General features: G+C 57.2%; 53 protein-coding genes, 2 pseudogenes and 1 other annotated feature (1 of these 56 cut by a window edge). Of the genes and pseudogenes, 21 read left to right on the forward strand and 34 right to left on the reverse strand.

What is annotated here, in order from left to right; genetic code table 11:
• Window positions 1–50: 50 nt before the first annotated feature.
• The 3 genes from nepI to AB6V08_RS19025 all read right to left on the reverse strand — a co-directional run bounded on the left by nepI (window position 51) and on the right by AB6V08_RS19025 (window position 2,473).
• Window positions 51–1,241 (reverse strand): purine ribonucleoside efflux pump NepI, encoded by a 1,191-nt coding sequence (gene nepI, locus AB6V08_RS19015; RefSeq protein ID WP_368544374.1) that lies wholly within the window; start codon window positions 1,239–1,241, stop codon window positions 51–53.
• A gap of 89 nt (window positions 1,242–1,330) precedes the next feature.
• On the reverse strand, window positions 1,331–1,783 hold the full coding sequence (locus AB6V08_RS19020; RefSeq protein WP_368544375.1) for a DUF1198 family protein: 453 nt from the start codon (window positions 1,781–1,783) through the stop codon (window positions 1,331–1,333).
• Window positions 1,784–2,017: 234 nt separating this feature from the next.
• Window positions 2,018–2,473 carry a hypothetical protein gene (locus AB6V08_RS19025; protein ID WP_368544376.1) on the reverse strand — a complete coding sequence of 152 codons (456 nt, stop codon included), beginning with the start codon at window positions 2,471–2,473 and terminating at the stop codon, window positions 2,018–2,020.
• Window positions 2,474–2,903: 430 nt separating this feature from the next.
• Here AB6V08_RS19025 and AB6V08_RS19030 point away from each other — a divergent pair, with 430 nt between their 5' ends.
• Window positions 2,904–4,442 carry a KAP family P-loop NTPase fold protein gene (locus AB6V08_RS19030; RefSeq protein ID WP_368544377.1) on the forward strand — a complete coding sequence of 513 codons (1,539 nt, stop codon included), beginning with the start codon at window positions 2,904–2,906 and terminating at the stop codon, window positions 4,440–4,442.
• A gap of 42 nt (window positions 4,443–4,484) precedes the next feature.
• Here AB6V08_RS19030 and uhpT read toward each other — a convergent pair whose 3' ends face one another.
• From uhpT to ivbL, 7 genes are all read right to left on the reverse strand, one after another.
• Window positions 4,485–5,876: a hexose-6-phosphate:phosphate antiporter gene (gene uhpT, locus AB6V08_RS19035; protein ID WP_368544378.1), complete on the reverse strand. Its 1,392-nt coding sequence runs from the start codon at window positions 5,874–5,876 to the stop codon at window positions 4,485–4,487.
• 132 nt (window positions 5,877–6,008) lie between these two features.
• Complete coding sequence (locus AB6V08_RS19040; protein WP_368544379.1) at window positions 6,009–7,328, reverse strand: MFS transporter; 1,320 nt, start codon at window positions 7,326–7,328, stop codon at window positions 6,009–6,011.
• A gap of 9 nt (window positions 7,329–7,337) precedes the next feature.
• Entirely contained in the window at window positions 7,338–8,837 is a 1,500-nt protein-coding gene (gene uhpB, locus AB6V08_RS19045; protein ID WP_368544380.1) for a signal transduction histidine-protein kinase/phosphatase UhpB, read from the reverse strand.
• Window positions 8,834–9,427, reverse strand: a complete 594-nt coding sequence (gene uhpA / locus AB6V08_RS19050) for a transcriptional regulator UhpA (RefSeq protein ID WP_368544381.1) — start codon at window positions 9,425–9,427, stop codon at window positions 8,834–8,836. Before uhpA ends, uhpB begins: the two co-directional genes overlap by 4 nt.
• 125 nt (window positions 9,428–9,552) lie before the next feature.
• The gene (gene ilvN / locus AB6V08_RS19055) at window positions 9,553–9,840 is read right to left on the reverse strand and encodes an acetolactate synthase small subunit (protein WP_368544382.1); all 288 of its coding nucleotides are present in this window, start codon (window positions 9,838–9,840) and stop codon (window positions 9,553–9,555) included.
• A gap of 3 nt (window positions 9,841–9,843) precedes the next feature.
• Window positions 9,844–11,532, reverse strand: a complete 1,689-nt coding sequence (gene ilvB, locus AB6V08_RS19060) for an acetolactate synthase large subunit (protein ID WP_368544383.1) — start codon at window positions 11,530–11,532, stop codon at window positions 9,844–9,846.
• A gap of 102 nt (window positions 11,533–11,634) precedes the next feature.
• Window positions 11,635–11,733, reverse strand: a complete 99-nt coding sequence (gene ivbL / locus AB6V08_RS19065) for an ilvB operon leader peptide IvbL (RefSeq protein WP_368544384.1) — start codon at window positions 11,731–11,733, stop codon at window positions 11,635–11,637.
• 522 nt (window positions 11,734–12,255) lie between these two features.
• Here ivbL and tisB point away from each other — a divergent pair.
• From tisB to emrD, 4 genes and pseudogenes are all read left to right on the forward strand, one after another.
• Window positions 12,256–12,345 carry a type I toxin-antitoxin system toxin TisB gene (gene tisB, locus AB6V08_RS19070; protein ID WP_368544385.1) on the forward strand — a complete coding sequence of 30 codons (90 nt, stop codon included), beginning with the start codon at window positions 12,256–12,258 and terminating at the stop codon, window positions 12,343–12,345.
• A 64-nt stretch (window positions 12,346–12,409) separates the two neighbouring features.
• A pseudogene (locus AB6V08_RS19075) lies at window positions 12,410–12,849 on the forward strand (GNAT family N-acetyltransferase).
• A gap of 63 nt (window positions 12,850–12,912) precedes the next feature.
• Window positions 12,913–13,746: an EamA family transporter gene (locus AB6V08_RS19080; protein ID WP_368544387.1), complete on the forward strand. Its 834-nt coding sequence runs from the start codon at window positions 12,913–12,915 to the stop codon at window positions 13,744–13,746.
• Between the two features lie 176 nt (window positions 13,747–13,922).
• A complete protein-coding gene (emrD, locus tag AB6V08_RS19085) occupies window positions 13,923–15,107 on the forward strand; it encodes a multidrug efflux MFS transporter EmrD (protein ID WP_368544388.1) in 1,185 nt (394 codons plus the stop codon).
• Here the strand turns inward: emrD and AB6V08_RS19090 are convergent.
• Both AB6V08_RS19090 and dsdC read right to left on the reverse strand, forming a co-directional pair.
• On the reverse strand, window positions 15,010–16,047 hold the full coding sequence (locus AB6V08_RS19090; protein WP_368544452.1) for a cellulase family glycosylhydrolase: 1,038 nt from the start codon (window positions 16,045–16,047) through the stop codon (window positions 15,010–15,012). The two genes, emrD and AB6V08_RS19090, sit on opposite strands and share 98 nt — an antisense overlap.
• 140 nt (window positions 16,048–16,187) lie before the next feature.
• Window positions 16,188–17,111, reverse strand: a complete 924-nt coding sequence (gene dsdC / locus AB6V08_RS19095; RefSeq protein WP_368544389.1) for a DNA-binding transcriptional regulator DsdC — start codon at window positions 17,109–17,111, stop codon at window positions 16,188–16,190.
• Window positions 17,112–17,316: 205 nt separating this feature from the next.
• Here dsdC and dsdX point away from each other — a divergent pair, with 205 nt between their 5' ends.
• Together dsdX and dsdA are read left to right on the forward strand one after the other, a co-directional pair.
• Entirely contained in the window at window positions 17,317–18,654 is a 1,338-nt protein-coding gene (gene dsdX / locus AB6V08_RS19100) for a D-serine transporter DsdX (protein WP_368544390.1), read from the forward strand.
• 17 nt (window positions 18,655–18,671) lie between these two features.
• Window positions 18,672–19,958: a D-serine ammonia-lyase gene (gene dsdA, locus AB6V08_RS19105; protein WP_368544391.1), complete on the forward strand. Its 1,287-nt coding sequence runs from the start codon at window positions 18,672–18,674 to the stop codon at window positions 19,956–19,958.
• 18 nt (window positions 19,959–19,976) lie between these two features.
• Here dsdA and AB6V08_RS19110 read toward each other — a convergent pair whose 3' ends face one another.
• From AB6V08_RS19110 to ibpA, 5 genes are all read right to left on the reverse strand, one after another.
• Entirely contained in the window at window positions 19,977–20,324 is a 348-nt protein-coding gene (locus tag AB6V08_RS19110; RefSeq protein ID WP_368544392.1) for a DUF202 domain-containing protein, read from the reverse strand.
• On the reverse strand, window positions 20,314–20,661 hold the full coding sequence (locus AB6V08_RS19115) for a YidH family protein (RefSeq protein ID WP_368544393.1): 348 nt from the start codon (window positions 20,659–20,661) through the stop codon (window positions 20,314–20,316). The genes AB6V08_RS19110 and AB6V08_RS19115 overlap by 11 nt, the downstream gene beginning before the upstream one ends.
• Before the next feature lie 58 nt (window positions 20,662–20,719).
• Window positions 20,720–22,381, reverse strand: a complete 1,662-nt coding sequence (locus tag AB6V08_RS19120; protein WP_368544394.1) for a putative transporter — start codon at window positions 22,379–22,381, stop codon at window positions 20,720–20,722.
• 144 nt (window positions 22,382–22,525) lie between these two features.
• The gene (gene ibpB / locus AB6V08_RS19125; protein ID WP_368544395.1) at window positions 22,526–22,954 is read right to left on the reverse strand and encodes a small heat shock chaperone IbpB; all 429 of its coding nucleotides are present in this window, start codon (window positions 22,952–22,954) and stop codon (window positions 22,526–22,528) included.
• A gap of 139 nt (window positions 22,955–23,093) precedes the next feature.
• Window positions 23,094–23,504 (reverse strand): small heat shock chaperone IbpA, encoded by a 411-nt coding sequence (ibpA, locus tag AB6V08_RS19130; RefSeq protein ID WP_368544396.1) that lies wholly within the window; start codon window positions 23,502–23,504, stop codon window positions 23,094–23,096.
• Window positions 23,498–23,571, reverse strand: a sequence feature (ROSE (Repression Of Heat Shock gene Expression) occurs in the 5'-region of heat shock genes and acts as an RNA thermometer to modulate expression.). (Overlaps the previous gene by 7 nt.)
• 244 nt (window positions 23,572–23,815) lie before the next feature.
• Between ibpA and AB6V08_RS19135 the strand changes: the two genes are divergently transcribed.
• Window positions 23,816–24,148, forward strand: a complete 333-nt coding sequence (locus AB6V08_RS19135) for a YceK/YidQ family lipoprotein (RefSeq protein ID WP_368544397.1) — start codon at window positions 23,816–23,818, stop codon at window positions 24,146–24,148.
• Here AB6V08_RS19135 and AB6V08_RS19140 read toward each other — a convergent pair.
• Complete coding sequence (locus AB6V08_RS19140; protein ID WP_368544398.1) at window positions 24,145–25,374, reverse strand: DUF3748 domain-containing protein; 1,230 nt, start codon at window positions 25,372–25,374, stop codon at window positions 24,145–24,147. The two genes, AB6V08_RS19135 and AB6V08_RS19140, sit on opposite strands and share 4 nt — an antisense overlap.
• Before the next feature lie 99 nt (window positions 25,375–25,473).
• On the opposite strand from AB6V08_RS19140, the gene cbrA reads away from it, so the two are divergent.
• Entirely contained in the window at window positions 25,474–26,544 is a 1,071-nt protein-coding gene (cbrA, locus tag AB6V08_RS19145) for a colicin M resistance lipid reductase CbrA (protein ID WP_368544399.1), read from the forward strand.
• Between the two features lie 37 nt (window positions 26,545–26,581).
• On the opposite strand, the gene yidA is transcribed toward cbrA, so the two are convergent.
• A complete protein-coding gene (gene yidA / locus AB6V08_RS19150) occupies window positions 26,582–27,394 on the reverse strand; it encodes a sugar-phosphatase (RefSeq protein ID WP_368544400.1) in 813 nt (270 codons plus the stop codon).
• 115 nt (window positions 27,395–27,509) lie between these two features.
• Window positions 27,510–28,535, reverse strand: coding sequence for an NAD(P)-dependent alcohol dehydrogenase (locus AB6V08_RS19155; protein ID WP_368544401.1), 1,026 nt, complete (start codon window positions 28,533–28,535; stop codon window positions 27,510–27,512).
• Between the two features lie 109 nt (window positions 28,536–28,644).
• Between AB6V08_RS19155 and AB6V08_RS19160 the strand changes: the two genes are divergently transcribed.
• Window positions 28,645–29,580, forward strand: coding sequence for a LysR family transcriptional regulator (locus AB6V08_RS19160; RefSeq protein ID WP_368544402.1), 936 nt, complete (start codon window positions 28,645–28,647; stop codon window positions 29,578–29,580).
• Between the two features lie 33 nt (window positions 29,581–29,613).
• Here AB6V08_RS19160 and gyrB read toward each other — a convergent pair whose 3' ends face one another.
• The 4 genes from gyrB to dnaA are packed head-to-tail and all read right to left on the reverse strand — an operon-like array spanning window position 29,614 to window position 35,629.
• Window positions 29,614–32,025, reverse strand: a complete 2,412-nt coding sequence (gyrB, locus tag AB6V08_RS19165) for a DNA topoisomerase (ATP-hydrolyzing) subunit B (RefSeq protein ID WP_368544403.1) — start codon at window positions 32,023–32,025, stop codon at window positions 29,614–29,616.
• A 28-nt stretch (window positions 32,026–32,053) separates the two neighbouring features.
• A complete protein-coding gene (gene recF, locus AB6V08_RS19170; RefSeq protein ID WP_368544404.1) occupies window positions 32,054–33,127 on the reverse strand; it encodes a DNA replication/repair protein RecF in 1,074 nt (357 codons plus the stop codon).
• Window positions 33,127–34,227 carry a DNA polymerase III subunit beta gene (gene dnaN, locus AB6V08_RS19175; protein ID WP_015570134.1) on the reverse strand — a complete coding sequence of 367 codons (1,101 nt, stop codon included), beginning with the start codon at window positions 34,225–34,227 and terminating at the stop codon, window positions 33,127–33,129. The genes recF and dnaN overlap by 1 nt, the downstream gene beginning before the upstream one ends.
• 4 nt (window positions 34,228–34,231) lie before the next feature.
• Window positions 34,232–35,629 (reverse strand): chromosomal replication initiator protein DnaA, encoded by a 1,398-nt coding sequence (dnaA, locus tag AB6V08_RS19180; protein WP_014830027.1) that lies wholly within the window; start codon window positions 35,627–35,629, stop codon window positions 34,232–34,234.
• A 323-nt stretch (window positions 35,630–35,952) separates the two neighbouring features.
• Here dnaA and AB6V08_RS23275 point away from each other — a divergent pair.
• The 10 genes and pseudogenes from AB6V08_RS23275 to AB6V08_RS19225 all read left to right on the forward strand — a co-directional run.
• A pseudogene (locus AB6V08_RS23275) lies at window positions 35,953–36,003 on the forward strand (hypothetical protein); the annotation flags it as partial.
• Between the two features lie 228 nt (window positions 36,004–36,231).
• Window positions 36,232–36,372, forward strand: coding sequence for a 50S ribosomal protein L34 (gene rpmH, locus AB6V08_RS19185; protein WP_000831330.1), 141 nt, complete (start codon window positions 36,232–36,234; stop codon window positions 36,370–36,372).
• Between the two features lie 16 nt (window positions 36,373–36,388).
• Complete coding sequence (rnpA, locus tag AB6V08_RS19190) at window positions 36,389–36,748, forward strand: ribonuclease P protein component (RefSeq protein WP_003861126.1); 360 nt, start codon at window positions 36,389–36,391, stop codon at window positions 36,746–36,748.
• Window positions 36,712–36,969: a membrane protein insertion efficiency factor YidD gene (gene yidD / locus AB6V08_RS19195; RefSeq protein WP_001307474.1), complete on the forward strand. Its 258-nt coding sequence runs from the start codon at window positions 36,712–36,714 to the stop codon at window positions 36,967–36,969. Before rnpA ends, yidD begins: the two co-directional genes overlap by 37 nt.
• 2 nt (window positions 36,970–36,971) lie before the next feature.
• Complete coding sequence (yidC, locus tag AB6V08_RS19200) at window positions 36,972–38,615, forward strand: membrane protein insertase YidC (protein ID WP_368544405.1); 1,644 nt, start codon at window positions 36,972–36,974, stop codon at window positions 38,613–38,615.
• A 73-nt stretch (window positions 38,616–38,688) separates the two neighbouring features.
• Complete coding sequence (gene mnmE / locus AB6V08_RS19205) at window positions 38,689–40,053, forward strand: tRNA uridine-5-carboxymethylaminomethyl(34) synthesis GTPase MnmE (protein WP_368544407.1); 1,365 nt, start codon at window positions 38,689–38,691, stop codon at window positions 40,051–40,053.
• Between the two features lie 111 nt (window positions 40,054–40,164).
• Entirely contained in the window at window positions 40,165–41,340 is a 1,176-nt protein-coding gene (locus AB6V08_RS19210; protein ID WP_368544408.1) for an MFS transporter, read from the forward strand.
• Window positions 41,309–42,271, forward strand: coding sequence for an HTH-type transcriptional regulator YidZ (gene yidZ / locus AB6V08_RS19215; protein ID WP_368544410.1), 963 nt, complete (start codon window positions 41,309–41,311; stop codon window positions 42,269–42,271). Before AB6V08_RS19210 ends, yidZ begins: the two co-directional genes overlap by 32 nt.
• A 141-nt stretch (window positions 42,272–42,412) precedes the next feature.
• On the forward strand, window positions 42,413–43,159 hold the full coding sequence (locus tag AB6V08_RS19220; protein ID WP_368544411.1) for a 4'-phosphopantetheinyl transferase superfamily protein: 747 nt from the start codon (window positions 42,413–42,415) through the stop codon (window positions 43,157–43,159).
• A gap of 35 nt (window positions 43,160–43,194) precedes the next feature.
• Window positions 43,195–43,761, forward strand: a complete 567-nt coding sequence (locus AB6V08_RS19225; RefSeq protein WP_368544412.1) for an NADPH-dependent FMN reductase — start codon at window positions 43,195–43,197, stop codon at window positions 43,759–43,761.
• A 90-nt stretch (window positions 43,762–43,851) separates the two neighbouring features.
• Here the strand turns inward: AB6V08_RS19225 and adeP are convergent, their stop codons facing one another.
• Entirely contained in the window at window positions 43,852–45,189 is a 1,338-nt protein-coding gene (gene adeP / locus AB6V08_RS19230; RefSeq protein ID WP_368544413.1) for an adenine permease AdeP, read from the reverse strand.
• A gap of 166 nt (window positions 45,190–45,355) precedes the next feature.
• Between adeP and yieH the strand changes: the two genes are divergently transcribed.
• Complete coding sequence (gene yieH / locus AB6V08_RS19235; protein ID WP_368544414.1) at window positions 45,356–46,021, forward strand: 6-phosphogluconate phosphatase; 666 nt, start codon at window positions 45,356–45,358, stop codon at window positions 46,019–46,021.
• 35 nt (window positions 46,022–46,056) lie between these two features.
• Here yieH and AB6V08_RS19240 read toward each other — a convergent pair whose 3' ends face one another.
• From AB6V08_RS19240 to glmS, 9 genes are all read right to left on the reverse strand, one after another.
• Window positions 46,057–46,782, reverse strand: a complete 726-nt coding sequence (locus AB6V08_RS19240; protein ID WP_368544415.1) for a glucosamine-6-phosphate deaminase — start codon at window positions 46,780–46,782, stop codon at window positions 46,057–46,059.
• A gap of 23 nt (window positions 46,783–46,805) precedes the next feature.
• Complete coding sequence (locus AB6V08_RS19245; protein ID WP_368544416.1) at window positions 46,806–47,975, reverse strand: alpha/beta hydrolase-fold protein; 1,170 nt, start codon at window positions 47,973–47,975, stop codon at window positions 46,806–46,808.
• Between the two features lie 26 nt (window positions 47,976–48,001).
• Window positions 48,002–49,549, reverse strand: a complete 1,548-nt coding sequence (locus AB6V08_RS19250) for a carbohydrate porin (RefSeq protein WP_368544418.1) — start codon at window positions 49,547–49,549, stop codon at window positions 48,002–48,004.
• A gap of 478 nt (window positions 49,550–50,027) precedes the next feature.
• Window positions 50,028–50,753, reverse strand: coding sequence for a phosphate signaling complex protein PhoU (phoU, locus tag AB6V08_RS19255; RefSeq protein WP_008500182.1), 726 nt, complete (start codon window positions 50,751–50,753; stop codon window positions 50,028–50,030).
• A 13-nt stretch (window positions 50,754–50,766) separates the two neighbouring features.
• Entirely contained in the window at window positions 50,767–51,540 is a 774-nt protein-coding gene (pstB, locus tag AB6V08_RS19260) for a phosphate ABC transporter ATP-binding protein PstB (protein WP_015961095.1), read from the reverse strand.
• Window positions 51,541–51,587: 47 nt separating this feature from the next.
• Window positions 51,588–52,478, reverse strand: a complete 891-nt coding sequence (gene pstA, locus AB6V08_RS19265) for a phosphate ABC transporter permease PstA (protein ID WP_368544420.1) — start codon at window positions 52,476–52,478, stop codon at window positions 51,588–51,590.
• On the reverse strand, window positions 52,478–53,437 hold the full coding sequence (gene pstC / locus AB6V08_RS19270; protein WP_217188840.1) for a phosphate ABC transporter permease PstC: 960 nt from the start codon (window positions 53,435–53,437) through the stop codon (window positions 52,478–52,480). The genes pstA and pstC overlap by 1 nt, the downstream gene beginning before the upstream one ends.
• A gap of 126 nt (window positions 53,438–53,563) precedes the next feature.
• Window positions 53,564–54,604, reverse strand: a complete 1,041-nt coding sequence (gene pstS / locus AB6V08_RS19275; RefSeq protein ID WP_368544423.1) for a phosphate ABC transporter substrate-binding protein PstS — start codon at window positions 54,602–54,604, stop codon at window positions 53,564–53,566.
• A 289-nt stretch (window positions 54,605–54,893) separates the two neighbouring features.
• Window positions 54,894–56,170: the 3' portion of a glutamine--fructose-6-phosphate transaminase (isomerizing) gene (gene glmS, locus AB6V08_RS19280; protein ID WP_368544425.1), read on the reverse strand. 553 nt of this gene lie beyond the right edge of the window; 1,277 of the gene's 1,830 nt are visible here — the last part of the coding sequence; its start codon lies beyond the right edge, outside the window; the stop codon is at window positions 54,894–54,896.

Below are 56,170 nucleotides of genomic sequence, written 5' to 3' on the forward strand. Positions count from 1 at the left end.
TTCTCCCTCGCCCCTCTGGGGAGAGGGCCGGGGTGAGGGGGAAAATTGACTTACTTCGCCTTAACCTTCCCCGCCACCAGCAGCGCCGTCAGCAGCATCAGCGTACCCGAAATCACCAGCGGCGACATCAGCCCCAGATGGTCAAGCGCCACGCCGCCCACCGCCGCACCGCAGGTGTTCGCCAGCTGGATCACCGCCACCTGAATCGACCCGGCTTTCTCGGCCTGATCGGCAAGGGAGCGGGTGATCCACGTCGACCAGCCCACCGGCACCAGCGCAAAGGCAAAGCCCCAGATAATCGCGATCGCCGAAGCCACCCACTTGTCGCTGCCCCACATGACCAGCACCGCCGCGCTGACCGCCAGCACCAGCGGCGCGCCCGCCAGCGCCACCTTCAGGGAGCGTTTCAGGAACTGCGACGACAGGGACGTGCCGACAAAGCTGGCGATACCGAAGCTCAGCAGCACCAGCGTCAGGCCGTCCACGTCAAAGCCCGCCATGGTCATAAACACCGGGCGAATGTAGGTAAAGAAGGCAAACTGCCCGGCAAAGGCCATAAAGATGGCGCTCATCCCCGCCAGCACGCCGGGACGCTTAAGCAGCGCGAACATGTTCTGCTTGTGATGCGCCGCCTCGCCCGGCAGGGACGGCAGCGCCTTCCACACCCAGATAATGCACAGCAGGCCCATCACCGCGGCGGCATTAAACACGTTGCGCCAGCCGATAATGCCGCCGAGGAAACTGCCCAGCGGCGCGGCGATCACCAGCGCAATGGAGACCGCGCCAAAGATAACCGACAGCGCTTTTGGCACGGTGCGCGCGGGCACAAGGCGCATGGTCAGCGAGGCCGACATCGCCCAGAAACCGCCCAGCCCTAATCCCAGACAGGCGCGACCCAGCAGCAGCAGGGTGAAGTTTTCAGCGAAGGAGACCAGCAAGCAGGAGAGCGTCAGCAGCACGCTGAACAGGATAACCACCTTGCGGCGGTCGATTGCGCCAATCACCTGGGTAATAAACAGGCTGGCGAACATCGCCACAAACGCGGTCACGGTCACGGACTGCCCCGCCACCCCTTCGGAAATGCCCAGGTCCTGCGCCATCGGCGTCAGCAGGCTGACCGGTAAAAATTCCACGGTGATAAGACACGCGACGCAAAATGCCACGGAGAAAACCGCCGACCAGTTAGGGCGTGATACCTCTTTGGTCTGCGGTCTGGTCGTGGGCTGGATATGTTCTGTCATGGCGTCACCTGAAGATAAACGTGCGGAAAAGTCGCGCAGTTTATCATCAAAAGTGTGACGAATTTAACGTTTCGACAACTTTTGTAGGTTCAGTGCAGGTAAAACACACCCTCTTCCGGCAGGAAGAGCTGGTTATAGCGAAGCTGGAAGGCGTTAAGCTCCTGCGGATCGGGCTCTATCTCGCGCATAAAGCCGAGCGCGAGGCGGATTTGCGCATCGGTGATGGGCGCAGCCAGGCGGGCTTTACGCAGCATGCGGTGCCAGGTGTGAAGGTTTTCTTCACTCCCGTCGACAATGCAGACCTGCCAGATCAGCAGCACCTGCGCGGCGTTTTGCAGATGCGCCTCGTCCGGGCGCTCAAGGTAGCGGATAAACTCATTGCCCTGCGCTTTGCCAAACTGGTCGATCATCGACTCAACCGGAACCGGGGTGACGCCCAGGCGTTCGCTTAATCGTTTGATCGCGCGGCGGGAATCGGAGGTCAGGACGCGAAATCCCACCACGAACACCACCACCAGGGTTGCCAGCATTATCCAGATCATGCGTTCTCCTTAGAATAGCCGCCCATCATAGCGGGAAACGCAGGGCGTCGACAGCGGGCAGAACCAGAATAGTGTACGGAAAAGAGGTGGAAAATCGGCATGAAAGAGGATCTACGCACGCTGAATGAACACACAACAATACGGTGCAGATGTGGCTGAGGAGTTTGTTTTTGCTGGATGTTAGCCAGCGGCAGGTGTAAAGCCTGCCGCTCAACAGCTAGATGATCAGAATGGTTAATGCTGAGGAAGATATGGTTCTTTCACATAATCAGCCAACAGGTAAACCACGTCATGCAAAAGCCCTGTCAGTGCTTTTTCGACTGAGCCAAGCAGGTTGTTACCTATCAGAGCCTGTGTTAGAGCTATTGCATAAGAAACCGGAATATCCGTTTCCTGCCAACAATCAGGCATAGTCGAAGCTGGTAATTTTTCCGCAGAAAGCTTGTCGATTAAATGCACTGGCAGGTCACTTTCGCAAAGCCTTTCCATATGCATAAGCGCATTCAGTAAGCATCCGCATAAGGCATTGCGTTCTGCGGCATCGTCCGTTTCGACAAGCACACTCGCAAACGCGGCGCTGAAATCTGCAACCTCAAAAAGATCTGCATTAGAGGGAAGCGGATGAGAGATTAGCTGATAGATAAATTCGTCTTGATGATCTGAAAAAGTAAGGGTTGGGATAGTAGCCATAAGGCAGCCTCTTTGCGCAATTTTGGTAATTATCACCACCTGGGTTCCTACGCCCGAGGGTGGTGACGCTGACGAAGGTAGGAAGTACCGATGCACAAAGAAACCGGCCAGTCTTTCGACTGCTCCGTCAGCGCCACCATGATTCTATCCAGATGTACGCTGCCCTGACAAAAAAATCGTCATTTTGTGCATTTATTCGGGTTCCTACGCCCGGTTGCAGGTTTGCTGCAACGAGGGGAAATTATGCCGAAAGGATGAATTGGTAAAGGGGGTTAGTTAATAGCTAACAATGAAATTTCATTTTTACGAGGCGGCTTCCAAAATTTTGAGCAGGCATGCAAAACAGGAGTATATTGGTGAAGAATCATTCGCCAGTGTAAAACATCAAATTTTATAGTTATCTGTTTATGTCAATTCATAGGATAGAAAAATGACAAAGCATTTAGAATTACCTTTTGATTGGTCTGAGCAAGTGGATGACTTACCTTCAGACACACTTGAACGTAGCGAGCATGCCCGTTTCCTTACTGCATTCTTAGTTGATAAGGGTACTAACGGTAATTATGTTTTGAACTTAGATGCCCAATGGGGGGCAGGTAAAACATGGTTTATTCGTCGTTGGATGAATGAAATAAAGGAAACTCACCCGACGGTGTACATAGATGCATGGAAAAATGATCACTGTGGAGATCCTTTCCTAACCGTTGTATCAGAGATAAAGTCTGCGCTTATTTCTAAAAGTGAATTTGCTTTCTTTGAAAGAAATGTGCTCAAAGGAGCTTGGAGATTCATGAAATCTGTCGCTCCTGAAGTAACAAAGTGCGTTATTAAAAATAAGTTAGGTATAGATACTGATAATTTAGATCTCGACTCCGAGGCTGATCTCGGTTCAAAACTAGTAGATGAATTACTTAAGGCTCATGGACAAGCAAACTCGTCTGCTGAAGATTTCAAAAAGTCTATCGGTGAATGGCTAGAGGCCGTAATTGATTTTAGCGAAAAGAAATATTCTTACCCGATGTTTATTTTTATTGACGAATTAGATCGTTGCCGACCAACCTATGCAATAGAAATGCTTGAAACAATTAAACATCTTTTTGATATTAAAAGAGTTGTATTTGTTATATCAACTGATAAAGAACAGTTGATTCATTCTATCTGCTCAGTATATGGTACAGGTTTTGATGCAAGACGTTACCTTGACAGATTTTTCATGCGTTCAGTTACATTAAAGAAGAAAACTCTTAAGGATTTTATAGAACTAAAACTTCAGAACTCTGTAACTTTCTCTAATGCCATAAAAAACAAACAATTAATAAGTCACGATACTCAAACAGCCCCGTATGAAACTATATTAAAAGTTTTAACCGTCATCGCAGATGGTTTTTCGATGGATTTAAGGACTACCAATCTTTGGTTTGAACGTATAGAATCAATCTATAGTCATTCAATTAAAAACATAGAAATCCTTTCTCTAAGTTTTATCCTGGCATTATATACAAGACAAAGCAACTATTATCATGCACTAATGTCAGGGGTTAATATTTTTTCATTCAACAGTGAAAACTCAGTTTCACGCGTTTTCAAGAATACCATTTCACTCGAAACCAATATTACTGTCAGAGATATTGGAATAGAAAATTTATTATCATTCCAATACAATTTCAAAATTGACGATTATACTTTCTCAGAAAACATACCAGTCATTAATTTGGTTCAAATAATACTTAATATTATCGAGTATAGAAACATGGCCAGCATAGAAGATAAAAGGAATAACCTTGCTCTTGCAATATATAACAACAGAGGAAACCCTAACATAGCAGATAAAGCAAAACACATTTTTGGTGGGAATTCATTAGAACTCAATCGAGCTACAGATATTTATATTAGTTGTTTCTTTAAAGACAACCAAACAAACTTACAAGAATATAACACTTTATGTGATTTAGCTGTCCTTCTTGAATAACAATTTAATAAGGGCCAATACGTCAATATTAGCCCTTACTATTTAAGCTACTTTCAATTTCTGCGCACGATTCTCACGGCGAATCTTCCGCTCTTCCAGCACCGCGACCATCGCCATCAGGACGATACAGCCAATCGCTGCCGCATCCAGCGCGGCGAAGGTGCCCGCCCAGCCGGTGAGGCCGAAGATCGGGGTGCCGTCGGCGATCATGCCCAGACCCAGCTTGGCGAAGCTGTCGCCGATCAGGTACGCGAAGGTGCCTTTAATCCCATCGGCAGCGCCGATCGCTTTTTTCGGCACGAACCCGACTGCCGCCACGCCGATTAACAGCTGCGGGCCAAACACCAGGAAGCCGAGCGCGAACAGGGAAGCAAGGTAGACGTACTGGTTGCTGGCGTGCTGGTAAACGCCTAGCGTGGCGATGATCAGGGCCAGCGCGACGCAGGCCACCAGCGCGCGACGACCGTTGGCGAGATCCGAGAGCCAGCCCCACAGCAGGGTGCCGACCAGCGCGCCCACTTCGAACAGGGTAAAGCCCTGAATCGCCACTTCTTTAGAGAGCTTCAGCTCCTGGAAGGCATACACCGTCGACCATTGGTCGATACCGATACGCACCACGTACAGGAAGATGTTCGAGAAACAGAGCAGCCAGATCACTTTGTTTTTCAGCACGTACTCAACAAAGATCTGCCATTTGGTCATGTCGTTTTCTTCGGTCTCTTTGTCCTCTTCGCTGATCTCCTCGCCGAACAGCTCTTCGGCTTTACCGAGGCCGTAAGATTCCGGGGAGTCGCTGCCGAAGCGCAGGCCGATAAAGCCGACAATCAGGGCGATGATGGACGGGAAGATAAACATGCCGATCACGTGGCCGTCGAACAGGTAGTTGGCACCGAACAGCGCCACGCCAGCCGCACCCGCCCCGCCGAGGTTGTGGGAGATGTTCCACATGCCGAGGTACGACCCGCGCTTGCGGCGCGGCGTCCATTTGGTGATGGTGGAGTAGCTGCACGAGCCGCCGGTACTCTGGAAGAAACCGCTCAGGGCGTAGAAGGCGATCATCAGGAACAGGCTAACGGAGCCCGCGCCCATGCTGGCGCTGAAGCCGAGCATACAGATGGCGGAGAGGATCAGCATAAACGGCAGGAACTGCTTGGTGTTTTTGCCGTCCGCGTAGTAGGAAACCAGGGTTTTCCCCACGCCGTAGGTGATGGAGAAGCCCAGGCCAATCATCCCCAGCTGCGTCATGCTCAGCCCGTAGGTCGAGATCATGTCGTTCTGCGCGATGTTAAAGTTCTTGCGGATCAGGTACATGGTCAGGTAGCCGATAAAGACCACCAGGTAAGACTGCATGAACGGTTTGAACCACATTTTGCGCCGCACGTCGAGCGGCAGATCCAGGGTCGGTTTGCGCACCTGGTTTAAGAAGGCCAGCATGGTTGGTTTACTCCTGAGCTGATTTTTGCAGCATTGTAAAAATCAGCCAGGAAAGACGCCTGAGACAGCGTCCAGGTGAAACCGGGAAAATTTCCTAGTTTTGCGCCACTCGGGGCGAAAAGGTGAGGCGTATCACGCTTCGCTGGCCTCGCGCGGTGCCTGAGCGTTGAGGAACGGCAGCAGCAGCAGCGCGGAAATCCCCGCCGCGATGGCGATCACCGCGAAGAAACCGCTCCAGTGCCAGGCGTCGATCACCCGCGCCAGCGGCCAGCCGGAGAGCGACGCGCCAAGATAGGCAAACAGCCCGACAAAGCCCGTCGCCGCGCCGGCCGCCTCTTTGTGGGAGCACTCCGCCGCCGCCATGCCGATTAACATCTGCGGGCCGAAAACGAAGAATCCGGTGGTGAAAAAACAGGCCGCCTGCATCACGTAGCTGGCGAACGGCATCAGCCACAGGGAGCCGACGGAGAGCAAAATCCCGGCGGCGAAAATGAGGTTCATCGGGCCGCGGTTGCCGTTAAACAGCTTGTCCGAGCCCCAGCCCGCCACCAGCGCGCCGATAAACCCGCCCAGCTCGAACATGGTTACCGCCGAGTTCGCCGTCACCAGATCCACGCCGAGGGTTTCCGACATATACAGATTGCCCCAGTCGTTGATGGCCGCGCGCACCACGTAGACCAGCACGTAGCACAGCGACAGCAGCCAGATGTAGGGGTTTTTCAGCACGTATTTGGTGAGGATCTCCTTGCGCGTCAGGCCTGCGCCCTCCTGCTGCTGGGCAATTTCCATCTCGTCGTGCCGCCAGTCGCCCACCGCAGGCAGGCCCACGGTTTGCGGCCTGTCGCGCAGCCGCCAGCAGAGGAACAGTCCGGCGATAATCGCCAGCCCGCCGGCAATCATCATCCCCACGCGCCAGCCGTAGTGCAGCGCCGCCGCGCCCACCACTATGGGGATCAGCGCCCCGCCGACGTTATGGGCGGTGTTCCAGATGGCCCACCAGCCGCCGCGCTCGTTGCGCGAGTACCAGGCCGTCAGCAGACGCGCGCAGACCGGCGCCCCCCAGCCCTGAAAAAAGGCGTTCAGCGCCCACAGCAGGGCAAAGGCCCACAGCGAGGTGGAAAAGCCGAACAGGATGTTCACCACCCCGGTGGCGATCAGCCCAAAGCCCATAAAATAGCGGGCGTTGGAGCGGTCGCTGACGATGCCGGAGAAAAACTTCGACAGGCCGTAGGTGATGTAAAACAGCGTCGCCAGCAGGCCGATGTCGGTGCGCGTCATCACGCCGCTGGCGAGGATTTCCGGCGCGGCGGCGTTGAAGCTTTTGCGGGTAAAGTAAAACAGCGCATAGCCGAACCAGATGGTGATCAGGATATGGCGGCGCCAGTAGCGATAGCGGGCGTCGATTTCCGCTTTATCACCTATCGGCGCGGCGCTGGCGGGCGGTGTAAACATGATGAGTCCTTATGCGTAGCGCAGCGGCAAACTGACGCTGACGCGCGTGCCGTGGGTGCAGGAGATGGTCAGCGTGCCGCCGAGCGCCGTCACGCGCTCGCGCATTCCCGCCAGGCCGAAGCCGTGCTGCCCGGAGCCCGGCGGCAGACCGCAGCCGTCGTCTTCAATCACCAGCATCAGGCGTTCCTCCTGCTGCCAGCCCTTCAGCGTCACCGCGCTGGCGTTGGCGTGCTTAACGATGTTGTTCAGCCCCTCCTGACAGACGCGAAACAGCGTCACGCGCTGGCCTTCGCTCAGGGGGGATTCCTCAATGCGCCAGTCGAGATGGCTGACAATGCCGCGGCTTTCCAGCTCCATCTCGCGCATCAGGGAGCGCACCGCCTGCTCAAGGGAGAGGTCGTCCAGCTGGCGCGGGCGCAGCCGTCCTAACAGGCGGCGGACGGAATCATATACCCCCAGCGAGAGCTGCTCGATGTGCGCGCCGCCCTGCTTCACCCCCGCATTTTCCGGGGCGAGGCGCTGAACGATGCCCGCCTGGGTGCGAATGGCGGTGATGGTCTGGCCGATATCGTCGTGCAGCTCGCGGGCAACGTCCTGACGCACGCTCTCTTCGGTCTCCAGCAGACGCTCCGCCAGACGGCGATTGCGCGCCAGCTCGGTTTGCAGGGACTGGTTCAGCTCGCGCAAGCGCTGAATGCCCGCCCCGAGCAGCAGCCCGGTCAGGCTCTGGGCCAGCAGCGACAGCAGTAAATCAACGGGATGGTCGTGCCAGGTCTGGCTGGCGATCAGGGCGATGGCGTTCATCAGGGTAGCGATCAGCGCCCCCTGCCAGCCGTAGTGCCAGGCCAGGGCGATAATCGGCAGCGCCAGGCAAAACGGCGTAAAGCGCGACAGCTCGGCGGGCAGCCCCAATTGCAGCCAGAGGCTCACCACAAACAGCAGCAGATACCAGATGAGATGCCGGGCGCGCCAGTTCACCGGCTGAGACACCAGCGCCGGGCCAAGGGGCTGCCAGACGGTGCTGGTCAGGTAGTGCCAGATCACCAGGCAGGTCGGCGCCAGCGTCAGGCCGCCGGTCAGGGTCAGCAGCAGCGCGTTGAGCATCTCCTTTTCGCCAATCCACGGCAGGGACTGCAACAGCGCGGCGGCAATCAGCGCCGCCCCCTGTCGCAGCAGCGTGCGCCAGTCGCGCTGGTGACGATAGCGGGAGATAAGGGCCACGGGTACGAGGGTGAGTACGCTTCCGGTCATCAATAATGGCAGATGCGCCAGCGCCACCTCCTGCGCCAGCCAGACGAGCATCAGCCACTCCGCGCCGAGCAGAACGGGCCAGTAGCCGCGCGGGCATTGCAGCATCAGCCCCAGACGTAATCCAAAGGGAAACAACAGCACCGCCAGCTCCGGGCGTTCAACCAGGTGCAGGCTGATGCTCCACAGGCAAAACCAGGCGGCGGAGAAGATAAAAAAGCTGGCGATAACGGCGATCAGCCGCGAGAAAACGGGACTCATTGCCAGCTATCAAACATGCGGCGCGCCAGCTCAACGTCGTTGCTGACGCCGAGTTTTTCCATCAGGTTAGCGCGGTGAACGTGTACCGTTTTGGGCGACAGCCCCAGTTCGGCAGCAATCTCTTTAACCGCCATTCCCTGAGCGAGCTTTTCCGCCACCTGGCGTTCGCGACGGGTGAGCGGATCTTGCCGCCCTGCCGCCAGCTTGATGGCGATATCGGGCGTCAGGTAACAGCCGCCGGTCGCCACGGTGCGCACGGCGGCGATCAGTTCGTCCGGGCTACAGCGTTTGGACAGAAACCCGCGCGCGCCCGCGTTGAGCGCCTGCTCCACCAGCGCCGGGCTGTCATGAACCGAGAGCATGATGGTCGCCATCCCTTTCGGCAGCTGGCCGAGCAGCTCCAGGCCGGAGAGATCGGGCATCGAAATATCGCAGATACACACCTGCACCCCGCGCCCCGGCAGGCCGGCCAGCGCTTCGCGACCAGAGCCGAACTCCGCCACCACCTGAAAATCAGGCTCGAGGCTCAGAAGCTGGGCAAATCCGGAGCGGACGATGAGATGGTCGTCGATAAGGGCGATGGTGGTCATGGTGTGATCCTGATGCGTGAACGTGCCGGATGGCGGCGTAAACGCCTTATCCGGCCTACGTTTATAGTCCTTTTAGGCCGGATAAGCACTGCGCCATCCGGCAAAAACCGCTTACCTTAAGCGATTTATTCGAAGAAGACCGCAATTTTGTTAAACATGGTGGGATCGGACTGGTTACGCACCACTTTTGCGACGTCTTCCAGCTTGTCGATCTGGGCAATCATCTGCTCCAGACGCTGATCGTCGTTCACCAGCAGCCAGATGCGGCTGTGCTCGCTGCCCTGAATCGGCAGACAGAGGATACCTTCCACGTTAAACGCGCGGCGGGCAAACAGCCCGCAGACGTGGGTCATGACGCCAGGGTGGTTGCGGACGGTGAGTTCCAGGATGACGTTATCGTGTTGTTTCTGCATGGCTTATTCCCCCACCATTTCAGTATTGGCCGCACCCGGCGGAACCATCGGATACACTTTTTGCTGCGCGTCGATACGCACGTGGATCAGCGCCGGACCGGGGCGTGAAATCGCCGCATGCAGCGCCGCGTGGGCGTCTTCTTCCGCGTTCAGGTCGCAGGTGTGCAGGCCGAAGCCGGCGGCAATCTGCATAAAGTTAATCATCCCCGGATAGGTCGCGGCAAACACGCCCTGCTTGTAGAACAGGCTCTGCTGCTGGTGTACCAGCCCCAGCGCTTCGTTGTTCATCAGGATAATTTTCACGTCCAGCTGGTTTTCAGCCGCGGTCGCCATCTCCTGAATGTTCATCATCAGGCTGCCGTCGCCGGAGAAGCAGATCACCTTGCGATCCGGATTCGCCAGCGCCGCCCCCACCGCGGCGGGCAGGCCAAAGCCCATCGTTCCCAGCCCGCCGGAGGTCAGCCACTGGCGCGGACGGTTCAGCGGGTAGGCCTGCGCGGTCCACATCTGATGCTGGCCCACGTCGGTGGTAATAATCGCGCTGTCGTCCACGCAGGCGGCCACGGCGTTAATCAGGCCGTAGTGGCTGAGCGGATCGCCCTCGGTCGGGATTGCGCTCGGGAACTCCTGCTTCAGGTCGGCAACCAGCGTCTGCCACTCCGCGCGGTCTGCTGCGTCGGTCTGCGGGATCAGCTGCGCCAGCACCTCGGCGACATCGCCCTGAATCGCCACGTGCGGCTGTTTGATTTTGCCCAGCTCGGCGCGGTCGATATCCACGTGAATGATTTTGGCGTTCGGGCAGAACTGCTCGGTTTTACCAATCGCCCGGTCATCAAAACGCGCGCCGAGAACAATCAGTAAATCAGACTCTTGCAGGATGTAGTTGGTGCTCCGCGCGCCGTGCATCCCCAGCATTCCCAGCGACAGCGGATGCGCTTTTGGCAGCATGCCCAGCGCCATCAGGGTCATGGTGGTCGGCAGATTGGCCTTCTCGGCGAGCTGGCGCACCTCGTCGGCGGCGTTGATCGCTCCGCCGCCCAGATAGAGCACCGGGCGTTTGGCGGCGTTAATTATCGCCGCCGCGTCGCGCACGCTTTCGGCGCTAAACGCTGGCGCTGGCGCACGCCCGCCCGGCTCGGGCAGTACGTCGATCTCGATTTCGGCGGTTTGCACGTCCTTAGGAATGTCTATCCACACCGGGCCAGGGCGGCCGGACTGGGCAATGCGAAACGCATCGCTGATAACCTGGGGAAGCTCGGCGATATCGCGAACTAAATAGTTATGCTTGGTGATGGGGATAGAGATGCCGTAGGTGTCCACTTCCTGGAAGGCGTCGGTGCCGATCATCGATGACGGCACCTGCCCGGTAATGCAGATCAGCGGAATGGAGTCGAGGCGCGCGTCGGCAATCGCGGTGACAAGGTTGGTCGCCCCCGGCCCGCTGCAGGCCATACAGACCGCCGGTTTGCCCTCGGTACGCGCCATGCCCTGAGCGATAAACCCTGCGCCCTGCTCGTGACGCGCCAGTACGTGGCGGATCTGCGTGCTTTGGCTTAACGCATCGTACAGCGGCAGCACCGTGCCGCCGGGGATGCCTGCAACGGTGGTGATACCCTGCCGTTCCAGTAAATGAACGATCAGCTGCGCGCCGGTAAAACGCGTTTTGGTGGATGTTGTGCCCGAATTTGCCATGCTCCAGTCCTTTTATGAGCCGACGTTCCGGGAGGCGTTTAAACTAAAAACCCCGCCCGGTTTGCGCCGGCGGGGTTTTGGAATCGTGTGTTGTTCCAGTCCCTACGGCGCATTGCCGACGACCACCACCACACGCACGACGACCACTGCGGCTGGTTGCGCAGTTTTTAGTAGGGTCGAAGTAAACATGGAAGCTGTCATTGGGGACCTGTGTTTGGAATCATTGATTGAATTTATACAAACACAGGTTTTTCAGCCTGACAATGGAAATATTTTCATGCGCACAAAAATGCGTCAGAGATCACGTTTCGTTTGTTGAGTGATGAAAACAAAAAACCCCGCCTAAGCGAGGTTTTTTTTCAGGGTTTGCGGCTGGTAACCGCAGAACACACTGTGTTACGTCAACGCAAAAAGTATACGCGATCGGTGACGAACGCGCAATTTAAGGGACGGATTTAGTCGTTTTTGAGTATGGATCCCCCGTAGATATTTGTCCATTAAATACTGTTCATCCATACAGTATTTATCTATACTGAGGGTGTTCGCAGTGCGCGAGGGGGCCGCTGTTTTACCGGCGCAATGAAGTCCTGGCTGAAACGGGTGGTGCCGTCAGTGCCTTAACCCCCGAAGTGAGCACACTGTGTTACGTCAATCCAGGTGCTGGCAACAGGCGGCGGAAAGGTACGCCAGCACCGTGCTCCTTTTAACCAAAAGGAGAGGCGTATGAGCGTCGTGGATATGGTGGTACTTATCCTCAAACTCATTGTTGCTGTACTGCAACTGCTTGATGCTGTCCTGAAATACCAACGGTGATTCAGGTTCAAGTCGCATCTGAGAGGGGCGGGCAACCGCCCCTCTTTAATAACGAGGGAATGCTATGTCGCGTCTGTTAATCGAGCCCATTACGCCGGACGAACCGGGCTATATCGCCCTGAAAGCCGAAAGTATTGCACTGAATTTCAATATGCTGCGCAGGCTCGAAGAGAGCTGGCTGCGCGGCGAAAATCGCTTCAACGCGCCGGGCGAAAAGCTGCTGGGCGCCTTCCTGAACGGTAAGCTGGTGGGCGTGTGCGGCTTAAACCGCGATCCGTTCAGCCAGCAGCCGGGCGCATTCGCCATCTTTACATCAGCGAGAAGTGCCGCGGCCTGGGCATCGGTAAACAGCTTCTGACGGTGGTGATGTCTGATGCCAGCATCTGGTTTGATTTCCTCAATACCCACGCGCCAGAGGCCGCCTATGCGTTCTACCGTCGCGCCGGTTTTACCCTGGTCGCCGACGAGCCGCGGGTGACGCACCGCCTGTTTTGCGCCGTGTAGCGGACTGGTAGCCTTCGCAGGTGAATGTTACAGTCGTATGACATTTCACCCGCAAGACACGCTATGACCCTTTCCGTTTTCTCTATTTTGCTGTTCGCCGCGCTGCTTCACGCCAGCTGGAACGCCATCGTTAAAGCGGGCACGGACAAACTGTACTCCGCCATCAGCGTCAGCGGCTCTGCCACGCTGATTGCGCTCATTCTCCTGCCGTTCTCCCCCCAACCCGCCGTTGAAAGCTGGCCGTTTTTGGTGGTTTCCTGCGCCCTGCAGGTGGTGTACACGGTTCTGGTGGCGAAGACCTATCAGGTTTCAGATATGAGCCAAACCTACCCACTGATGCGCGGAACCGCGCCGCTGCTGGTCGCGCTAATCAGCGTGCTGGTGCTGGGGGATAGCCTGTCCTGGATGGCCTGGTGCGGCATTGGAGTCATCTGCCTGTCGATTCTTGCGATGGCCGCTCAGGGCCGCTCGCAGTCCCGTAAAGGGATCTGGCTGGCGCTGCTCAACGCCTGCTTCATCGCCGGATATACGCTGGTGGATGGCACAGGGGTGCGCCTGTCGGGAACCGCGCTGGGCTACACCCTGTGGACGTTCTTCATGAACGGCTTTTGCCTGCTCTGCTGGGCGATGGTGGCGCGTCGGCGCGAAGCCTCCGGCTATCTGCGCCTGCACTGGAAGAAGGGGCTTCTGGGCGGCGTCGGAACGATGGGATCTTACGGCCTGGCGCTGTGGGCGATGACGCAGGCGCCGCTGGCCGTCGTGGCGGCACTGCGGGAAACGTCGATTCTGTTCGGGGCACTGATCGCATTTATGCTGTTAAAAGAAAAGGTTGCCGGCGTACGCATCGTGGCGGCGCTGGGCATTGCGGGCGGCGCAATCTTGCTGCGGCTGGCCTAATCCCCTGGCAACATTAGTTGCCGAACATCGTTTACAAAACCTGCCTTCTCAACGCTATCCATTCTGGGTAGCGGTGCTTATTTTGTCATTTTACTGTGGTAGATTCCCCGCGCGTTTATGGGATAACCCAGTCACTTATTCTTTATTTCTCACTTTTGGCAAACGTATTCAGCGACATGAAAAAACAAAGGAACGTTAACTTACTGTTGATGCTGGTGTTACTGGTGGCCGTCGGTCAGATGGCGCAAACCATCTACATTCCGGCGATTGCCGACATGGCAAAGGAACTTAACGTCCGCGAGGGAGCGGTGCAGAGCGTCATGGCTGCCTACCTGCTGACCTACGGCGTTTCCCAGCTGTTCTACGGCCCGCTCTCCGACCGCGTCGGGCGCCGCCCGGTGATTCTGGTGGGCATGTCCATTTTCATGGTGGCGACGATCGTTGCCATCACCACCCACAGCCTGACCGTATTGATTGCCGCCAGCGCCCTTCAAGGCGTGGGCACCGGCGTGGGCGGGGTAATGGCGCGAACCTTACCGCGCGACATGTACGAAGGCTCCCAGCTTCGCCACGCCAACAGCCTGTTAAACATGGGGATTCTGGTCAGCCCGCTGCTCGCCCCGCTGATTGGCGGCCTGCTGGATACGGTGTGGTCGTGGCGCGCCTGCTACGTCTTCCTGCTGGTGCTGTGCGCGATCGTGACCTTCAGCATGGCGCGCTGGATGCCGGAAACGCGTCCAAAGGACGCGCCGCGCACCAGGCTTATCACCAGCTACAAAACGCTGTTCGGCAACGGCGCGTTCAACTGCTACCTGCTGATGCTGATCGGCGGCCTGGCGGGTATCGCGGTGTTTGAAGCCAGCTCCGGCGTGCTGCTGGGGGCAGGCCTCGGTCTGAGCAGCATGGTGGTGAGTATCCTGTTTATTCTGCCTATCCCGGCCGCGTTCTTCGGCGCCTGGTTTGCCGGGCGCAGGAACAAGCGATTTTCCACCCTGATGTGGCAGTCGGTGATCAGCTGCCTGCTGGCGGGGCTGATGATGTGGCTGCCGGGGCTGTTTGGCGTGATGACGGTCTGGACGCTGCTGATCCCGGCGGCGCTGTTCTTCTTCGGCGCGGGGATGCTGTTCCCGCTGGCAACCAGCGGGGCGATGGAGCCTTTCCCGTTCCTCGCCGGGACGGCGGGCGCGCTGGTAGGCGGTTTGCAGAATATCGGTTCCGGCGCGCTGGCCTGGCTCTCCGCCATGCTGCCGCAGAACGGTCAGGCTAGTTTGGGCCTGCTGATGACGCTGATGGGGCTGCTGATTTTACTGTGCTGGCTGCCGCTGGCGTCCCGTGTCCCGCATCACGAGCAGCCGGTTTAACCGCATGATGGCCCGGCTTCTCGCCGGGCTTTTCACAGGCTGGCGCAATCATCGCCTGCAATAGCGGCTCCGGTCCGGGCCGCCATGCCCCCTCTTCCCCGTCGTAGAACTGAAAATCGGCGTTAATCGCATACGGGATTTTCGCTTTTTGCAGCTCGCAGGCCATAAAGGTGGCAAACGCCATTTGCGACGCGGTTGGCGAGAAGTGGCTGGACTCACCCACGCCCCAGCCGCCCACCCAGCTTACGTGTCCGGTCTTTTGCTGCCAGCGCAGCGCCGCGGCGATCCGGCTGTGGATGGCGGCCTTCTCCGCCGCCGTCCCGGACGTCCACGGATATTTACCGTTATTTTTCAACGGCCCCCACGGGAAGATATGCCACTCCGCCAGCAGGTAGTTTTGACTGTGGGCGGGCAGCCTGAGGCTGGAGAGATCTTCCGGCGCGGCGCGCAGGCGTGGCGCGATGAAAATCATCCGGTTGGCATCAATCGCGTGAATGTCTTTGATCGCTTTTTCGTAGACGCGATTCAGCGAGGCCAGGTTGTGATTAAGCTTGTCCGCAGGCTCGTAGATCAGATCGAACCCCAGCAGCGGCGAGCGCTGGGCGAAGTAGTGCGCCACCGCAATCCACCAGTTAATCACCTCTTTTTCGTTATCCGCTTTCGGGTCGTTTTTATATTCGTCCGCCTGATACGCGATAATCGGGATCACGCCATACTGCTCGCAGGCCTCCACCAGCTTGCGCAGGTGAATAAGCCGGGCTTCGGTCGGCTCATCGGCCACGCGAATACGCACATGGGTGATGCCTTTCGCGCGGAAATCGCGCACCACCAGCGGATCAAACTCCCGGATGCCGCGCTCGGTACGCGCCCAGTCAACGTCGATGCCCACGCCCAGCTTCTGCGCGTAAAGCGCAGCCGTCAGCGGCGGCTCAGCGGCCATCGCCCAGCCGGAAGTGAGTAATAGCGCAGCGGTGATGAGAGGATTAAACACGATGTCCCTTGCGAGAAATTAAAAGCAATAACCTGTATTTAGCACGCTTTTTCACATTTGGTGTAGGGCTAAAGCGTAATAAATCTTCCTTACACCTGCGCTTTCAGCCAGCCGATAAAGGCGTCGATTTTCGGCCACTGGCGCCCGGAGAGGGTAGAGACGTAGTAGTGCTGGTGGCATTTCAGGGTTTTGCCGCCAAACGGCGCAATCAGCTCCCCGCGCGCCAGCCGCTTCTGCACCAGCCGTTTTCGCCCCATCGCCACGCCGACGTGGTTCATCGCCGCGATAATCGCCAAATCAGAACGATCGAAGCCAATGCCCGACGATGGCGGCATATTCACCCCAAAGTGCTGCGCCCAACTGAGCCACTCGTCGGTGCCGGAATCATTGCTCCAGGCCTGACGATCGTGCAGCAGCGTGCAGTGGCGCAGGTTGTCCTGATTCTGCAATAGCGCATGCTCCTGCGCGTATTCCGGGGAGCACACCGGCAGGATGTCCTCATCCATCAGGAAGTGGTGAGCAAGATGATTGGGCGGCGTATCGTCGAAATAGAGCGCCAGATCGACGCCCGTTCGCTGCATATTCACGTAATCATTGCCGGTCAGAACGGTGAGGGAAATGGACGGATAGCGGCGGGTAAAGTCCCCCAGCATCGGCACCAGCCAGCACTGGGCAATCGACGGCCGGGAATAGACCGTCAGGGTGCCGGAAAGCGCCTGGTTTTTGATGTCCAGGATCTCCTGGTTCAGGGTATCCAGCGACGATTTCAGCGTCCACCAGACGCGCTTGCCCTCCGGCGTCAGCTCCACTTTGCGGTGGGAACGGACAAAAAGCTGAATGCCCAGCTCCTCTTCCAGCAGGTTGATGCGGTGGCTGACCGCGCTTGGGCTAAGAGAGAGCTCCTCCGCCGCCAGCGCAAAAGACTCGTGCCGGGCCGCCACCTCAAAGGTGTACATCTTCGACAGTTGCCAGCCATTCAGCAGGCGGTTTCTGGCCTCATTTGCGTCATTCATCCGTCGTTCCCTCTCATTTTTTTCGCCCCCAGAATACGCTTTAAGGGTGAATTTATGTGAACCAAACACGAATTAAGTGCGCTTTTTTGAGCACAGTCACTCACTTGATCCAATCTGCCTCATCTGAACGCCAATTTATATCGTTTGTCAGCCCGTGCCGTTTTTTCGTCCAATACCCGCAGACTACATAAGGGCGAGGTGAGATATGGGATCTCAAATCTGGGTTGTGGCGACGCTGCTCATCAGCATCGTGTTGATTGTATTAACGATCGTAAAACTGAAGTTTCACCCGTTCCTCGCGCTGCTGCTGGCGAGCTTTTTCGTCGGCACCATGATGGGAATGGGGCCGCTGGATATGGTGAACGCCATCGAGAGCGGAATCGGCGGGACGCTGGGGTTCCTGGCGGCGGTGATTGGCCTGGGCACAATTCTGGGCAAAATGATGGAAGTTTCCGGTGCGGCAGAGCGTATCGGCATCACCCTCCAGCGCTGCCGCTGGCTGTCGGCGGACACGATCATGGTGCTGGTCGGGATGATTTGCGGCATTACGCTGTTTGTGGAAGTGGGCGTTGTGCTGCTGATCCCGCTGGCGTTTTCCATCGCCAAAAAGACCCAGACCTCGCTGCTGAAGCTGGCCATTCCGCTCTGTACCGCGCTGATGGCGGTGCATTGCGTGGTGCCCCCGCACCCGGCCGCGCTGTTTGTGACCAACAAGCTGGGCGCGGACGTGGGGACGGTCATTGTCTACGGCCTGCTGGTTGGCCTGGTGGCGTCGCTGGTGGGCGGGCCGCTGTTCCTGAAACTGTTGGGCAATCGCCTGCCGTTTAAACCCGTACCGGCGGAGTTTTCAGACCTGAAGGTGCGGGAAGAACACACGCTGCCGTCGCTGGGCGCCACGCTGTTTACGGTGCTGCTGCCGATTGGCCTGATGCTGGTGAAAACAATTGCCGAGCTGAACATGGCGAAAGAGGGCGCGCTGTATACGGTGCTGGAGTTTATCGGCAACCCGATCACCGCCATGTTTATCGCCGTGTTTGTCGCCTACTACCTGCTCGGGCTACGCCAGCACATGGGCATGAGCACCCTGCTGACCCATACCGAGCACGGGTTTGGCGCCATTGCGAACATCCTGCTGATCATCGGCGCGGGCGGGGCGTTTAACGCTATCCTCAAAACCAGCGGGCTGGCGGATACGCTGGCGCACATTCTGTCGACGCTGCACATGCATCCGATTCTGCTGGCCTGGCTGGTGGCGCTGGTGCTGCACGCGGCGGTGGGCTCTGCCACGGTGGCGATGATGGGGGCCACGGCGATTGTGGCGCCGATGCTGCCGCTCTATCCGAACGTGAGCCCGGAGATCATCACCATTGCCATCGGTTCGGGCGCCATTGGCTGCACGATCGTGACCGATTCCCTCTTCTGGCTGGTGAAGCAGTATTGCGGCGCGACCCTCAACGAGACCTTTAAATACTATACGACGGCGACCTTTATCGCCTCGGTGCTTGCACTTGGCGGCACATTCCTGCTTTCTTTCATTATCTGAGCGCGAAGAGATTTATTATGGAAAACGCAACTATCACCACGCTAACCGCACAGTTTCCTCTGGTTGAGGATCTGATTGCCCTGAAAGAAACCACCTGGCTGAACCCGCGCGCCACCTCGCTGGAAGAGGGGTTGCCCTACGTCGGGCTGACCAAAGCCGACGTCGACGATGCCCACGCGCGCCTGAACCGCTTTGCGCCTTACCTGGCAAAAGCGTTCCCGGAAACGGCGGCGACGAAGGGGATAATCGAATCCGAGCTGGTGGCGATCCCAGCGATGAAAAAACGCCTGGAGAAAGAGTTCAGCACCGCCATTCCCGGCACGCTGCTGCTGAAAAAGGACAGCCATCTGCCGATTTCCGGCTCCATTAAGGCGCGCGGCGGCATTTATGAAGTGCTGGCCCATGCCGAAAAGCTGGCGCTGGCGGCGGGGATGCTGAGCCTCGAGGACGATTACAGCATCCTGCTTGAGCCGCGCTTTAAGGCGTTCTTCAGCCAGTACAGCATTGCCGTGGGGTCGACGGGCAACCTCGGTATGTCTATCGGCATCATGAGCGCGCGCATTGGCTTTAAGGTTACGGTGCATATGTCCGCCGACGCGCGGGAGTGGAAAAAGGCTAAGCTGCGCAGCCACGGGGTTATCGTCGTGGAATATGAGCAGGATTACGGCGTGGCGGTGGAGCAAGGGCGCAAGGCGGCAGAAGGCGATCCGAACTGCTTCTTCATCGATGACGAAAACTCCCGCACCCTGTTTTTAGGCTATGCGGTGGCGGGCGAGCGCCTGAAGGCGCAGTTTGCCGCCCAGGGACGCGCGGTGGATGCGGAACACCCGCTGTACGTCTACCTGCCGTGCGGCGTCGGCGGCGGGCCCGGCGGCGTGGCGTTTGGCCTCAAGCTGGCCTTTGGCGACAACGTACACTGCTTCTTCGCCGAGCCGACCCACTCCCCGTGTATGCTGCTGGGCGTTTACACCGGGCTGCACGATGGGATCGCGGTGCAGGATCTGGGCATCGATAACGTCACGGCGGCGGACGGGCTGGCGGTTGGCCGCGCCTCGGGCTTTGTTGGCCGGGCGATGGAGCGCCTGCTGGACGGGTTCTACACCCTAAGCGACCAGAGCATGTACGACATGCTCGGCTGGCTGGCGCAGGAAGAGAGCATTCGCCTGGAGCCCTCGGCGCTGGCGGGAATGGCCGGGCCGGTGCGCGTTAACGCAGGGCCGAATGCCACCCACCTGGTGTGGGCGACCGGCGGCGGCATGGTGCCGCAGGACGAGATGGCGAAGTATCTGGCGAAAGGCAAGTAGTTAAGCCAGTACCGACAATCAAAGCGTCAATATCTGCTGAATGTGGGTAACGGCAAAGAGTAACGAGAGTGAAAGCACGGCCAGGGCGATCAGGAACTTATCCCGCACCGCCCTCGGCTGAACAACATCGTCCTTCGCCACGTCCATCAGGTTACGGCTGCGGGTGTAGCGCCACAAAACGATGGCCACCAGCGCCAGAATCACTATCGATACCCAGAACGGCACCCCGGTGCGATGCCAGTTATGCTTTATCGCCAGCGCGATCAGCGCGCCGTATCCCAGCAGCGTGCGCAGCCAGGCCAGCGACGTGCGCTCCGGCTGCAGGCCGGGATCGGCCTCGCGACGGGCTTTGCGGCTATCCGCCATAGAACACCAGCACCATCACTACCCCGGCGACAGCCAGCAACGTCCCGCTGATAATCAGCAGCCCGCGCGTGTAGGGCAGATCCTGCTTCAGGCGCATCGCCTTTTCGTTACGCAGCCAGCGCAGGTAGCCGTAAATCGCCAGCACCCCGGCAAACAGGCACAGCAGCAGGGCCAGCACTTCGCGGATCAGCGGCGTGGCGAAATCCGGCGCCAGCTGGTCAAGCCCCACGCCCGCCGCCAGAAAGCCCAGCGCGGTGCGGATCCAGGCTAAAAATGTGCGCTCGTTCGCCAGCGAAAAGCGGTAGTCCGGCGCTTCGCCGAGGCGGGAAATTTTCATGAAGGTTCCTTGTCGTACTCCAGGCAGGCTTCAGCATAGCGCAATGCCGGTTAAGCCGTTAGCCTATCCCCCAGAACAGCACCGCCAGCAGCTGCGGCGTGATGATACGCAGGAACATCACCAGCGGATATACCGTGGCATACGACAGCGCCGCCGCACCGCTGGTGGCGTGCAGGTTATTGGCAAAGGCCAGCGCGGGCGGGTCGGTCATGGAGCCGGCCAGCATGCCGCAGAGCGTCAGGTAGTTCATTTTGGCGAACATCCGCGCCAGGATCCCCATTGTGAGCAGCGGAATGGCGGTGATGAAGATTCCGTAGCCAACCCAGCTCATCCCTTCGCCCTGGATCAGAGTATCGACAAAATCGCCGCCGGATTTCAGCCCGACCACCGCCAGGAACAGCACAATCCCCAGCTCGCGCAGCGCCAGGTTCGCGCTCGGCGGCATAAACCAGTACAGCTTGCCGATACTGCCGATACGTCCGAGGATCAGCGCCATAATCAGCGGGCCGCCCGCCAGCCCCAGCTTCAGCGCCACCGGGAAGCCCGGCACGTACAGCGGAATGGAGCCCAGCAGCACGCCGAGCCCGACGCCGATAAACACCGGGAGCATCTGCACCTGCTGTAATTTTTGCTGGGCGTTGCCCACCATGTTGGCGACGGCGTCAATGGACGACGACCGCCCGACCAGATTGAGGATATCGCCGAACTGCAGGCTGGCCTCCGGGCTGGCGACCAGCTCGACGCCCGCGCGGTTAAGCCGCGAGATCACCACGTCATAGCGCTCTTTTACCTGCAAATCGCGGATTTTCTTCCCAAGAACCTGCTCGTTGGTGACCACCACGCGCTCCACGCGCATGTCGGTGCCGCGGGTGGAGAGCGAAGTATCCACCTCCTGACCAATCACCAGCCGCGCGTTGTGCAGATCCCCCGGCTGGCCGACCAGGTGCAGCAAATCTCCCATCTGAATAAGGGTGCCGGGGGAAGGCACCATCAGCATGTCGCCGCGCTTGAGGCGCGAGCAGATGATGTTGACGCTGTTGAGGATCGGCACGTCCTGAATCGCCATGTTGTCGAGGTTAGGGTTATCGACGCGAATGTTGATGGTTTTGATCAGGGCGTGGCCATTGGTGAGCGTGGACTCGTGCTCCTGCGCCTCTTTCTCAACGTTGACGCGAAACAGCACGCGCACCAGCCACATGGAGAGCAAAATGCCGCAAATGCCGAACGGGTACGCCATCGCGTAGCTCATCCCCATCTGGTCGACAATGCCCGGCGAGATGCCCAGATCGCGCAGGATTTGCTGTCCAGCGCCCAGCGCAGGCGTGTTGGTGACCGCGCCGGAGAAAATCCCCAGCACCACGGGCAGCGGAATATCGAAGAGCTTATGCAGAACGGCGGTGACCAGCCCGCCCATCACCACAATGCCGAAGGCAAACAGGTTCAGCCGTAGCCCCGACACGCGCAGCGAGGCAAAAAAGCCCGGCCCGACCTGAATCCCGATGGTGTACACGAAGAGGATCAGCCCGAATTCCTGAATAAAGTGCAGCATGTCGGCGCTGAGCACCAGCCCAAGCTGGTCAGCAAAATGGCCGACAAAAATCCCGCCAAACAGCACCCCGCCGATACCAAACCCGACGCCGCGAATTTTGATATTACCGATCCACAGTCCCACCACGGCGACCAGGGCCAACACGCTAACGGTTAACGCGATATCACTCATGATCCACTTCCTGTGTATAACCTTGGTTATTTTAAGGATTCTCTCAGAGCAGAAGGGCGTTGTATGGGCGATGGCGCACAAAAAAGCCCTGCCGTGGCAGGGCCTTATCTTTTGATCGGGGCGAGGGCATCAGCCCGCCCGCGATTAGCTGTTCAACGCCGGACGTTCGCTAATGGCGATACGCTGCGGCGCGATGGCTTCCGGCACGTTGCGGGTCAAATCGATATGCAGCAGACCGTTGGTGAAGGTCGCACCCGAGACTTCCATATGGTCGGCCAGCGTAAAGCTCAGGCTAAACGGCTGAGTCACCAGTCCCTGATGCAGCCATTTGGTGTCGGTTTCTTGTTTTTCCGGCGTACCTTTTACGGTCAAACGCGTGCCTTCGAGCTGAATGTCCAGGTCTTCCTGGCGGAACCCGGCAAGGGCCAGCGTGATGCGATAGTGGTTGTCATCGCTCTTTTCGATGTTGTACGGCGGAAATGTCTGCTGTTCGGTGGTGCTTTGCAGCGCGTTAGCCAGTTTGTCAAAACCAATCCACTGACGCAGCAGGGGGGATAAATCGTAGTTACGCATACTAAATCTCCTTCTGAGAAGCGAGTTCGGCACAGTTTAATTTTGTGCGCAGTTGTTCCTGCAAATCCTCATGGATTCGCATATGCTCCCGACAATTCGGCAAGCAATTCGGGGTGGGCCGCCAGCGCGACCCGCTTAATTAGTTGATTTCGATACGGCGCGGTTTTTTCTCTTCCGGAATCACGCGTTCCAGATCGACAAACAGCAGGCCGTTAACCAGGTTCGCGCCTTTAACGTGAATGTTCTCAGCCAGCTGGAACTTGCGTTCAAAGTTACGCTCGGCGATGCCCTGGTAAAGGTAGGTACGTTCTTTCTGCTCTGCCGCGTGCGCGCCTTTCACCACCAGCAGGTTGTCCTGCGCGGTGATCTCCAGTTCGTTTTCTGCAAAACCGGCGACGGCAATGGCGATGCGGTAGTGGTTTTCATCCACCAGCTCAACGTTATATGGAGGGTAGCCGTTGCTCTGGCTTTGGTTATTTTCTAAATGGTTAAACAGGCGGTCAAAACCAATTGCAGAACGGTACAGCGGGGAAAGATCAAAGTTACGCATAATTAAAAGCTCCTGAAATCAGCGAGAATTTTTAGCCTTCCACCATGGACAGGCTGATGTCCCCACGAACACCCATCAGGCGTGCCCGTTTCGGGGGTACATCTTTAAAATGGGTCTGGATACGGGCTTTTCAAGACTCTCTTTGCGAGATTTTTTTGCACTTTGCCAGGACTTGCATAGACTGGGACTACAGCACAAAGGGTTAAATTGCGATGGCCGCCACAGAGCGGCGCTTTTCAACTATTCAATTCGAACGTGGCTCGCTATAAACCCATTGCAGGTTTCAGCCGCGCCATTAACGATGATTAAAGATGATGAAAAATGTTCTGATAAAGCTGACAACGTTCAGCGGAGTGGTATTACTTTGCGGGTGTTCGAGCGTGATGTCTCACACTGGCGGTAAAGAAGGAACATACCCCGGCACGCGCGCCAGTGCCCAAATGATCTCGGACGATGACACCAACTGGGGCACCAAATCCCTGGTCATACTGGATATGCCGTTCACTGCGGTTGCCGATACGCTCCTGCTGCCGTGGGATCTGTTCCGCACCGACAGCTCAGTGCGTTCGCGCGTTGAGAAAAGCGAGCAGGAAAATCTGGCGACCAACTCCGTCATCCCGCCCGCAGCCATGCCTACGAACTAGTTTTGCGCGGTTTCCGCCACCCAAATCTGACGGAAACCCGCCCGCTCTTCCATCCACGCCACGCGTTGCCCGTCGGGCGAGAAGACGATGGCATCCCCGGACGGCGGGTTGCCATGATCGGACGTCAAAAACGTCACCTCTCCCGTCGCCGCATCGCACAGGGCGATCCTGTTTTCGAGCACAAATCCCAGCATGTTCCCGGACGGATGCCAGTTGAACGCCGACTGGATATCGCTGGCGTTATGCGTGAGCTGGCGCGGTTCGCCCTCTTCTGGCGCAATCAGCCACAGCTGGACAATGCCGCTATCGTCGCGCATCAAAAACGCAATCTGCGTCCCCTGGGGATGACTGCGCACCCAGTGGCGCGGCACGTTCACCAGCCCCGGATACGCATTCTGATGGGTGAAGGTTAACCGGCGCTGTACCACGCCCGCAGGCGGTGCAGGCATGTTCTCTGAGGTTCCCTGCAAAGGCCGATCCCCCGCGCGCTTCCAGCCCTGCTCATCTTTTGGTAGATCGACGATAAACAGCTCCGGCACCTTTTCGCCGCGCGCGGAGAGCGTATCGCCGATAAAGGCCAGCCGATCGTTGCCTACCCAGCCCTCTTCATAGGCGCGGTTGATCTCATCGCTGCCCGGCTCTGGCGCAGGCGTGGTGCGGCTCACCAGCACGCTCCAGTACGTGCCAGCATACTCGCGCGGATGATGTCCCTGCGGGTGAACCGGGCCGTAAGGCGAGGCAACGCCGACGTTACGCAAGTCCAGCTTAGGGTCACGCTCGTGCAGGACGTGGTCGTTATAGGTAAAGCTGACCAACTGGCCGTTCGGGCTAAACACGTGCACGTGGCTGCCGCCGCGCAACGCCCCGGCGGTGTATGGCGCGGTGATATCCATCGCATCCAGATTGCTGACCTGGCCGTTATGCGCCACCACGCCCTGCCGGTGGTGGAAATCGTACTGCCAGTCGGCGTCCGGGTTTTCCGGGCCTTTGATAAAGACGTATTTATCCTGCGCCGGATGAACGGTCACCACACCGACGTGCGCGCCGCGGCTGGCGCGGTAAATCACCTCCACCTCGCCGGTCGCGACGTTTACGCGCTCGATAGTGGCACCGGTAAAAGAGGCGCCGGACGGGCGCACGTCGAACACCAGCCACTGGCTGTCCGCCGTCCAGGTATTGATATTGGTGAGCTGGTGGTTGCGCGACGCGAAGGTGAGTTGTTTCATGGGGTGATCCGCTCGAGGACAATTTTCACCATCATACTTCACAAGGACTTCACTTTCAGGCTCTAGCATTCCGCCATCTGAATTTTTACGGACATCACGATGGAACATTTCGACGCAGCAATCATTGGCCTCGGCCCGGCGGGCGCTGCTCTGGCGCGCAAGCTCAGCGGCAAAATGCGCGTGATTGCGCTGGATAAAAAACGCCAGTGCGGCAATGAGGGCTTCACCAAACCCTGCGGCGGCCTGCTGGCGCCCGACGCCCAGCGCTCGTTCATCCGCGACGGCATAACGCTGCCCGTGGACGTGATCGCCAATCCGCAAATCTTCAGCGTCAAAACGGTGGATGTGCAGGCGTCGTTAACGCGCAACTACCAGCGCAGCTACGTCAATATCAATCGCCACGCCTTTGATTTATGGATGAAGTCCCTTATTCCGGACGATGTGCGGGTTTACCACGACACCCTGTGCCGCAAAATCTGGCGTGAAGAGGACGTCTGGCACGTCGCTTTTCGCGCCGACGGCGTGGAGCAGCGCGTCACCGCCCGCTATTTGATCGGTGCCGACGGGGCCAATTCGATGGTGCGCCGCTACCTCTATCCGGACCATAGCATCCGTAAATACGTCGCCCTTCAACAGTGGTTTGCAGAGCAGCACCCGGTGCCGTTTTATTCCTGTATTTTCGACAACGACATCACTGACTGTTACTCATGGAGCATCAGCAAGGACGGCTATTTTATCTTTGGCGGCGCGTATCCGATGAAGGACGGCCAGGCACGCTTTGACGCGCTAAAAGCCAGGCTGGAGGCGTTTCACTTCCAGTTCGGCAAGCCGATGAAAAGCGAGAAATGCACCGTGCTGTTTCCCTCGCGCTGGGCGGATTTCGTCTGCGGCAGGGAGAATGCGTTCCTGATCGGCGAAGCCGCCGGGTTTATCAGCGCCAGCTCTCTGGAGGGGATCAGCTACGCGCTGGACAGCGCGGATATCCTGAGCCCGATACTCACCGGCGCGCCTGAAAACGCAAACGGCGCGTACCGCAAGGCGACCCGGGCGCTGCGGATAAAGCTGTACGGGAAAATTATCAAAAGCCGGATGTTAACGTCGGCGTGGAGCAGGAAGTGGATCATGAAAAGCGGCGTGGCGCATATCCCGCAGCCGGAACGGCTGGGCTAAAAGCGGGGCAAATACGGCGGCATTTGCCCCTGCCGTTTTAATTCAGAACAAACTTCTCGATGGCGTAAGCCACGCCGTCTTCGAGGTTGGATTTGGTAACGAAGTTTGCCACCTCTTTCACCGACGGAATGGCGTTTTCCATCGCGACGCCCAGGCCCGCGTATTCCAGCATAGCGATGTCGTTTTCCTGATCGCCCAGAGTCATCACCTCTTCCGGCTTGATGCCCAGCACGTCGGCCAGCGATTTCACGCCGGTGCCCTTATTGACGCGTTTATCGAGGATTTCGAGGAAGTACGGCGCACTTTTCAGCACGGTGTACTTCTCTTTCACCTCCGCCGGGATACGCGCGATGGCTTTATCGAGGATCTCCGGCTCGTCGATCATCATAACCTTCAGGAACTGCGTGTTCGGGTCCATTTTTTCCGCTTCGCAGAAGACCAGCGGAATGGTCGCCACAAAGGATTCATGCACGGTGTAGTAGCTGATGTCGCGGTTGGCGGTGTAGAGCGTGTTGCGATCGAGCGCGTGGAAGTGTGAACCCACTTCACGGGACAGCTTTTCCAGGAACAGGTAATCGTCATAGTTCAGCGCGGTTTGCGCCACGGTGCTGCCGTCTGCGGCTTTCTGCACCAGCGCGCCGTTGTAGGTAATGCAGTAATCACCCGGCTGGTTCATGTGCAGCTCTTTCAGGTAGCTGTGGACGCCCGCGTAAGGACGACCGGTGGTCAGCACCACTTTCACCCCTTTTTCGCGCGCCGCGGCGATAGCGTTTTTAACGGCAGGTGAAATAGTGTGGTCGGGCAGCAGCAGGGTGCCGTCCATATCGATTGCAATGAGTTTGATAGCCATGAGATCCCCGGGATAAATGAGTGCTGCCTCATGCTAACGCGATTAAGCCCACAAAAATAGAGCTACATTGCGCAACAAAAACACCCCTTTTACTCCGCTCCCGGGGAACGACGGCTCAGCCGCGGGTCAGGACGATTTTGCCAAACGCGCCGCGATCGAGGTGTTCCAGCGCCTGCTCAAGCTGGTCAAAGCGGTAGCGATGCTCAATCACCGGCTTCAGCGCGTTGACGTCAACGGCGCGCACGAGATCTTCCAGCGCGCGGCGGTGCCCAACGCCAATCCCCTGAATGACCGGTGATTTCAGCAGCAGTTCGCCGGCGGGGATCGCGATTTCATTTCCGGCCAGCACGCCGATAACCGAAATCCGCCCGTGTACCGCCACCGCCCGCAGGGAGTGCTTCAGGTTTTCACCGCCCACGGTTTCAATAATATGGTCGATACCGCGATCCGCAGTCAGCGCGAAAATCTCTTCCGTCCAGTCGCCCTTCAGGCGGTTGATGCCACGATCGGCGCCCAGTTTTTTAGCCAGCGCCAGCTTTTCATCGCTGCCCGACGTGACGAACACCTCCGCGCCATGCGCTTTTGCAATTTGCAGAGCGAAGATCGCCACGCCGCCCGTCCCCTGCACCAGCACCGACTGGCCCGCGCGCAAGTTTCCCCGCTCAACCAGCGCAAACCACGCCGTCAGCCCGGCGCAGGGCAAGGTGCTGGCCTCTGCGTCATCCAGCGAATCCGGGGCGGCCACCAGCCAGTTTTCATTCACAATGACGTATTCGGCCAGCATCCCCTGGAAGTGACCGCCGGAGGTTCTGTAGGGCAAATCGCGCGCGCCCGCAGTCGGCCTGCCGTCGATCCACTCCGGGAAGAAGGTGGAGATCACGCGCGCGCCGGCGGTGAAGCGGGTCACGCCCTCGCCGACGCTATCCACCACGCCCGCCATGTCGGAGGCTGGGGTAAACGGGAAGGAGAGCGATATCGGCATGATGCCTTCAATGACCATTTTATCGCGGTAGTTGAGCGCAACGGCATTCACCCGCACGCGGACTTCGCCGGGGCCGGGCTGCGGAATCGGCTCCTGGCTCAGTCTGAGGTTCTCGCGCCCGAGGGCGTTCATTGACCAGCGCTGCATTGTCTCTGTCATCGTCTTTATCCTGTCATCAAAATGGGTGTGTACTGACAGTCTAACGTTGACTCAGGGTCGCCAGTGGCGATAACTTTTCCCTTTATTGACGCCGCAATGGATACAATCCATGTCCGATACGCTAAAAGACATTCCCGTTTTTGTCGCTGCCGTTGAAGCGGGCAGCTTTGCGCAGGCCGCCATCCGCCTGCACCTGTCGCGCTCGGCGGTGGGCAAAAGCATCGCCAGGCTTGAGCAGCGGCTGGGGGTGCGTCTGTTTCAACGCACCACGCGCAGCCAGAGCCTGACCGACAACGGCGCGCTTTTTTACGAACGCTGCCTGCGCGCGCTGGAGGAGATCCGCAGCGCGGAATCGCTGATGGAAACCGGGAAGCAGCAGGTCAGCGGCCGCCTGCGCGTGTCGATGCCGGTGCTGTTCGGCCGCCAGTGCGTTGCGCCGCTGCTGATTGCGCTGGCGCAGGAGCATCCGGGGCTTGAGCTGGAGATGTCGTTCAGCGACAGGGTTGTCGATCTCGTGGAGGAAGGGTTCGATATGGCGGTGCGTAACGGCACGCTGGCCGACAGCGCCGCGCTGGTCGCCAGAAGGCTGGGAGAGCACCAGATGGTGCTGTGCGCCGCGCCGGATTATCTTCAGCAAAAAGGCCACCCGGAAACCGTGGACGAATTACGCCAGCACACGGCCATTAACTATCTTCAGGCCGGCAGAATTTTGCCCTGGCAGCTTGCGGATCGCGAAGGCGCGGCGCAAACCCTTGTGCTCCGGTCATCAATAAACATGGATGATTTACAGGCAATCTGCGACGCCGCCCTGGCCGGACACGGCATTGCATGGCTGCCCTGCTGGATGGCAAGCAAAGAGATCCAGAGCGGGAAACTCGTGATGCTGTTCAGGCAGGCGCCGGACGTGCGCTTTGACGTTCACGCGGTCTGGCAGAAGACGCCGCATCTGCCCCAGAGGGTGAGAATTGCCATCGACACCCTGGCGAGCCGTTTACCGATAATCATGTCGCTGGATCTGCCTGACCCCATAAAAAAGCCGCGCTAAAAGCGCGGCTCTGAGCGGGCTGCCCGGCGACGATTAAATATCGATGTTCGCCGCTTTCAGGGCGTTCTCTTCGATAAAGGCGCGACGAGGTTCAACCGCATCGCCCATCAGGGTGGTGAACAGCTGATCCGCAGCAATCGCGTCTTTCACGGTCACGCGCAGCATACGGCGGCTTTCCGGATCCATAGTGGTTTCCCACAGCTGATCCGGGTTCATTTCGCCCAGACCTTTATAGCGCTGAATGGACAGGCCACGGCGGGACTCTTTCACCAGCCAGTCGAGCGCCTGCTCGAAGCTGGCAACCGGCTGACGGCGCTCGCCACGTTCGATGAAGGCATCTTCTTCGATCAGGCCGCGCAGCTTCTCGCCGAGGGTACAGATACGGCGGTATTCCGGGCCGGTCACAAACTCGTGCTCCAGCGGGTAGTCGGTATCAACGCCGTGCGTGCGCACGCGAATCACCGGCTCGAACTGCTGCTCGGCGTTCTGCTGAACATCGAACTTCCACTGGCTGCCGTGCTGCTCTTTCTCGTTCAGCTCGCTCACCAGGGTGTTCACCCAGCGGGTTACGGCCTGTTCGCTGCTCAGATCGGCTTCGGTCAGGGTTGGCTGATAGACCAGCTCTTTCAGCAGCGCTTTCGGATAACGGCGCTCCATGCGGCCAATCATCTTCTGCGTAGCGTTGAACTCGGACACCAGACGCTCCAGCGGCTCGCCCGCCAGCGCCGGGGCGCTGGAGTTGGCGTGCAGGGTCGCGCCATCAAGCGCGATCGCGATTTGATACTGATCCATCGCTTCGTCGTCTTTGATGTACTGTTCCTGCTTGCCTTTCTTCACTTTGTACAGCGGCGGCTGTGCAATGTAGACGTGACCACGCTCCACGATTTCCGGCATCTGACGGTAGAAGAAGGTCAACAGCAGCGTACGGATGTGCGAGCCGTCGACGTCCGCATCGGTCATGATGATGATGCTGTGATAGCGCAGCTTGTCCGGGTTGTACTCGTCGCGACCGATGCCGCAACCCAGCGCGGTGATCAGCGTCGCCACTTCCTGAGAAGAGAGCATCTTGTCGAAGCGCGCTTTCTCCACGTTCAGGATTTTACCCTTCAGCGGCAGAATCGCCTGGTTCTTACGGTTACGGCCCTGCTTCGCAGAACCGCCCGCGGAGTCCCCTTCCACGAGGTACAGTTCGGACAGCGCCGGGTCGCGTTCCTGGCAGTCGGCCAGTTTGCCCGGCAGACCGGCTAAGTCCAGCGCACCTTTACGGCGAGTCATTTCACGGGCTTTACGCGCCGCTTCACGGGCACGCGCCGCGTCGATAATTTTGCCGACCACGATTTTCGCGTCGGACGGATTTTCCTGCAGGTAGTCGCTCAGCAGTTCGTTCATCTGCTGCTCAACCGCCGATTTCACCTCAGAAGAGACCAGCTTGTCTTTGGTCTGAGAGGAGAACTTCGGATCCGGCACTTTTACAGAGACAACGGCAATCAGGCCTTCACGGGCATCGTCACCGGTGGCGCTGACTTTCGCTTTTTTGCTGTAGCCTTCTTTGTCCATGTACGCGTTCAGGGTACGGGTCATCGCCGCGCGGAAGCCCGCCAGGTGAGTACCGCCATCGCGCTGTGGAATGTTGTTGGTGAAGCAGTAAATGTTTTCCTGGAAACCGTCGTTCCACTGCAAAGCCACTTCGACGCCGATACCGTCTTTTTCGGTGGAGAAGTAGAAGATATTCGGGTGAATTGGCGTTTTGTTCTTGTTCAGATACTCAACGAACGCTTTGATACCGCCTTCATAATGGAAGTGGTCTTCCTTGTTGTCGCGTTTGTCGCGCAGACGAATCGACACGCCGGAGTTCAGGAACGACAGTTCACGCAGGCGCTTCGCCAGGATGTCGTATTCAAATTCAGTGACGTTGGTGAAGGTTTCAAGGCTCGGCCAGAAACGCACCATAGTACCGGTTTTATCGGTATCGCCCGTGACGGCCAGCGGTGCCTGCGGCACGCCGTGGGTATAGAGCTGACGGTGAACTTTACCTTCACGCTGGATAACCAGCTCCAGCTTCTGCGACAGGGCGTTAACTACGGAAACGCCTACGCCGTGCAGGCCGCCGGAAACTTTATAGGAGTTATCGTCGAACTTACCGCCTGCGTGCAGAACGGTCATGATCACTTCCGCAGCCGATACGCCCTCTTCCGGGTGAATACCGGTTGGGATGCCGCGACCATCATCGGTGACGGATACAGAGTTGTCCGCATGGATGGTCACCACGATGTCTTTACAGTGACCCGCGAGCGCTTCGTCGATAGCGTTATCCACAACCTCGAATACCATGTGGTGCAGACCGGTGCCGTCATCCGTGTCGCCGATATACATACCCGGGCGCTTACGCACCGCATCCAGCCCTTTCAGGACTTTGATACTGGAGGAGTCATAAGAATTCGACATCAACGTTTCTCGCTCATTTAAACTTGGGTTAATCCGTTATTTTACCCTTTTCCACGTTAAACATCTTCGAATTTTCGTCCGACATGTCCATAACGTGTTCAGCGCTAATGGCGCTGACGAAAACCTGCGACTGCGTGGCTTTTAAGCGGCTGGCAAGCAGTCCGCGCCTTGCGTCGTCGAGTTCCGAGGCAAAATCATCTATCAGATACAGGCAGCGTCGCCCGCTCTCGCGGGTTAAAAACTCCCCCTGCGCCAGACGTAGCGCGCACATCAGGAGCTTGAGCTGCCCGCGCGACAGCGTATCTTCCACCGGCGCACCGTCTGCACGAATGCGGAAATCCGCCTTGTGCGGGCCGTGCGCGGTATAGGTCAACATGCGGTCGCGCTCGAAGCTTCTCTCTAATACTTCTGCGTAATCAGTCTCTTTTTCCCAGCCGCGCTGGAAAGAGAAGCTCAGAGAAAACTCGGGTAAAAACTGTTTGCAGGTGTCAGCCATGTCTTCGGCGATCCCTGCGCTGTATTCGGCACGCCAGCGGCTGATTTGTTCCGCAAGGGGGATTAATTCCATATCCCACGGGCGAAGCTGCGCGTAGCGTGTCACCTGTCGCAGCGCCGCGTTACGCTGCTTAAGCAGGCGCTTCAGGTTGCTCCAGGCGTTAAAGAATCCGGCTTCGTTGTGAAAGCATCCCCAGTCGAGGAACGCTCTTCTGTATTTGGGGCCGCCGTTGAGTAAAGTAAACCCCTCCGGCGTGATCAGCTGCATTGGCATCAGCAGCGCCAGCTCGGCCACTTTATGGCCGTCGGTGCCGTCGATGCGCACCTTGCTGTCGCCCTGCTTGTCTTTGGTCAGGCCGATGGACGTTTCACGCTCCTCGCCCTGTAAACGCCCGTGCAGAACAAACGACTCCTGCTCGTGGCGGATCACGCGACCAATCTGCAAACTGCGAAACGCCCGACCGTGGCCGAGCGTATAAATGGCTTCAAGCACGCTGGTTTTGCCGCTGCCGTTTGCGCCAACCAGGAAGTTAAAGCCAGGGGATAAAGCGAGATCCGCGCTTTCAATATTGCGAAAGTCGCGGATCAACAGGCGGGTGAGCGACATTACAGTCTCATTGGCATAACAACATAGGCAGCCGACTGTGATGCGGCATCTTCAATCTGTACGCTCGAAACGGAGTCGGTCAGCAGAATGCGAACATTCTCGCATTTCAGTGCATTCAGTACGTCCAGCACGTAGCTAACGTTAAAGCCGATTTCCATTTCAGCCCCGGCATAGGTGACGTCCAGAATCTCTTCTGCCTCTTCCTGCTCCGGGTTGTTGGCGGTGATTTTGATCTGGTTTTCGCTCACGTACAGGCGCACGCCGCGGAACTTCTCGTTAGAGAGGATTGCCGCGCGGGCAAACGCCTGCTTGAGGATATCGCAACCGGCTTCCAGGGTTTTGTCCGGGTTCTTCGGCAATACGCGGCGATAGTCCGGGAAACGACCGTCAACCAGCTTCGATGTGAAGACAAAATCACCCACGTGGGCGCGAATATTGTTGCTGCCAATCTGCACGCGCAGCGGCGTTTCACCGCCGTCGAGCATACGCATCAGCTCAATCACCCCTTTACGCGGGACGATCACCGAATGGTTTGGCAGGGAATCGCCAATGGGCATAGAGCAGACCGCCAGACGGTGGCCGTCAGTCGCTACGGTACGCAGCTCTTCGCCTTCGGTTTCGAACAGCATGCCGTTTAAGTAGTAACGCACATCCTGATGCGCCATCGAAAACTGGGTCGCTTCAATCAGGCGCTTCATCGTCGCCTGCGGCAGGGTGAATTCCACTTCACTTTGCCAGTCGTCCAGATTCGGGAAGTCCGCAGCGGGCAGCGTGGAGAGAGAGAAACGGCTGCGGCCAGAGCGCACCAGCATACGGTCGCCCTCAAGCTGTACAGCGATCTCTGCGCCTTCCGGCAGACCACGGCAGATATCAAAGAATTTACGTGCCGGAACCGTGGTCGCGCCTGCGTCATGCGGCTGCGTCAGCGTAACGCGCGCGATCATTTCCATTTCGAGGTCTGTGCCGGTCAGCGACAGCGTACCGTCAGCGACCTGAAGCAGCAGGTTTCCGAGAATAGGCAGCGTTGGGCGGCCACCTAATGGGCCACTCACCTGTTGCAGCGGTTTTAATAAATGTTCACGTTCAACGGTAAATTTCATAGCGTCACGATGATAGTGTTCTGATTAAATTGGAAAAATCTTCTTTTATGTCGTGGCTTTCTTCGCGTAACTGCTCAATCTTACGACAAGCGTGCAGCACGGTCGTATGGTCACGGCCACCAAACGCATCGCCGATTTCCGGCAGACTGTGGTTGGTTAACTCCTTTGCCAGCGCCATCGCCATCTGGCGCGGGCGCGCCACCGAGCGGGAACGACGTTTAGACAGCAAATCTGCCACTTTGATTTTGTAGTACTCAGCCACCGTCTTTTGAATATTGTCGATGGTGACTAATTTTTCCTGCAATGCCAGCAAATCGCGCAGCGCTTCACGCACGAAATCGATGGTGATAGCGCGACCGGTAAAGTTGGCGTTGGCGATAACGCGGTTCAGCGCCCCTTCCAGCTCACGCACGTTCGAGCGCAGACGCTTGGCAATAAAGAACGCCACTTCACCCGGCAGGCGAATGTCGTTTTCATCGGCTTTCTTCATCAGGATCGCGACGCGGGTTTCCAGTTCCGGTGGCTCGATCGCCACGGTCAGGCCCCAGCCAAAGCGGGATTTCAGACGATCTTCAACGCCGTTGATCTCTTTTGGATAGCGATCCGAGGTCAGGATGATCTGCTGATTACCTTCCAGCAGGGCGTTGAAGGTGTGGAAAAACTCTTCCTGGGATCGTTCTTTATTCGCAAAGAACTGGATGTCATCGATAAGCAGGGCGTCAACGGAACGGTAGTAGCGCTTAAACTCTTCGATCGCATTGTTCTGCAAGGCTTTTACCATGTCCTGAACGAAGCGCTCGGAGTGCATATACACGACTTTCGCGTTGGGTTTGCGCGCCATGATGCCGTTGCCGACAGCGTGCAGAAGGTGGGTTTTACCCAGACCCGTGCCGCCATACAGGAACAGCGGGTTATAGGCGCCGCCTGGGTTATCAGCCACCTGGCGAGCCGCCGCGCGCGCCAGCTGGTTCGATTTACCTTCAACGAAGTTATCGAACGTGTGCTTCACGTTGACGTTTGAACGGTAGGTTGGCTCCGCGGGAGCGGGGACGTTGTCCCAGCCCGGACGCGCCGCCGGGGCAACGCGTGGCGCCGGAGCGGGTGCCGCCTGGGCAGGCGCCGCGACGTTCACGGTTTCGCGGACTGTTTGCGTGACCGGCTTTGTTCCCACTTCAAAGCGCAGCTGCGGGGCATCAGACCCGCAGAAGTCATTCAACAGTCCGTTGATGTTATTGAGGTATTTGTCCCTTACCCAATCGAGCACAAAACGGTTTGGCGCATACAAAGCCAGCGTGTTATCGCTCAGTTCCGCCTGCAACGGGCGGATCCACATACTGAATTCTGTGGCTGGTAACTCATCCTGCAATCGGGCAAGACACTGCTGCCAAAGCGAAAGTGACACGGCGGACTCCACTCGAACAATAAAAGAAAACTATTGAATATTCATGATTGTTGGCGCACATCGACATGACCCTGTGCAAAAAGGGTGACGTGCGAATTGCTATCTGCAATTTTGCCCTGACCAGGATCCTGGGATCCCGATCGGGACCGCGGATCATAGCCTAAACTGAGCCAGAGATCTTCTGTTTCTCACAGATTCTTCCCGATTTATCCACAGGAAGATCCGAAACCGGGTAAGTGTAATCGATCCTGACGGGAGTGCCGCGCGATTTAGGCCGCATATTGGAAAATTTAATGAGCACAGACAATTTTTTGCTTAAATGATCTAACGAAGATCCGGGACGATCCTTGCGATTTGAACGCGAGCCCGTATAATCCTCGACCCGGCGCGTGATGCTCATCTTCCTGCGTCGTCCGTTGCTCATTTTGCGCGCGAAAACGTGCGAAATTACGCGGGAAATAAGGAAAGAGAATTGACTCCGGAGTGTACAATTATTACAATCCGGCCTCTTTAATCACCCACGCTGAGGCGTTAGTCGTTCGAAACACGTTCGGGTAAACGCAAAAGTCAGTGAATTTATTCAAGTTTAGGTAGAAATCGCCATGAAACGCACTTTTCAACCGTCTGTACTGAAGCGCAACCGTTCTCACGGCTTCCGTGCTCGTATGGCTACTAAAAATGGTCGTCAGGTTCTGGCACGTCGTCGTGCTAAAGGCCGCGCTCGTCTGACCGTTTCCAAGTAATAAAGCTAACCCCTGAGTGGTTAAGCTAGCATTTCCCAGGGAGTTACGTTTGTTAACTCCCACTCATTTCACTTTCGTCTTCCAGCAGCCACAACGGGCTGGCACGCCGCAAATTACCATCCTCGGCCGCCAAAATTCGCTGGGGCATCCCCGTATCGGTCTAACTGTCGCCAAGAAAAACGTTAAGCGTGCGCACGAACGCAATCGGATTAAACGTCTGACGCGTGAGAGCTTCCGTTTACGTCAGCATGAACTTCCGTCTATGGATTTCGTGGTGGTGGCTAAAAAAGGGGTTGCCGACCTCGATAACCGTGCTCTCTCGGAAGCGTTGGAAAAATTATGGCGCCGCCATTGTCGCCTGGCTCGCGGGTCCTGATAGCCCTCATTCGGGTCTATCAACGCCTGATTAGTCCGCTACTCGGGCCGCACTGCCGTTTCACACCGACATGCTCAAGCTATGGAATTGAGGCATTGCGCAGGTTTGGAGTGATAAAAGGCAGTTGGTTGACGGTGAAACGCGTATTAAAATGCCACCCTTTACACCCTGGTGGTGACGACCCCGTCCCGCCTGGACCATTTGATACCAGAGAACACTAACGATGGATTCGCAACGCAATCTTCTTATCATCGCTTTGTTGTTCGTGTCTTTCATGATCTGGCAAGCGTGGGAGCAGGATAAAAATCCTCAACCACAACAGCAGGTCACGCAGACCACGACCACAGCAGCGGGTAGCGCCGCCGACCAGGGCGTACCGGCCAGTGGCCAGGGGAAACAGATTACGGTTAAGACCGATGTGCTTGAGCTGACTATCAACACCCGCGGTGGTGATATTGAGCAGGCGCTGCTGTTGACCTACCCGAAAGAGCTGAAGTCTAACGAACCGTTCCAGTTACTGGAAACCACGCCACAGTTTATCTACCAGGCACAGAGCGGCCTGACCGGTCGTGATGGCCCGGATAACCCGGCTAACGGTGCGCGTCCACTGTATAACGTCGAGAAAGACACTTTCGTGATGGCTGATGGCCAGAACGAACTGGTGATCCCAATGACCTATACGGATGCTGCGGGCAACACCTTCACCAAATCCTTCACCCTGAAACGCGGTGAATATGCGGTGAACGTGGGCTACAGCGTGCAGAACACCGGCGCAAAACCACTGGAACTGTCGACCTTCGGTCAGCTGAAGCAGTCCATCAATCTGCCTTCACATCGTGACACCGGAAGCAGCAACTTTGCGCTGCATACCTTCCGTGGTGCGGCGTACTCCACGCCGGATGCGAAGTACGAAAAATACAAATTCGACACCATTGCCGATAACGAAAACCTGAACGTCAGCGCGAAAGGCGGCTGGGTTGCGATGCTGCAGCAGTACTTCGCTACTGCATGGGTTCCGCGTAACGAAGGTACTAACAACTTCTATACCGCTAACCTGGGCAACGGCATTGCGGCGATCGGTTATAAATCAGAGCCAGTTCTGGTTCAGCCGGGTCAAACCGGTAATCTGGGCAGCACCCTGTGGGTTGGCCCGGAAATCCAGGACAAAATGGCAGCAGTCGCACCGCACCTGGATCTGACCGTAGATTACGGTTGGTTGTGGTTCATCTCTCAGCCGCTGTTTAAGCTGCTGAAGTTCATCCACAGCTTCCTGGGTAACTGGGGCTTCTCCATCATCGTTATCACCTTCATCGTTCGTGGCATCATGTACCCGCTGACTAAAGCGCAGTACACCTCCATGGCGAAGATGCGCATGCTGCAGCCGAAAATTGCGGCGATGCGTGAGCGTCTGGGCGATGACAAACAGCGTCAGAGCCAGGAAATGATGGCCCTGTATAAAGCAGAGAAAGTGAACCCACTGGGTGGTTGCTTCCCGCTGCTTATCCAGATGCCAATCTTCCTTGCGCTGTACTACATGCTGATGGGCTCCGTTGAGCTGCGCCACGCGCCGTTCGCGCTGTGGATCCACGACCTGTCCGCACAGGACCCGTACTACATCCTGCCGATCCTGATGGGTATCACGATGTTCTTCATCCAGAAGATGTCGCCTACCACTGTGACCGACCCGATGCAGCAGAAGATCATGACCTTCATGCCGGTCATCTTCACCGTGTTCTTCCTGTGGTTCCCGTCAGGTCTGGTGCTGTACTATATCGTCAGCAACCTGGTGACCATCATCCAGCAGCAGCTGATTTACCGTGGTCTGGAGAAGCGTGGTCTGCATAGCCGCGAAAAGAAAAAATCCTGATTCGGTTAAGCAGTAGCTAAAATAAGGGCGGTCAGTTGACCGCCTTTTTTATTTGTATTCAGTGAGACAAACCATGAGCCATAACGACACTATCGTCGCCCAGGCAACCCCACCGGGACGCGGTGGTGTAGGCATTCTGCGTATCTCCGGCCTGAAAGCACGCGAGGTCGCCGAAGCGGTGCTGGGTAAACTGCCAAAACCGCGCTACGCCGACTATCTGCCGTTTAAAGACAGCGACGGCACCGCGCTGGATCAGGGCATTGCGCTGTGGTTCCCTGGCCCGAACTCCTTTACCGGTGAAGACGTGCTGGAATTACAGGGGCACGGCGGCCCGGTCATCCTCGATCTGCTGTTAAAACGCATTCTGACCCTGCCCGGCCTGCGCATTGCGAAGCCGGGCGAGTTCTCCGAGCGCGCGTTCCTCAACGACAAGCTCGACCTGGCGCAGGCCGAGGCCATCGCCGACCTGATCGACGCCAGTTCCGAACAGGCGGCCCGCTCCGCGCTGAACTCGCTTCAGGGCGCGTTTTCCGCGCGCGTAAATCATCTTGTGGAAGCACTTACTCACCTGCGGATCTACGTCGAAGCGGCTATCGACTTCCCGGACGAAGAGATCGACTTCCTTTCCGACGGCAAAATCGAAGCGCAGCTCAACGGCGTAATGGCCGATCTCGATGCCGTTCGCGCCGAAGCGCGTCAGGGCAGCCTGCTGCGTGAAGGGATGAAGGTGGTTATCGCCGGGCGCCCTAACGCCGGGAAATCGAGCCTGCTGAACGCCCTCGCGGGCCGTGAAGCGGCTATCGTGACCGACATTGCCGGCACCACCCGCGACGTGCTGCGCGAACATATTCACATCGACGGCATGCCGCTGCACATCATTGATACCGCAGGATTGCGCGATGCCAGCGATGAAGTGGAACGCATCGGTATCGAACGCGCCTGGCAGGAGATCGAGCAGGCCGACCGCGTGCTGTTTATGGTCGATGGCACCACCACCGACGCCGTTGACCCGGCGGATATCTGGCCGGACTTTATCGCTCGCCTGCCTGCCAAACTGCCGATCACCGTGGTGCGTAACAAAGCGGACGTCACGGGCGAAACGCTGGGCATCAGCGATGTGAATGGTCACTCACTGATTCGCCTGTCGGCGCGCACCGGGGAAGGCGTGGACGACCTGCGCAACCACCTCAAGCAAAGCATGGGCTTCGATACCAGCATGGAAGGCGGCTTCCTCGCCCGCCGTCGCCATTTGCAGGCGCTGGAAGAGGCGGCAAACCACCTCGTTCAGGGCAAAGCGCAGCTGATCGGCGCCTGGGCGGGTGAACTGCTGGCGGAAGAGCTGCGTCTGGCGCAGCAAAATCTGAGCGAGATCACCGGGGAGTTTACGTCGGACGATCTGCTGGGACGGATTTTCTCCAGCTTCTGTATCGGGAAATAACTCTCGCGAATGAATGGTGATTTCCTCCAGGGAAATCACCATTGTCCAAATGGCAACTCGCTTCTTCTCTTTCCAGCCCCTATGCTGCTTGCCTGCATCTATGGGGGATTTATGGCTCGTTTTCTGTTTTGTAGCTTTGCGCTGGTTCTGCTTTATCCATCAGGTATAGATATGTATCTGGTGGGCTTACCGCATATCGCCCGGGATCTGGGCGCCAGCGAAGCGCAGCTGCATATCGCGTTTTCGGCCTATCTCGCGGGAATGGCATCGTCGATGGTGTTTGCCGGGAAAATCGCGGATAAAGCGGGCCGTCAGCCCGTGGCTATCACCGGCGCTATCGTCTTTGCGCTGGCCTCTATCCTCTGTTCAATGGCGCATAACAGCACGCTGTTCCTTACCGGGCGCTTTATCCAGGGCATCGGGGCGGGCGGGTGCTACGTGGTGGCCTTCGCCATTCTGCGCGATACCCTGAGCGCGCAGCGTCGCGCCAAAGTGCTCTCGATGCTCAACGGCATTACCTGCATTATCCCGGTGCTCGCGCCGGTGGTCGGGTATCTCATCATGCTGAAGTTCCCGTGGCAGACCCTGTTCTGGACGATGGCGGCAATGGGGGGGCTGGTGTTTACGCTGTCGATAACGGTGCTGAAAGAGACGCACCCGGGCTCGCAAAGCGCGCCGCGCGCGGCAACCCTCCATCCCGCCGAGAGGCTTCTCAACCGCTTTTTCCTCAGCCGTCTGGCCGTGACCACCCTGAGCGTGGCGGTGATTCTGACCTATGTAAACGTTTCCCCGGTGCTGCTGATGGAAACGATGGGCTTCGATCGCGGGGAGTATTCCACGGTGATGGCGTGTACCGCGCTGGTCAGTATGGCCGTGTCGTTCTCAACGCCCTTTGCGCTCAATATCTTCCGTCAGCGCACCCTGATGCTGACGTCACAGGCGCTGTTCCTCGCCGCAGGCGTGATGCTGGCCACCGCCGGTTCACACGCGGTGATGCTGGCGGGCATCACCCTGATTTGCGCCGGGTTCTCGGTAGGTTTTGGCGTGGCGATGAGCCAGGCGCTCGGCCCGTTCTCGCTGAAGGCGGGCGTGGCAAGCTCGGTGCTGGGCATTGCGCAGGTTTGCGGGTCGTCGCTGTGGATTTGGCTGGCGGCGGTTCTCGGTCTTAACGCGCTGAATATGCTGATCGGGATTCTGATTGGCTGTAGCATTATCTGCATTCTCTTACTTTTGGTCATTCAGCCCGCCGCGCACTATGAAGAAGCCCATCAGCAGTCTCGATCTTAATCTTCTGCTCACCCTGCAGCTGCTGTTGCAGGAGCGCAGCGTGACCAAAGCCGCGAAGCGGATGAACGTCACGCCGTCGGCGGTGAGTAAATCGCTGGCGAAGCTGCGGGACTGGTTTGAGGATCCGCTGTTTGTTAAAACGCCGCTGGGGCTGCTGCCTACGCCGCTGACGGTCAGTCTTGAGCAGGATCTGGCGGACTGGATGCAAATCGGCAATCAGATCCTCGATAAATTCCACCACGACTCCCCCGGCGGGCTGAAGTTTGAGCTGGCGGCGGAAACCCCGCTGATGCTGATCCGCTTTAATACCCTGCTGGAGCAGGTGAACCAGCGCTATCCGCAGGCCACGGTGAAGATGCGCCAGTGGGATTACGATTCGCTGGACGCCATCACCCGCGGCGAAGTAGACCTCGGCTTTACCGGGCGCGAAACGCACCCGCGCTCCCGGGAGCTGCTGAAGCTGATGCCGTGGTTTATCGATTATGAAATTCTGTTCAGCGACCGTCCGTGCGTCTACCTGCGTGAAGATCACCCGGCGCTGCGGGAAGAGTGGAATCTGGAAACGTTCCTGCGCTACCCGCATATCAGCATCTTCTGGGAGCGCAGCGACACCTGGGCGCTGGACGAGGTGCTCAAAGAGATGGGGCGCGACAGGAATATCGCCATGAGCCTGCCGGGATTCGAGCAGTCGATGTTTATGGCGGCGCAGCCGGGCCATAACTACATCGCCACCGCGCCGCACTATTGCCACCACTACAACCAGCTCCAGCAGCGCAAACTGGTCTCACTTCCCATTCCCATCGACGAAGCCCAGGCCGAAAAACTTACCGTGCCGTTCACGCTCATCTGGCACAAGCGTAATAGCCATAATCCGAAAATTTTGTGGCTAAAAGAGACAATCAAAGCGCTTTATGGCGTTCCTTTGCGTTAGCCATCAAATTTTTGCCTAATAATGTGTAAAGTTCGGCGCTAAGACTTCTCTTAATCCCATTTACTGATTAAATCAGAAGCGAAGTTAAGCGATAATCATGTAACCGTTTAACCGACTACGACCATTATCAAGGAGCGAAAAATGGCAACGCACTTTGCAAGAGGGACTCTCTCTGAAGGACGCCTCGTATCGGCCAGGCTCTCACTCGCCTGCCACAATGAAGCACTCAAGCTTCCTGAACACCGCCGGACGCGCTTTTTAGCCTCCAGGGCGCTACTCGCCGAGCTGCTATTCATGCTGTACGGCACCAGCGAGCTGCCGGATATGATCACCCAGCCCGGCGGCCGCCCGGTCTTCGCAGACCCGGATCTTCCCCGCTTTTCTGTCTCCTACACCGGCAATATTATTGGCGTTGCGCTGACCACCGAAGGCGACTGCGGGCTGGATATGGAACTCCAGCGTGCGAGTCACGGCCTTCACGGCGCCAACCCGCTTGATGCCTATCCGCTCTCCAGCAACGAGAAGCTGTGGGTGCGTAACCAGAACGACCCGAACGAAGCGAAAGCGCAGCTGATCACGCTGCGTCAGAGCATTCGCAAGCTCTGCGGATGCGCCGCGGATGATGCCAGCTTGCTTCAGCTTTTGCCCGGCTCGGGCCGCCTGCGCGCCACGAAAACCTCGCTGGTGGAAGCCCTTAGCGATGCCGAAGACGTGCTGATTTGGTCTATCTCCGTCACCCCGGCAATCGAACGACTCAAAATCTGGGAATTTGACAGCGGGCGTGGGTGGCGTAGCCTTCCTGATGTCCCTGCGCGCGCCAACGAACCCGCCGCGCGCTTAATGAGATTAACCAGTTTACCGGCAGAAAAAGCTCTTACCCTTAACTGACCCGTCCAGGGCCATCATGATGCAAAGGAGTAATCATGTCTGATACGTTGAAAGTTGTTACGTTACTGGGAAGCCTGCGCAAAGGTTCATTTAACGGCATGGTCGCCCGCACGCTGCCGCAGTTCGCTCCCGCAGGGATGGAGATCTCCGCACTGCCTTCAATTGGTGATATCCCGCTGTACGATGCTGACGTTCAGCAGGAAGAGGGTTTCCCGCAGAGCGTGGAAGCGCTGGCAGAGCAGATCCGCCAGGCCGACGGCGTGGTGATCGTCACGCCGGAGTATAACTATTCGGTGCCGGGTGGCCTGAAAAACGCTATCGACTGGCTGTCCCGCCTGCCGGAGCAGCCGCTGTCCGGGAAGCCGGTGCTGATCCAGACCAGCTCGATGGGCGCTATCGGCGGCGCGCGCTGCCAGTATCACCTGCGCCAGATTTTAGTGTTCCTGGATGCGATGGTGATGAACAAGCCGGAGTTTATGGGCGGTGTGATTCAGAACAAGGTCGACCCGCAGACGGGTGAAGTGGTGGATCAAAGCACGCGTGACCATCTTTCAGGCCAGCTGACCGCGTTTGGTGATTATATCAAGCGGGTTAAAGCGTAAACCGGAGAGGGCTGATGCCCTCATCCTGGCCCTCTCCCGCGGGAGAGGGGACAAACACCAGAGCCCTTTTCGTCGAAAAGGGCTTGCTGTTTATTTGGCATCAATAAACACAATCTTCAGCACGAACAGCAGCGCAACAACGATCACGCACGGGCTGAGGTCGCGGAAACGACCGGTTCCGATCTTCATCACGCAGTAAGAGATAAAGCCCAGCGCGATACCTTCGGTGATCGAGAAGCTGAACGGCATCATCACCGCGGTAATAAACGCCGGCACCGCTTCGGTTAAATCATCCCACTTCACACGCGCCAGGCTGGACGTCATCAGAACGCCCACATAAATCAGCGCGCCCGCCGCCGCATACGGAGGAACCATGCCCGCCAGCGGAGAGAGGAAAATCACCAGCAGGAACAGAATGCCGACCACAACCGCCGTCAGGCCGGTACGCCCGCCGACGGAGACACCGGACGAGGATTCGATGTAAGCGGTAACAGAGGAGGTGCCGATGAACGAGCCCGCCACGGAAGAAACGCTGTCCACGAACAGCGCCTGCTTCATGCGCGGGAATTTACCTTTTTCATCCGCCAGACCGGCTTTGTCGGTCACGCCAATCAGCGTACCGGAGGAGTCAAACAGGTTTACCAGCATGAAGGAGAAAATCACGCCCGCCAGACCGAGGTTCAGCGAGCCCGCCAGGTCGACGTGGCCAACAACGGTGCTCACGCTTGGCGGCGCGGACACAATGCCGTTGTAGTGAACATCGCCCAGCATCCAGCCCAGCAGCGTGGTCACCACGATAGAGACCAGCACCGCCGCATGAATGTTGCGGGACGCCAGGATCGCGATGATAAAGAAGCCCAGCACGCCCAGCAGCACGTTGTGCGAGGTCAGATGGCCGATGCTCACCAGGGTATCCGGGTTCGCCACGATAACGCCCGCGTTTTTCAGGCCCATCATGCCGATGAACAGACCAATACCGCTGGTGATCCCCACGCGCAGGCTCACCGGAATATTGGCAATCATCCAGTAACGCACGCGGAAAATGGTCAGCAGCAGCAGGCCAATCGCGCCCCAGAAGATAGCGCCCATCCCCACCTGCCACGGCAGGCCCATCGCCTGAACCACCACGAATGCGAAGAACGCGTTCAAACCCATTGCCGGTGCCAGCGCAACCGGCAGGTTAGCGAACACACCCATCAGAATGCTGCCCAGCGCAGCGATCAGGCAGGTGGTTACAAAGACGGCGCTGGTGTCCATGCCAGCAACGCCCAGAATTTGTGGGTTAACAAAAACGATATAGACCATCGTCAGGAAGGTGGTGAAACCGGCGATCACTTCGGTGCGTGCCGTTGTGCCGTGCTCGCGCAGCTTAAACACGCGCTCAAGCAGACCCTGACCAGATGTCTGGGTAGTGTGTTGTTGACTCATCATCTATTTCCGAACAAGGAGGGAAAATTCGTCGCTATCCTATACCAAAATGCGACAATAAGGGCGGTTGTAAGGTACTTTTTTTCATTGAATTTGCTTATACGGCAACGATTGCGTGTCGTTAAACTGCATCACGTAAACGTTAAACTTGTTAAAAGGGAAAAGCATGTCCGGAATTGAGGCGGTATTTTTCGACTGCGACGGTACGCTTGTCGACAGTGAGGTCATTTGTTCCCGTGCGTACGTCGCCATGTTCCAGGAATTTGGCATTACGCTCGAGCTCGACGAGGTGTTCAAACGCTTTAAGGGCGTGAAGCTCTACGAGATCATCGACATCATTAACGAAGAACACGGCGTGGATCTCGCAAAAGCGGATCTGGAGCCCGTGTACCGCGCCGAGGTCGCACGCCTCTTCGACGCCGAGCTGGAAGTCATCTCTGGCGCGAACGCGCTGCTGGACGCCATGACGGTGCCGATCTGCGTGGTCTCTAACGGCCCGGTCAGCAAAATGCAGCACTCGCTGGGTAAGCTTGAGATGCTGCACCACTTCCCGGAAAAGCTGTTCAGCGGCTACGATATCCAGCGCTGGAAGCCCGACCCGGCGCTGATGTTCCATGCGGCGAAAGCAATGAACGTGAACGTGGAGAACTGCATCCTGGTGGATGACTCCTCCGCCGGTGCGCAGTCGGGAATTGATGCGGGCATGGAGGTGTTTTACTTCTGCGCCGATCCGCACAACAAGCCGATCGATCATCCAAAAGTGACGACCTTTACCGACCTGGCGCAACTGCCGGCGCTGTGGAAGGCGCGCGGGTGGAAAATTACCCGCTGAGGATAATCCCGCCGCAGCGCGGCGGGACGTTTACCTTAGTACGACTGCGTCAGCTCTGCGGCGGCGGCCTTGTCGGCAATCACCGTCAGGGACGGATGCAGCTGCAGCACGGAGGCGGGAAGCTGCTCCGTGACCGGTCCTTCCAGCATCCCTTTTAGCGCCTTCGCTTTCCCGGCACCGCTAACCATCATCAGCAGATTTTTTGCCGCCATGATGCTTTTCGGCCCCATCGTCACGTAGCGATCCGGCACCAGCGAAACGTCGCCGCCAAGCTCGCCCTCGGCGACAAGGCTGATCATCTCACCCTCGATCGGCACCGTGGTGGTCATGTCGTGGAAATGCGTCGTGTTGGGCAAGTTCCCGCAAAAATGACCGTCCGTGCCCAGCCCCATCACCACCAGATCCAGCCCGCCCCGCTCGGCCAGCATCCGGTCGTGAGCCGGGTAGTTATCCACCGTCAGCTTGTGGATGTTGGCCTCGCCGATCTCCGTCGGGGTGAAGAACAGCCTGCGCAGGTTGGTGATGGTCACGCCATCGCCGGGCCTGCCGCGAAACGGGATCTCGTCGAAGTTATAAAAATGGACGTTTTTAAGCCAGTTCTTGCCTTTGACCTTCGGCGTAAGCAGCTCGTACATCCGCTTAGGCGTGTTGCCCGCCGTAATGGCGAGGTGAACCCGGCGCGGCCTGGTCATCAGGTCGTACACCTGCTGCGCCGCGAACTGGCTCATCTGCTCGTAGTCATCGGTAATGATCACTTTCATCGTATCATCCTGATAAGCCGGGTTTATTTGAATAGCTTCTGCACAAATTCGGCATAGGCCGGGCGCCAGACGTCCATTTCATGATTCAGACCCGGATATTCATGGTACTCAAAGCGAATATCGCGCTTTTCCAGCTCGGCTTTCAGCCCGGCGATATCTTTCCCGGTGACCATGTCCTGGTCGCCCACCACCACGGTAAAGTTGCGAAGCTGCTTATTAATCGACTGGGGATCGTCCAGACGCGCGCTGACGCCAGCGTCGGGAACCGTGGTAGTGGTCACGCCGCTGAAGGTGGCCAGCCAGCCAAAGCTTTCAAGGTGATTAAAACCGGACACCAGCGCCTGATAGCCCCCCTGGGACAGCCCCGCCAACGCGCGGCCCTCGGCGTCGGTGCGAACGTTAAAACGCTTGCTGATAAGCGGAATAATGTCCGTCATCAGCTCGCGATCGGCGGCCTTCGCGTTGAGCGGATAGAACTCTTTGCGGCGCTCGCCGGGAACAAAAGTTTCAGGCACGATGCCCTCCGCGTCCGTTTCGGTATCCGGCACCACCACCAGCATCGGGGCAATTTTTCCGTCGGCCAGCAGGTTATCCATCATCTGCGCGATGCGCCCCTGGTCGATGGCCGAACGCCCCGTATCGCCAAAGCCATGATAAAAATAGAGTACCGGCAGCGGCTTACCTTTGCCGCTGTAGCCCGGCGGCGTCCAGACGTACATCTGCCGCTCTGAATTGAGCGCCTGAGAGTGGTAGGTCAGCGCAATCAGATCGCCGTGCGGGACGGCTTTAACGTCCAGAATACTGCCGGGCACCAGCACCATGCTGCTGTTAACCTGACGCTGCGGCTTGGTCATCGCCGTTCCGGTATCGATGCTGCGCACGCCGTCGACGTTAAAGAAATACTCATACAGGTTGGGCTTCAGCGCGGGCGCCTTCCAGCTCCAGAGACCGGAGCTGTCTTTCACCATCGGATGAATGTTGTCCGGCGTTGGAACGCCGATCGCCACGGACACGCTTTTCGCATTCGGGGCAAAGAAGCGGAACGTAACGGAGTTATCCGCATTCACCTGGGTCACGTACTGCTGCACGGGCAGCGCCGGATCCGGCGTATCGGGCAGCTGCGCGGCGAAAGCCGGCTGGCTAAGGCAAACCGCGAGCGTAATAAGCGATAAAGCCGATTTAATTCGTTTCATGCGTAAATCCTTTTTAAATTATCTGGTTACCACCAGATTTCAGCCTGGGCACCCACCGCGAACTGATCTTTCTTCTTGTCCTCGAAGGTGAAATTATCGAGATCGGTGTCTTCCGCTTTAATGTAAGTGCCGTAGAAACGAATTTCCGGGCGGGAGGTCAACATACTGGTGTTGACCTTAAAGGTATGGAAGAGCGTGGTTTTGTAGCCAGACTCGTAATAATTTTTGCCCGTCAGGTCGGTGTTTTTCTGTTTGAAATAGCCCAGCTCAACGCCGGTCTGGTTGAATTTGTCCCAGATCCAGGCAGGACGAACCACGGCACGGATGGATTCGAAGTCAGAGTGCGCGCCGGTTTCGTAGCTGTAGACGTCATTACCGAACGAATAGACCAGCGCGTTCGCGACGATGACGTTGTCCCCCAGGTACATTTCCCCCTGCGAGGCCAGGCGAACCGCCGTACCGTAGGTGTGATCGCCATAGTATCGGCCATTAAAGGTCGTGAACGGGCTGGAGCCGGCATAGCGCGAGAAGCTGCTGGCAATGGAGTTGTTCGCCACCAGCAGGGAGTACTCGTTGAAGCCGCCCGCGTCGAACTTGTGGGTCACCGTGCTTCCCAGCATCCAGGTGTCTTTCCACTGGTAATAGCCATTGTTGTCCTGGTTATACTTCTCGCTGGAGCTCTGATTCGCCGCGACATAGCGCCCGCTCAGCATCAGGGTCGCGTTATCCCACAGCGGCAGCTCCTTGTAGCGCAGGTCGATGGCGTTGGTGTTGATCTGCTGCTTATTTTTCAGCTCGCGGTCATAGTCATCCACGTCTTCACGCACCAGGGCGATATCCACCTTGCCCGGGCCGACTTTCCAGTTTTCCAGACCCACGCCCGCGGCGGCATCGGTGCGCTGCGTTTTCCAGTCGAGCATCTGAATCTCAATTTTCGGCGCGCCGTGCTTGCCGACCCAAAAATCCGCTTCCGGTGCGAACGGCAGGAAGCCCTGGGTGGTCACGTACATGTCAGAGAACTGGAGGTAGTTTTCCCCGCCCGCGTTATCCCCGAACCAGCCCGTGGAATACTGCTGGCTGACGTTGCCGTCCAGCATCACGATGGCGTCCACGCGCTTGTTGCCTTCGTGGTAGACCCGCTGTTTCAGCTGCAAATCAAACCAGCCGGTGTATTCGTTCCCCAGTCGGCCCAGCGAGCCAATCGCCCAGGATTTGGGTGAGCCGTGCGACGCCGTTCCCCAGCCGGAGCGGAAATAGCCGTTATAGCTGAACCCGATTTCATCTTTCACAAACTTACTGAAATCTTTCATGGTTATTGATGAATATACCGGCGCGCTTTCATCCCCCGCGGCGTTGTCATTTTTCACCAGTACCGCGTTGGGTTTTTTCGTCGGCTTTACGCTCGACTGCGCCGGGGCTGCCTGTTTTTTATAATATTGCAGCTCATTTTGCGTATCCTTCAGCGCCTTCTCGAGTAATTCAAGACGCTGTTCAACCGTTAATGATTCCGCGTTCACCTGGCAGAACGGCGCCATCATTAAAAATGCAGAGGTAAGAGCATTTCTCCTGAACATATTAAGATTCCCTTTTAAACATTATTATTAAACAACCGAGGATTTCTTATCCAAAATACAGTGGAAAAAGAGGGCACAAAAAAAGCAGAGGCAATCGCAATAGCGGTTCCGGCAATACAGGCGCGCACGGCATCGCGCAGGCTTGTTAGCCTGCCTTTTACCGTTTTACGGAAATAAAAAAACCTGAAAAGAACACCGCTTCTTTCGAAGTGGGTCTTTTCAGGTTTTGCCCGTACGGTGACGGTTACAACCCTGCAATGACGATAATTGCGCGTTCCGCTAATTAATTTTTATCAATGACTGAGTACCACGGTGTTTTATTGCAGACGAGAAGGAAACACAACGCGTAATAGCGTGATTTGTGACTAAGGCCAAATTTATTTGGCCGTTGATTACGGCTTCGCGGAATAGACTATTTATGGGGTTTATATAATTGATATTAAATATAACGCCAGCAACGCTGGCGTTATTTATTTTTTTACTCTTTTGGATCTTTACCCGCCAGCAGCTTGTCCAGCTCGTCGCCGCCAACGTGACGGAAATCCTGTCCCTTCACGAAATAGAAGATGTATTCGCAAATGTTCTGGCAACGGTCGCCGATGCGCTCAATCGAGCGCGCGCAGAACAGTGCGGTCAGCACGCTTGGAATGGTGCGCGAATCCTCCATCATGTAGGTCATCAGCTGGCGCACAATGCCTTCGTATTCCTGGTCGACCTTCTTGTCTTCGCGGTAAATACGCACCGCTTCGTCGAGATCCATACGCGCGAAGGCGTCCAGCACGTCGTGCAGCATTTGCACGGTGTGGCGGCCCAGAGACTCCAGGCTGACCAGAAGCGGCTGGTGCTGCTGAGAAAACTTCTCCAGCGCCGTGCGGCAGATTTTATCCGCAACGTCACCAATACGTTCCAGCTCGGCGATGGTTTTGATAATCGCCATCACCAGACGCAGGTCGCTCGCCGTCGGCTGGCGTTTTGCGATGATGCGCACGCAGGCTTCGTCGATGGCGACTTCCATCATGTTGACGTTTTTATCGCCTTCGATAACGCGCTTCGCCAGCTCGCTATCCTGGTTGTGCATCGCCGTGATCGCATCAGAAAGCTGCTGCTCTACCATGCCGCCCATGGTCATCACCTGGGTGCGGATGCTTTCCAGCTCTGCGTTGAACTGGCCGGAAATGTGTTTATTGAGATTAAGGTTGTCCATGGTTCACTCCAAATCAACCGTAGCGGCCAGTAATATAATCTTCAGTTTGTTTCTTCGCGGGCTTGGTGAACAGATCGTCCGTGTTGCTGAACTCAATCAACTCGCCCAGATACATAAACGCCGTGTGATCGGAACAACGGGCAGCCTGCTGCATGTTGTGGGTCACGATAACCACGGTGTAATCCTGCTTCAGCTCGGTGATCAGCTCTTCGATACGACCGGTTGAGATCGGATCCAGCGCTGAACACGGCTCATCCAGCAGCAGCACTTCCGGGCGAATGGCGATACCACGCGCGATGCACAGACGCTGCTGCTGACCACCGGAGAGAGAGTACCCGCTCTGGTGCAACTTATCTTTGGTTTCGTTCCATAATGCGGCTTTGGTCAAAGCCCACTGCACGCGCTCGTCCATGTCGGCGCGGGAGAGCTTTTCGAACAGGCGCACGCCAAAGGCGATGTTGTCGTAGATCGACATCGGGAACGGCGTTGGCTTCTGGAACACCATACCCACTTTGGCACGCAGCAGGGCGATATCCTGGGTATTGGTGAGAATGTTGTCGCCATCCAGCAGAATCTCGCCTTCGGCGCGCTGCTCCGGATAGAGCGAATACATTTTGTTAAAGGTACGCAGCAGCGTGGATTTACCGCAGCCGGACGGACCGATGAATGCCGTGACCTGGTTCTTCGCAATATCCAGGTTGATATTCTTCAGGGCATGGAATTTGCCGTAGTAGAAGTTCAAATCGCGAACCTGAATCTTACCCGGGGCAGTATCAACCATACTCATTGACTCATTTCCTCATTCGGCGCCGCGATGTGCCGCGCCGTAAAAAATTAACCGTGTTTCTTCTTCGCGAAAATGACGCGCGCCAGAATGTTCAGCAACAGTACGCAAAGGGTAATGATCAGCACCCCGGCCCAGGCCAGCTGCTGCCACTCCGCGAACGGGCTCATCGCAAATTTAAAGATGGTGACCGGAAGGTTGGCGATCGGCTGCATCATGTCGGTGCTCCAGAACTGGTTGGAGAGGGACGTAAACAGCAGCGGTGCCGTTTCACCGGCGATACGCGCAACGGCCAGCAGGATGCCGGTCATGATCCCGGAGACAGACGCTTTCAGCGTAATCGCGGAGATCATTTTCCATTTCGGGGTGCCCAGCGCATACGCCGCTTCACGCAGGCTGTCCGGCACCAGTTTCAGCATGTTCTCGGTGGTACGGATAACGATAGGCACCTGCAGCAGCGCAAGCGCAATCACGCCCGCCCAGCCGGAGAAGTGCTCCATCTGCGCCACCACCACGGTGTAAACGAACAGACCGACCACGATAGACGGGGCAGAAAGCAGAATGTCGTTGATGAAGCGAATCACTTCCGCGAGCCAGGATTTACGGCCGTATTCCGCCAGGTAGATCCCCGCCATAATGCCCAGCGGCGTACCGAAAACGGTCGCCCATAAGATCAGCAGGCCGCTGCCCGCCAGGGCGTTCGCCAGACCACCACCCGCCGTGTTTGGCGGCGGCGTCATTTCGGTGAACAGCGCCAGGGACATGCCGTCGATACCGCGAACCACGGTAGAGAACAGGATCCACACCAACCAGAACAACCCGAACGCCATGGTCGCCATTGAGAGCGTCAGCGCAATGCGGTTTTTCAGGCGGCGCTTTGACTGCATCTTGCGGCGAGATTCCGCCAGCGCAGCGGTGTTTTGCATTTCGAGCGTTGCCATTAGCGTGCCCCCTCATTCTTCGCCAGACGCATAATCATCAGCTTGGAAATCGCCAGAACAATGAAGGTGATAACAAACAGGATCAGACCGAGTTCCATCAGCGCGGCAACGTGCAGCCCGGATTCCGCTTCGGCGAATTCGTTCGCCAGCGCCGAGGTAATGCTGTTGCCCGGCATGAACAGCGAGGCGCTGTCGAGCTGGTAGGTGTTACCGATGATAAAGGTCACCGCCATGGTTTCACCCAGCGCGCGGCCTAAGCCCAGCATCACGCCGCCGATCACCCCATTTTTGGTGAACGGAAGAACGATGCGCCAGATAACTTCCCAGGTGGTGCAGCCGATACCGTAGGCCGACTCTTTCATCATCACCGGGGTTTGTTCGAAGACATCGCGCATAACCGCCGCAATGTACGGGATAATCATGATGGCGAGGATCACGCCTGCGGCCAGAATACCGATACCGAATGCCGGGCCGGCGAAGAGCGCGCCCACAAACGGGATTGCCGACAGAACGTTGCCGACCGGCTCCTGGAAGTAGGTCGCAAACAGCGGAGCAAAGATAAACAGACCCCACATGCCGTAAACGATACTGGGAATGGCCGCCAGCAGCTCAATGGCGATACCAAGCGGGCGTCGCAGCCAGCCCGGCGCCAGCTCCGTCAGGAACAGGGCAATACCGAAACTCACCGGAACCGCAATCAGCAGAGCGATGAACGAGGTCACCAGCGTGCCGTAAATCGGCACCAGCGCACCGTAGATATCGTTCGGCGCATCCCACTCTTTGGTCCACAGGAAGGAGAATCCAAATTTCTGGATGCTCGGCCAGGAGGAGAAAATCAGAGACACGATAATGCCGCCCAGCAGCAATAGCACAATCAGCGCAGCCAGTTTTACCAGCGCGCTGAAAATCATGTCACCTTTTTTACCCGGAGGGTTAAATGCAGGCTTGGTTGCAGCCATAAATTACTCTTCTTTTAAACGCGTTTACGAAATTGCCGGATGGCGCTGCCGCTTATCCGGCCTACAGTCGGAACCGTAGGGCGGGTAAGCGCAACGCCACCCGCCATCTTCGTTAAATATATCCTGTTAGTACAGCGCTTTACCGCTGCTGTCTTTCACGTTGGTCTTCCATGCAGCACGAATCTGCTCAACCACGCTGTCCGGCAGGCTTGCGTAATCCAGGTCGTTAGCCTGTTTGCCGCCGTTTTTGTACGCCCAGTCGAAGAACTTCAGCACTTCGGTACCCTGCTCAGGTTTCTTCTGAGCTGTGTGAACCAGAATGAACGTGGTAGAGGTGATTGGCCATGCGTTGTCGCCTTTCTGGTTGGTCAGATCCTGTGCGAAGGATTTGCTCCAGTCAGCGCCTTTAGCCGCGTTAGCGAAGTTCTCTTCGGTCGGGCTAACCGGTTTGCCGTCGGCAGAAACCAGCTTGGTGTAGGACAGGTTGTTCTGCTTCGCGTAAGCGTATTCTACGTAGCCGATTGAGCCAGGCAGACGCTGTACGAACGCGGCGATACCGTCGTTACCTTTACCGCCCAGACCGGTCGGCCAGTTAACGGTAGAGCCAGAGCCGACTTTAGATTTCCACTCTTCGTTAACTTTCGCCAGGTAGCTGGTGAACACGAAGGAGGTGCCGGAACCGTCAGCGCGGCGAACCACGGCGATGTTCTGAGCAGGCAGTTTCAGGCCCGGGTTGAGCTTAGCGATCGCTTCGTCATCCCATTTTTTGATTTTGCCCAGGTAGATGTCACCCAGGGTTTTGCCGTCCAGCACCAGCTCACCAGACTTCACGCCCGGCAGGTTGATAGCCAGAACAACACCGCCGATCACGGTCGGGAACTGGAACAGGCCTTCCTGCGCCAGCTTTTCGTCAGACAGCGGAGCATCTGACGCGCCGAAATCAACGGTATTCGCGGTAATTTGTTTAACGCCACCGGAGGAGCCGATACCCTGATAGTTAACCTTGTTACCGGTTTCTTTCTGGTACGTATCTGCCCATTTGGCATACACCGGCGCAGGGAAGGTTGCACCGGCACCAGTCAGGCTTGCTTCTGCGAATACAGAGAAAGCGCTCAGAGATAAGGTCGCGGCGACAACAGTTGCGACAGTGGTACGCATAACTTTCATAATGTCTCCTGCAAGGATTTCGTAAATCGTTGTTTAGTGGCTACGATGAGCAAAATAGGACAAACAGGTGACAGATAAATGTACGAATTATGACAGTTTTATGACAGTGGGAATTTTGCTTAAGGAATATCAAAATAGACGTTTATTATCAGCACCTTAAACATCATTATGACGCTAAGATTTCAGAAAAATTTTCTTTATGTGACACTGAAAAGTTAGCTGAAAATGACAGATTGTCATATTCGGAAGGGCGAAAAAAAGCTCCACCCGAAGGTGGAGCCTGAAGGGATTATTCGACCGTTACGGACTTCGCCAGGTTACGCGGCTGGTCAACGTCGGTGCCTTTGATCAGCGCAACGTGATAGGCCAGTAATTGCAGCGGAACGGTGTAGAAGATAGGCGCGATCACCTCTTCCACATGCGGCATCTCAATGATGTGCATGTTGTCGCTGCTGACAAAACCGGCGTCTTTATCCGCGAAGACGAACAGCACGCCGCCGCGGGCGCGGACTTCTTCGATGTTCGATTTCAGCTTTTCCAGCAGTTCGTTGTTAGGTGCCACAACGATAACCGGCATATCGGCGTCAATCAGCGCCAGCGGGCCGTGCTTCAGCTCACCTGCCGCATAGGCTTCGGCGTGAATGTAGGAGATCTCTTTCAGCTTCAGCGCGCCTTCCAGCGCAATCGGATACTGATCGCCACGCCCCAGGAACAGCGCGTGGTGTTTGTCAGAGAAATCTTCCGCCAGCTGCTCGATACGCTTGTCCTGAGAAAGCATCTGCTCGATACGGCTCGGCAGCGCCTGCAGCCCGTGCACGATGTTTTGCTCAACGGACGCATCCAGCCCTTTCAGACGCGCCAGCTTAGCCACCAGCATCAGCAGAACGGTCAGCTGGGTGGTGAAGGCTTTGGTCGACGCCACGCCGATTTCCGTTCCCGCTTTGGTCATCAGCGCCAGATCGGACTCACGCACCAGCGAGGAGCCCGGCACGTTACAGATGGCCAGAGAACCGAGGTAGCCCAGCTCTTTCGACAGACGCAGCGCCGCAAGGGTATCCGCCGTTTCGCCAGACTGGGAAAGGGTGATCATCAGGCTGTTACGGCGCACCGCGGATTTGCGGTAGCGGAACTCAGAGGCGATTTCGACATCGCACGGCACGCCCGCCAGGGATTCAAACCAGTAGCGAGACACCATCCCGGAGTTGTACGAGGTGCCGCAGGCGACAATCTGAATATGCTCAACGTTTGAGAGCAGCTCGTTGGCGTTCGCACCCAGCTCGCTCAGATCAACCTCGCCGTGGCTGATGCGCCCGGTCAGGGTGTTTTTGATGGCGTTTGGCTGCTCGTAAATCTCTTTCTGCATGTAGTGACGGTAGGCGCCTTTGTCGCCCGCGTCGTACTGCAGGTTGGATTCGATCTCCTGGCGCTTAATGGCTGCGCCGGATTTATCGAAAATTGCGACCGAACGGCGCGTGACTTCGGCGATATCGCCCTCTTCCAGGAAGATAAAGCGGCGGGTCACCGGCAGCAGCGCCAGCTGATCGGAGGCGATAAAGTTTTCACCCA

Origin of the sequence: Enterobacter soli, assembly GCF_964208575.1 — a bacterium.
Classification (GTDB): Bacteria; Pseudomonadota; Gammaproteobacteria; order Enterobacterales; family Enterobacteriaceae; genus Enterobacter; species Enterobacter soli_A.

What these genes read in the sequence shown, in the direction of transcription:
- nepI (WP_368544374.1), bottom strand. Translation starts at nt 1,241, where the DNA reads ATGACAGAACATATCCAGCCCACGACCAGACCGCAGACCAAAGAGGTA.
- AB6V08_RS19020 (WP_368544375.1), bottom strand. Translation starts at nt 1,783, where the DNA reads ATGATCTGGATAATGCTGGCAACCCTGGTGGTGGTGTTCGTGGTGGGA.
- AB6V08_RS19025 (WP_368544376.1), bottom strand. Translation starts at nt 2,473, where the DNA reads ATGGCTACTATCCCAACCCTTACTTTTTCAGATCATCAAGACGAATTT.
- AB6V08_RS19030 (WP_368544377.1), top strand. Translation starts at nt 2,904, where the DNA reads ATGACAAAGCATTTAGAATTACCTTTTGATTGGTCTGAGCAAGTGGAT.
- uhpT (WP_368544378.1), bottom strand. Translation starts at nt 5,876, where the DNA reads ATGCTGGCCTTCTTAAACCAGGTGCGCAAACCGACCCTGGATCTGCCG.
- AB6V08_RS19040 (WP_368544379.1), bottom strand. Translation starts at nt 7,328, where the DNA reads ATGTTTACACCGCCCGCCAGCGCCGCGCCGATAGGTGATAAAGCGGAA.
- uhpB (WP_368544380.1), bottom strand. Translation starts at nt 8,837, where the DNA reads ATGAGTCCCGTTTTCTCGCGGCTGATCGCCGTTATCGCCAGCTTTTTT.
- uhpA (WP_368544381.1), bottom strand. Translation starts at nt 9,427, where the DNA reads ATGACCACCATCGCCCTTATCGACGACCATCTCATCGTCCGCTCCGGA.
- ilvN (WP_368544382.1), bottom strand. Translation starts at nt 9,840, where the DNA reads ATGCAGAAACAACACGATAACGTCATCCTGGAACTCACCGTCCGCAAC.
- ilvB (WP_368544383.1), bottom strand. Translation starts at nt 11,532, where the DNA reads ATGGCAAATTCGGGCACAACATCCACCAAAACGCGTTTTACCGGCGCG.
- ivbL (WP_368544384.1), bottom strand. Translation starts at nt 11,733, where the DNA reads ATGACAGCTTCCATGTTTACTTCGACCCTACTAAAAACTGCGCAACCA.
- tisB (WP_368544385.1), top strand. Translation starts at nt 12,256, where the DNA reads ATGAGCGTCGTGGATATGGTGGTACTTATCCTCAAACTCATTGTTGCT.
- AB6V08_RS19080 (WP_368544387.1), top strand. Translation starts at nt 12,913, where the DNA reads ATGACCCTTTCCGTTTTCTCTATTTTGCTGTTCGCCGCGCTGCTTCAC.
- emrD (WP_368544388.1), top strand. Translation starts at nt 13,923, where the DNA reads ATGAAAAAACAAAGGAACGTTAACTTACTGTTGATGCTGGTGTTACTG.
- AB6V08_RS19090 (WP_368544452.1), bottom strand. Translation starts at nt 16,047, where the DNA reads ATGGCCGCTGAGCCGCCGCTGACGGCTGCGCTTTACGCGCAGAAGCTG.
- dsdC (WP_368544389.1), bottom strand. Translation starts at nt 17,111, where the DNA reads ATGAATGACGCAAATGAGGCCAGAAACCGCCTGCTGAATGGCTGGCAA.
- dsdX (WP_368544390.1), top strand. Translation starts at nt 17,317, where the DNA reads ATGGGATCTCAAATCTGGGTTGTGGCGACGCTGCTCATCAGCATCGTG.
- dsdA (WP_368544391.1), top strand. Translation starts at nt 18,672, where the DNA reads ATGGAAAACGCAACTATCACCACGCTAACCGCACAGTTTCCTCTGGTT.
- AB6V08_RS19110 (WP_368544392.1), bottom strand. Translation starts at nt 20,324, where the DNA reads ATGGCGGATAGCCGCAAAGCCCGTCGCGAGGCCGATCCCGGCCTGCAG.
- AB6V08_RS19115 (WP_368544393.1), bottom strand. Translation starts at nt 20,661, where the DNA reads ATGAAAATTTCCCGCCTCGGCGAAGCGCCGGACTACCGCTTTTCGCTG.
- AB6V08_RS19120 (WP_368544394.1), bottom strand. Translation starts at nt 22,381, where the DNA reads ATGAGTGATATCGCGTTAACCGTTAGCGTGTTGGCCCTGGTCGCCGTG.
- ibpB (WP_368544395.1), bottom strand. Translation starts at nt 22,954, where the DNA reads ATGCGTAACTACGATTTATCCCCCCTGCTGCGTCAGTGGATTGGTTTT.
- ibpA (WP_368544396.1), bottom strand. Translation starts at nt 23,504, where the DNA reads ATGCGTAACTTTGATCTTTCCCCGCTGTACCGTTCTGCAATTGGTTTT.
- AB6V08_RS19135 (WP_368544397.1), top strand. Translation starts at nt 23,816, where the DNA reads ATGATGAAAAATGTTCTGATAAAGCTGACAACGTTCAGCGGAGTGGTA.
- AB6V08_RS19140 (WP_368544398.1), bottom strand. Translation starts at nt 25,374, where the DNA reads ATGAAACAACTCACCTTCGCGTCGCGCAACCACCAGCTCACCAATATC.
- cbrA (WP_368544399.1), top strand. Translation starts at nt 25,474, where the DNA reads ATGGAACATTTCGACGCAGCAATCATTGGCCTCGGCCCGGCGGGCGCT.
- yidA (WP_368544400.1), bottom strand. Translation starts at nt 27,394, where the DNA reads ATGGCTATCAAACTCATTGCAATCGATATGGACGGCACCCTGCTGCTG.
- AB6V08_RS19155 (WP_368544401.1), bottom strand. Translation starts at nt 28,535, where the DNA reads ATGACAGAGACAATGCAGCGCTGGTCAATGAACGCCCTCGGGCGCGAG.
- AB6V08_RS19160 (WP_368544402.1), top strand. Translation starts at nt 28,645, where the DNA reads ATGTCCGATACGCTAAAAGACATTCCCGTTTTTGTCGCTGCCGTTGAA.
- gyrB (WP_368544403.1), bottom strand. Translation starts at nt 32,025, where the DNA reads ATGTCGAATTCTTATGACTCCTCCAGTATCAAAGTCCTGAAAGGGCTG.
- recF (WP_368544404.1), bottom strand. Translation starts at nt 33,127, where the DNA reads ATGTCGCTCACCCGCCTGTTGATCCGCGACTTTCGCAATATTGAAAGC.
- dnaN (WP_015570134.1), bottom strand. Translation starts at nt 34,227, where the DNA reads ATGAAATTTACCGTTGAACGTGAACATTTATTAAAACCGCTGCAACAG.
- rpmH (WP_000831330.1), top strand. Translation starts at nt 36,232, where the DNA reads ATGAAACGCACTTTTCAACCGTCTGTACTGAAGCGCAACCGTTCTCAC.
- yidD (WP_001307474.1), top strand. Translation starts at nt 36,712, where the DNA reads ATGGCGCCGCCATTGTCGCCTGGCTCGCGGGTCCTGATAGCCCTCATT.
- yidC (WP_368544405.1), top strand. Translation starts at nt 36,972, where the DNA reads ATGGATTCGCAACGCAATCTTCTTATCATCGCTTTGTTGTTCGTGTCT.
- mnmE (WP_368544407.1), top strand. Translation starts at nt 38,689, where the DNA reads ATGAGCCATAACGACACTATCGTCGCCCAGGCAACCCCACCGGGACGC.
- AB6V08_RS19210 (WP_368544408.1), top strand. Translation starts at nt 40,165, where the DNA reads ATGGCTCGTTTTCTGTTTTGTAGCTTTGCGCTGGTTCTGCTTTATCCA.
- yidZ (WP_368544410.1), top strand. Translation starts at nt 41,309, where the DNA reads ATGAAGAAGCCCATCAGCAGTCTCGATCTTAATCTTCTGCTCACCCTG.
- AB6V08_RS19220 (WP_368544411.1), top strand. Translation starts at nt 42,413, where the DNA reads ATGGCAACGCACTTTGCAAGAGGGACTCTCTCTGAAGGACGCCTCGTA.
- AB6V08_RS19225 (WP_368544412.1), top strand. Translation starts at nt 43,195, where the DNA reads ATGTCTGATACGTTGAAAGTTGTTACGTTACTGGGAAGCCTGCGCAAA.
- adeP (WP_368544413.1), bottom strand. Translation starts at nt 45,189, where the DNA reads ATGAGTCAACAACACACTACCCAGACATCTGGTCAGGGTCTGCTTGAG.
- yieH (WP_368544414.1), top strand. Translation starts at nt 45,356, where the DNA reads ATGTCCGGAATTGAGGCGGTATTTTTCGACTGCGACGGTACGCTTGTC.
- AB6V08_RS19240 (WP_368544415.1), bottom strand. Translation starts at nt 46,782, where the DNA reads ATGAAAGTGATCATTACCGATGACTACGAGCAGATGAGCCAGTTCGCG.
- AB6V08_RS19245 (WP_368544416.1), bottom strand. Translation starts at nt 47,975, where the DNA reads ATGAAACGAATTAAATCGGCTTTATCGCTTATTACGCTCGCGGTTTGC.
- AB6V08_RS19250 (WP_368544418.1), bottom strand. Translation starts at nt 49,549, where the DNA reads ATGTTCAGGAGAAATGCTCTTACCTCTGCATTTTTAATGATGGCGCCG.
- phoU (WP_008500182.1), bottom strand. Translation starts at nt 50,753, where the DNA reads ATGGACAACCTTAATCTCAATAAACACATTTCCGGCCAGTTCAACGCA.
- pstB (WP_015961095.1), bottom strand. Translation starts at nt 51,540, where the DNA reads ATGAGTATGGTTGATACTGCCCCGGGTAAGATTCAGGTTCGCGATTTG.
- pstA (WP_368544420.1), bottom strand. Translation starts at nt 52,478, where the DNA reads ATGGCAACGCTCGAAATGCAAAACACCGCTGCGCTGGCGGAATCTCGC.
- pstC (WP_217188840.1), bottom strand. Translation starts at nt 53,437, where the DNA reads ATGGCTGCAACCAAGCCTGCATTTAACCCTCCGGGTAAAAAAGGTGAC.
- pstS (WP_368544423.1), bottom strand. Translation starts at nt 54,604, where the DNA reads ATGAAAGTTATGCGTACCACTGTCGCAACTGTTGTCGCCGCGACCTTA.